Source organism: Pseudomonas sp. B707, assembly GCF_022496685.1.
In the GTDB taxonomy this organism is placed as follows: domain Bacteria; phylum Pseudomonadota; class Gammaproteobacteria; order Pseudomonadales; family Pseudomonadaceae; genus Aquipseudomonas; species Aquipseudomonas paraglycinae.
The window spans coordinates 1-57,671 of sequence record NZ_WTVE01000012.1 but is presented as its reverse complement, the minus strand read 5'-3'; the positions used below and the strand labels follow the sequence as shown (position 1 = coordinate 57,671).

The following is a 57,671-nucleotide window of genomic DNA, read 5'->3' as shown; positions in this document are numbered from 1 at the left end:
CCGGACCCGCAGGACCAGGGCAAGTTGCTGGCGCTGGACTATCGCCAGTTCTCCCATGAGCTCGAAGACAAGATCCGCAACAAGTTCGAAGCGCAGAACCCCAACGTCAAGATCCACATCGTCGGCTTCGCCAAGAAGGTCGGTGACCTGATCGACGGCCTGGTGATGGTGGTGATGTTCTTCGGCATCGCCTTCGTCATCACCCTGATCCTGCTGCTGTGGTTCACCAACTGCCTGCGCAGCACTGTGGCGGTGTTGAGCACCACGCTGGTGGCGGTGGTCTGGCAACTCGGGTTGATGCACTTCTTCGGGTTCGGCCTCGATCCGTATTCGATGCTGGTGCCGTTCCTGATCTTCGCCATCGGCATTTCCCACGGCGTGCAGAAAATCAACGGTATCGCCCTGCAATCCGGTGAGGCGGACAACGCGTTGACGGCCGCACGGCGGACATTCCGTCAATTGTTCCTGCCGGGGATGATCGCGATTCTGGCAGACGCCGTCGGCTTCATCACGCTGCTGATCATCGACATCGGCGTGATCCGCGAGCTGGCCATCGGCGCTTCCATCGGCGTGGCGGTGATCGTGTTCACCAACCTGATCCTGCTGCCGGTGGCGATTTCCTATGTCGGCATCAGCAAGCGCGCCATCGCCAAGAGCAAGAAGGACGCGCATCGCGAGCATCCGTTCTGGCGTCTGCTGTCGAATTTCGCCAACCCGAAAGTCGCGCCGATTTCCATCGCCCTGGCGCTGGTCGCCTTCGGCGGCGGTCTCTGGTACAGCCAGAACCTGAAAATCGGTGACCTCGACCAGGGCGCGCCGGAACTGCGTCCGGACTCGCGCTACAACAAGGACAACAACTTCATCATCAGCAACTATTCGACCAGTTCCGACGTGCTGGTGGTGATGGTCAAGACCAAGTCCGAAGGCTGCTCGCGCTATGAAGCCATGGCGCCGATCGACGAACTGATGTGGAAGATGCAGAACACCGAGGGCGTGCAGTCGGCGATCTCGCTGGTGACCGTGTCCAAGCAGATGATCAAGGGCATGAACGAGGGCAACCTGAAATGGGAAACCCTGTCGCGCAACCCGGATGTGCTGAACAACTCAATCGCCCGGGCCGACGGCCTGTACAACAACAGTTGCTCGCTGGCGCCGGTGCTGGTGTTCCTCAACGACCACAAGGCCGAAACCCTGGATCGCGCCGTGCATGCGGTGCAGGACTTCGCCAAGGAAAACAACAAGGAAGGCCTGGAGTTCATCCTCGCGGCTGGTAACGCCGGGATCGAGGCGGCCACCAACGAGGTGATCAAGAAGTCCGAGCTGACCATTCTGATCCTGGTGTACATCTGCGTGGCGGTGATGTGCATGATCACCTTCCGCTCGTGGGCGGCGACCCTGTGCATCGTGCTGCCGCTGGTGCTGACCTCGGTGCTGGGTAACGCGCTGATGGCGTTCATGGGTATCGGCGTGAAGGTAGCGACGCTGCCGGTAGTGGCGTTGGGCGTGGGCATCGGCGTGGACTACGGCATCTACATCTACAGCCGCCTGGAAAGTTTCCTGCGTGCCGGTTTGCCGCTGCAGGAAGCCTATTACCAGACCCTGAAATCCACCGGTAAAGCGGTGCTGTTCACCGGTCTGTGCCTGGCCATCGGCGTGTGCACCTGGATCTTCTCGGCGATCAAGTTCCAGGCCGACATGGGCCTGATGCTGACCTTCATGCTGCTGTGGAACATGTTCGGTGCGCTGTGGCTATTGCCGGCACTGGCGAAGTTCCTGATCAAGCCGGAGAAACTGGCGGGGCAGAAGGGAAATTCTCTGTTTGCTCACTGATCCGGTTGGCTGAAATGAAAAAGCCGCAACCTTGAAGGGTTGCGGCTTTTTTTATGGTGTGAGAGCAAAAGCCCCCTCACCCTAGCCCTCTCCCAAAGGGAGAGGGGACTGACCGGGTTGTGCTTCGTCAACCATCGACCTGAAAAACCGAGTCGATTACGGATTCAAGGCAGATCGTTCAAGTCGGTGTATCTCTCCAATATCCCCGGATTGGTGCCCTCTCCCCCTGGGAGAGGGCTAGGGTGAGGGCAGGCGGACTAAAGGCTTACGAAAGATCCGCCCCAAGCACAACACTCAAGGCGCTGCGCGCATCATCCAGCTGCACCAACGTCGCATGCCGAGCCCCCAACGCATCCCGATTCTCGATCGCCGTCAAAATCGCCTTGTGCCGAGGCAACGCCAGCTCATGCAGATTCGGCCGCTGATTCGAATGCTTCAACGCCTCGGCAATCGCCACCGCAAGCATGTTGCACAGATTGGCCAGCAAATCGTTGTGGGTCGCATCGGCGATCCGGCTGTGAAAGTCCAGATCCGGTTGCAGCAAGGCTTCCGGGGTCGGCGCCGCTTCCATGCGCTGGTAAGCCTCGGCAATCGACGCAATGTCGGCATCGGTGGCGTGCTGGGCGGCGAGGGCGGCGGCGGCGGGTTCGATGATGCTGCGCACGCTGGTCAGGACGTTGAAGAACTCGTTCTGCGGGCTGCTTTGCATCAGCCAGTGCAGCACGTCCGGGTCGAGCATGTGCCATTCGCGGCGTGGCTTGACCACGGTGCCGACGCGCGGTTTCGAATACACCAGGCCCTTGGCGACCAGCACTCGGGTGGCTTCGCGCAACACCGGCCGGCTGACCGCGTATTCCTCGCAGAGCAAGGCTTCGGCGGGCAGCTTGTCGCAGGGCAGAAAGCGTCCGGAAACAATCTGCATGCCCAGTTCCTGGACGATGCGCGAGTGCATGCTTTTACGGTCGGAAGGTTTGCGGTAATCCATGGGGAGTGGCGCGATCCTGAGCGATGGAGATGCCGCGCATCATAGCAGGCACGGCGTAATCTGGAGCGAGGCAATGATCGTTCCCACGCTCCGCGTGGGAATGCCTGAAGGGACGCTCTGCGTTCCAGTTCTCGAATGGGACACAGAGCGTCCCGGGCTGCATTCCCACGCAGAGCGTGGGAATGATCAGGGCAGGGGGACGGCGGTGTTAGTGGGAATGGCGGGGGACTTCAGCCCCTCGGCAACCTACCAGGAAGTCGAAATCGCAACCCTGATCCGCCTGCAGCACATGGTCGATATACAGCTGACGATACCCACCCACCAACAATTGCTGCGGCGGTTGCTGATCCGCCATGCGCGCCGCCAGTTCAGCGTCCGGAATGTCCAGATGCAAACGCCCGCTGGCGCAGTCCAGCTCGATCCAGTCACCTTCCTTCACTGCCGCCAAAGGCCCGCCGGCCGCCGCTTCCGGCGCGACATGCAACACAACGGTGCCGTAGGCCGTGCCGCTCATGCGCGCATCGGAGATACGTACCATGTCGGTCACGCCCTGCGCCAGCAGCTTGGCCGGCAGCCCCATGTTGCCGACTTCGGCCATGCCCGGATAACCCTTCGGCCCGCAGTTCTTCATCACCAGAATCGAGTTGGCATCGACGTCCAGTTCCGGGTCGTTGATGCGCGCCTTGTACATGTCGAAGTTCTCGAACACCACCGCGCGGCCACGGTGCTGCATCAGCTCCGGCGTTGCGGCTGACGGTTTGAGCACCGCGCCCAGTGGCGCGAGGTTGCCGCGCAACACGCAGATGCCGCCGTCGGCGCGGATCGGATTGTCGAGGGTGCGGATCACTTCGTCTTCACCGTAGATCGGCGCGTCCTTGGTGTTCTCGCCGATGGATTTGCCGTTGACGGTCAGCGCGTTCGGATTCGGAATCAGATTGGCTTCGCCGAGGCGGCGCAACACGGCCGGCAATCCCCCGGCGTAGTAGAACTCTTCCATCAGGAAACGCCCGGACGGTTGCAGGTCGACAATGGTCGGCATGCCGCGACCGATGCGGGTCCAGTCGTCCAGATCCAGCTCGACACCAATGCGCCCGGCGATGGCTTTGAGGTGGATCACAGCGTTGGTCGAACCGCCAATGGCCGCGTTGACCCGGATCGCGTTTTCGAAGGCTTCCTTGGTCAGGATCTTCGACAGTTTCAGATCCTCACGAACCATCTCCACCGCACGCATGCCGGACATGTGCGCCAATACATAACGCCGCGCATCCACTGCCGGAATCGCCGCGTTGTGCGGCAGGGAAGTACCGAGTGCTTCGGCCATGCAGGCCATGGTCGACGCGGTGCCCATGGTGTTGCAGGTGCCGGCCGAGCGGGACATGCCGCCCTCGGCCGCGAGGAAATCGTCAATCGTGATGGTGCCGGCCTTGACCTGTTCGCTGAGCTGCCAGACCACGGTGCCGGAGCCGATGTCCTTGCCCTTGTGCTTGCCGTTGAGCATCGGCCCGCCGGTGACGACGATCGCCGGCACGTCGCAACTGGCCGCGCCCATCAGCAGAGCCGGGGTGGTCTTGTCGCAACCGGTCAGCAGCACCACGCCGTCAATCGGATTGCCGCGAATTGCTTCCTCAACGTCCATGCTCGCCAGGTTGCGGGTGAGCATGGCGGTCGGGCGCAGATTCGATTCGCCATTCGAGAACACCGGGAATTCCACCGGGAAGCCGCCAGCCTCGATCACCCCGCGTTTGACGTGCTCTGCGATCTGGCGGAAGTGCGCGTTGCACGGGGTCAGTTCCGACCAGGTGTTGCAGATGCCGATGATCGGCTTGCCATGGAACTGATGGTCGGCGATGCCCTGATTCTTCATCCAGCTGCGGTACATGAAGCCGTTCTTGTCGGCCGTGCCAAACCATTGGGCGGAGCGCAGGGTGAGTTTCTTATCAGACATGATCGATTCTCTTATTGTAAGACTATTGTTTGCGAGCTTCGGCTAAACATATGCGCAAAATCGTCGCTTTGGAAGTGTTGTCGCATAAATAGTATTACTATATAGTCGTTTTCGACGGAGGGATGGCCCTGGCGATTTTCCGCGAGAGGCGTTCCCCGAGGTTCCATAAAAACAACAATCGGAGACCGATCTCATGAGCCAGGAACTGCGGCTTGTCCGGCGCATCACGCTGAAACTGATTCCCTTCCTGATCCTGCTGTACCTGATCGCCTATGTGGATCGCTCGGCCGTCGGCTTCGCCAAGCTGCACATGGGCGCCGACATCGGTATCGGCGATGCTGCCTACGGCCTCGGTGCCGGGCTGTTTTTCATCGGCTACTTTCTGTTTGAAATCCCCAGCAACCTGATGCTCGAACGCTTCGGCGCGCGGCGCTGGTTTGCGCGGATCATGATCACCTGGGGCGCCATCACCATCGGCATGGCCTTCGTCCAGGGCCCGCACAGTTTCTACGTGATGCGCTTTCTGCTCGGCGCGGCGGAGGCGGGGTTCTTTCCCGGCGTTCTGTACTACATCACCCAATGGTTTCCGGTGCGCCATCGCGGCAAGATCCTCGGGCTGTTCATCCTTTCCCAACCCATCGCGATGATGATCACCGGCCCCGTTTCGGGCGGTTTGCTGGGCATGGACGGCATCCTTGGCCTGCATGGCTGGCAGTGGCTGTTCATCGTCATCGGCACCCCGGCGATCCTGCTGACCTGGCCGGTACTGCGCTGGCTGCCGGACGGCCCGCAGCAAGTGAAATGGATGGACCAGGCCGAAAAGGACTGGCTGACCGGCGAGCTGAAAAAGGACCTGCAGGAATACGGCCAGACCCGTCACGGCAATCCTCTGCATGCGCTGAAAGACAAACGCGTGCTGCTGCTGGCGCTGTTCTACCTGCCGGTGACCCTGAGCATTTATGGCCTGGGCCTGTGGCTGCCGACCCTGATCAAACAGTTCGGCGGCAGCGATCTGGTGACAGGTTTCGTGTCTTCGGTGCCGTACATTTTCGGGATCATCGGCCTGCTGATCATTCCGCGCAGTTCCGACCGTCTGAATGATCGCTACGGCCATCTGGCGGTGCTCTATGTGCTGGGCGCGATCGGCCTGTTCCTCAGCGCCTGGCTGTCGTTGCCGGTGGCGCAACTGGCAGCGTTGTGTCTGGTGGCGTTCGCGTTGTTTTCCTGCACGGCGGTGTTCTGGACTTTGCCGGGGCGGTTCTTCGCTGGTGCCAGTGCTGCAGCCGGGATTGCGTTGATCAACTCGGTGGGCAACCTCGGCGGTTACATCGGGCCGTTCGTGATCGGCGCGCTGAAGGAATACACCGGCAACCTCGCTTCGGGCCTGTACTTCCTGTCCGGGGTGATGGTGTTCGGGCTGTTTCTGACAGGTGTCGTCTATCGCTTGCTGGAGCGCAAGCATGTACTGCCAGTCGAGCAATTTGCAGCGAGCGCACGGGGTGCGACGCGTACCTGATTTCGATCCAGGATTTGTTTTAACAGGAGAACATCATGCATCTGGTTCAATTCGAATTGAGTAACGGCGAGCGCCGTGTCGGGGTGGTCGAGGACGGTCTGGTGCGTGAAGTGCAGGATGCGCGCACGGTTCGCGATCTGGCCCTGGCCGCGATCGAGGCCGGCAGCACCCTCGCGCAGCAAGTGCAAACCCTGGGCCTGGGCATCAGCCACGATTACGCCGAGCTCTTGGCCAAACAGCGCATTTTGCCGCCGCTGGATCACCCGGACCCGGCGCACCTGCTGGTCAGCGGCACCGGCCTTACGCACCTCGGCAGCGCCTCGGCCCGGGACAAGATGCACCAGCAGGCCGGTGACGAAGCGGCGATGACCGACACCATGCGCATCTTCAAGTGGGGCGTGGAGGGCGGAAAACCGGCGGCGGGGCAGGCCGGTGTGCAGCCGGAATGGTTCTACAAGGGCGACGGCAGCATCGTTGTGCGTCCCGGTCAGCCGTTCCCGCTGCCGCCGTTTGTCGAAGACGCCGGCGAGGAGCCAGAAATGGCCGGGCTCTACATCATCGGCCACGACGGCAAGCCGTATCGCCTCGGTTTCGCGGTGGGCAACGAATTCTCCGATCACGTCATGGAGCGCAAGAATTACCTGTATCTGGCCCACTCGAAACTGCGCAGTTGCAGCTACGGCCCGGAACTTCGCACGGGTGAATTGCCTCAACACCTGGCGGGCACCAGCCGCATCCTGCGCGACGGCGAAGTACTTTGGCAGAACGAGTTCCTCAGCGGTGAGGCCAACATGTGCCACAGCCTGGCGAACCTCGAATACCACCACTTCAAGTACAGCCAGTTCCTGCGTCCCGGTGACGTGCACATTCACTTCTTCGGCACCGCGACCCTGTCGTTCGCCGATGGCATTCGCACTCAGCCGGGCGACGTGTTCGAGATCAGCCAGGCCGAATTCGGCGCACCGCTGGTCAACGGCATCGCCCCGGTCGCAGCGGCATTCGAACCGGACAGCATCGGCACCCTTTAAGGAGATCCCATGACTCAGATTCTCGGTCACAACTACATCGGCGGTCGTCGCACCGCGGCGGGCAACGTCAAGCTGCAGAGCGTCGACGCCACCACGGGCGAAGCACTGCCCCACGATTTCATTCAGGCCACGGAAGCGGAAGTGGACGCCGCCGCCAAGGCCGCTGCGGCGGCGTATCCGGCGTATCGCAGCCTCAGCGCCGAACGCCGCGCGCAGTTTCTCGATGCGATTGCCGATGAACTGGACGCGCTGGGCGATGATTTCGTCGCCGTGGTCTGTCGCGAAACCGCACTGCCGGCCGGGCGGATTCAAGGTGAAAGAGGGCGCACCAGCGGCCAGATGCGCTTGTTCGCCAAAGTCCTGCGACGCGGTGATTTCTACGGTGCGCGGATCGATTTGCCGTTGCCGGATCGTCAGCCGCTGCCACGTCCGGATCTGCGCCAATACCGCATCGGCCTCGGCCCAGTGGCGGTGTTCGGTGCAAGCAATTTTCCGCTGGCATTCTCCACCGCTGGCGGCGATACCGCGTCGGCGCTGGCGGCCGGTTGCCCGGTGGTGTTCAAGGCCCACAGCGGCCACATGGCCACCGCTGAGCTGGTCGCCGATGCGCTGATCCGTGCAGCAGAAAAAACCGCGATGCCGGCCGGTGTGTACAACATGATCTACGGTGGTGGCGTCGGTGAATGGCTGGTCAAACATCCGGCCATTCAGGCGGTAGGTTTCACCGGTTCGCTGCGGGGCGGACGGGCGCTGTGTGACATGGCTGCCGCGCGGCCTCAGCCGATCCCGGTGTTCGCCGAGATGTCGAGCATCAACCCGGTGATTGTGTTGCCTCAGGCGCTGGCCGTGCGTTCGGAAACGGTCGCTCGCGATCTGACAGCGTCGGTGGTGCAGGGCTGCGGTCAGTTCTGTACCAATCCGGGCCTGGTGATCGGCATCCGTTCGCCACAGTTCACCGCATTCGTTGAGCAAGTCGCGGCGCTGATCGGTGATCAACCGGCGCAAACCATGCTCAATGCCGGGACCCTCGGCAGCTACGGCAAGGGCGTGGAAAAACTTTTGGTGCACGCTGGCATCGAGCATCTGGCGGGCAATCCGCAACAGGGCAATCAGGCGCAGCCGCAGTTGTTCAAAGCGGATGTTCGCCTGCTGATCGATGGCGATGAAGTGCTGCAGGAAGAGGTGTTCGGCCCGACCACAGTGATTGTCGAAGTGGCCGATCAGGCGCAGTTGAGCGCGGCGTTGAATGGCCTGCACGGGCAACTGACGGCGACCATCATCGGCGAGCAGACGGATTTCGAGCGCTTCCCGGAGCTGACGCCGTTGCTGGAACAGAAGGTCGGGCGGATCCTGCTCAATGGTTATCCGACCGGTGTCGAAGTCTGTGATTCGATGGTTCACGGCGGTCCGTATCCGGCGACGTCCGATGCTCGCGGTACCTCGGTGGGGACGCTGGCGATCGATCGATTCCTGCGTCCGGTGTGCTTCCAGAATTACCCCGACAGCCTGCTGCCGGAACCGCTGAAAAACGCCAACCCGCTGCGTATTCAGCGGCTGGTCGACGGCAAGCCATCGCGCGAAGCCCTCTAAGCCCCATGCCATGATCGTTCCCACGCTGCGTTTCGTTGATCGTTCCCACGCTCCGCGTGGGAATGCAGCCCGGGACGCTCTGCGTCCCATTCGAGAGCTGGAACGCGGAGCGTCCCTTGAGGCATTCCCACGCAGAGCGTGGGAACGATCAAGAGCGGGGCTTTGAGCTATCATTGGCCCTTTCCCCCTGAAAGACATGATTGCCATGACTGCCGTAACCGACACCCTTCTCAACGCCCTCGAACACTGCGGTATGGTCGAAATCGACGGCCTGCACGCTTTCGAATTCGCCCTCGACGAAGACGACAACCTGCACATCGAATGCATCGATGGCCGTACCGCCAAGCACTGGGAATTCACCCCGGCTCAGGTGGCGGCGGCGACGTTTGATGAAGACCTGCAGAGCTGGTTGATCGTCGGTTTTTCCAGCGACACCAAAACCGTTGGCGAACACCGTCTGGTGTGCCTCGGTGACGTACTGAGCAGTGCCGACGACGAGGATGAAACTGAATGAACATGCGTAAATTCTGGCCATTGCTGATGGCCGGCAGTGTCGGCGCGATGGGCCTTTCCAGTGCCTCGGCCGAGAGCTTCCAGTTTTTGGTGGGCTCCTACACCGCCGGCACCAGCGAAGGCATCTACCGGATGAACTTCAACAGCGCCACCGGCCAGATCGCCGCCAAACCGCTGCAAGTGATCAAGAGCGAAAACCCGTCGTGGCTGACCCTTTCGAAGGATCAGCACCGGGTGTTCGTGGTCAACGAAAACGGCCCGGGCCAGAAAGATCCGGTCGGCCGCGTCAGCAGTTATTCCATCGATCCGAAGACCCACGCCCTGACCCTGATCAATCAAGTGCAGAGCCTGGGCAACGAGCCGACCCATTCGAGCCTCAGCGGCGACGCCAGCCATCTGTTCGTCAGCAACTACTCGGTGGTTGAAGATCCGGGCGGCACCCTTGCGGTATTGCCGGTGGGCAGCGACGGCAAGCTCAAACCGGTGGTGCAGATGAGCGCGCACCCGGCGAGCCGGGTCAATCCCGAGCGCCAAGCCTCGAACCACGTGCACTCGACGGTGTCCTCGCCGGACGGTCGTTACGTGTTCTCCAATGACCTGGGTGCGGACAAGGTCTTCATCTACCAATTCGACCCGAAAGCCAACCCGGAACTGCCGCTGACCCCGGCGAAAACCGCGTCGGTGCAACTGCCAGCCGGCAGCGGCCCGCGTCATCTGCTGTTCAGCGCTGACGGCAAACATGCCTGGCTGACCATGGAAATGAGTGCTCAGGTCGCAGTGTTCGATTACAAGGACGGCGTCCTGACCCAGACGCAACTGGTCGATCTGGCTGCCGGCCAGCCGACGTCGGACAAAGCCGCCGCCGCGCTGCACGCGTCCGTCGACGGCAAATTCCTCTACGTCAGCAACCGTGGTACCGCCAATCAGCTGCTGGTGTTCGCCATCGACCCGGCCAGTGGCCAGCTCAAGGAACTGCAACGACGTTCGGTGGAAGGCGATCACCCGCGTGAGTTCAGCCTCGATCCAAGCGGCAAATTCCTGCTGATCGCCAACCAGAAGAGCAACCAGATTGTCGTGGTCGAGCGCGACGACAAGACCGGTTTGCTGGGCAAAACCGTGCAAAAACTGTCGATGGACGCCCCGAGCGATCTGAAGTTTCTCGTGCGTCAATAAGCCGCAGGCCCCGGTTTGCGGGGCCTGAAGCTATGTATTAATCCTGCTGATAACAGGTAATGTTGCAAAGCATTTCAAGCGATAGACCCTCGAGCGTTAAGTTTGCTTCACGGCCCAACCGGGCAAGCAAGCCAACTGAACACGAGGGTTACCGCCATGAACTTCAATCTCTTCTCGATCATCGCCGCTTCCGCCATCTCCGCCACCGTGGCTCTGCCAGCCAGTGCCAACGTTGAAATCAGCGACAAAAAATCCCACACCCAGAGCTACACCCAGAAATACCTGCAACAAAGCGCCAACTTCTACGCCGCGCTGGATCACAAAGCTCAACACTGAAATTTCCGTCACACCCTGGAACTGCCCAAGACTGCGATCCTTTGATCTTGTTTCTCAAAAAGCAAAATCAAAAGATCGCAGCCTTGGGCAGTTTTTTGCCTGCGCAACGACCGACGATAGCTATTTTCAAACAGCGAGATAGACCGGCTAAATAATCAACGAAGCTGATGGTTACTATGGAAAACCCTGAGTGGTTACCCCGGCTTTTTTGATCGATTCTGTGGACCTCGAAACATTGTCCACGGAGCACACATCATGGCCAGTTCAATCATCACTTCCGCTAAACGCGGCGCCTACGTGGCCATCGGTCTGTACCTGGTCATGGTGCTGTTTGTCAGTCTGGCGTCGCAGTCGCAACACAGCTTCGAAGCACCAATCGACGTCGCCCATCCCGGCATCCAGTTCGAACTCCGCTCGCAAAACGCGACGGTGGATTCAGCTGAACTCGCGGGAGTCGGCGGAGCATGAAAGGCTACAGACTCTGGGTCATTGCCGGGCTGGCGTTCATGACCAACGGCGCTTCGCTTTTGGGATTCGGTCAGGGCTCGGTCGGTGGACTGGCCCGGGCCATAGAGGCCAACCACAACATCGCGCATAACATCGAACGGGCCAATGCGCTGGGGCTGCTGGCCGGCAATCCGCCGGTGAAAACCCCCAGCGGATTTCTCGGTCCGTTCGAAGTGGATTGCTCGGCCATCGGCATGTGTGAAGTGCTGGCGTAACGTGCCTACTTTTTCATGATGCCGGTGAACAGCTCCGACTCCAGAAACCGCTGCAACCAGGCCTGCAACCGCACGTAAGGCGTCTGCGCAAACCAGTCACGATCCACGTGAGCGAACTGGCGAACGAACGGCAACAGCGCGATATCGGCCAGGCTCGGATGCTCGGTCAACAAGTAATCGCGACCCTCGAGCAACTCATCGAGCTGCTGCAAGAACAACGCACCTTCCGCGCGATAAACCTCCATCGGCTGTTCCGGATAACGCTCGGCGTACTTGTAGCGATTCAGGTGCACCTTGAACACTTGATCGTTGGCTTCGATCAACTTGGCGATCCTTGAATCGCCCCCCAGCAACCAGTCATCCGGATCGTTCTGCGCCAGCGCCCAGCGCATGATCTCCAGGCTTTCATCGATCACCTGACCACCCGCATCCAGCACCGGCACCGTGCCCTTGGGCGAGATCGCCAGCATCTGGGCCGGTTTGGCTTTCAGGCTGACTTCAACGATCTCCACCGGCACACCCGAATAACGCAGGGCCATCCGCGCCCGCATCGCGTACGGGCAGCGGCGGAAGGAATACAGCGTGTTCATTTCACCTCCAGTGTGCTCAAACCGTTGCCCTGGCGCTGTACCTGAATCTGCACCGGGATCCGCTCGTGCATTTCCTGCACGTGGGAAATCACCGCGACCTTGCGGCCCTGAGCCTGCAAGCCGTCGAGGGCGTCCATGGCCAGTTGCAGGGAGTCCGGATCGAGGCTGCCGAAACCTTCGTCGATGAACAGCGATTCGATCTTCAACGTGCTCGACGCCATCGAGGCCAGACCCAGGGCGAGGGCCAGCGACACCAGGAAGGTTTCGCCACCGGACAGCGAATGCACCGAGCGCAGTTCGTCGCCCATTTCGGTGTCCATCACCAGCAGGCCGAGCATGCTGCCGCCACGCTTGAGGCGATAGCGCTTGACCAGTTGCCGCAGCTGCACGTTGGCGTGATGCACCAGCAGGTCGAGGTTGTAGGCCTGGGCGATCTTGCGGAAGGTGTCGCCGGTGGCCGAGCCGATCAGCGCATTGAGCCGCGCCCAGCGCTGATACTCGGCATAGGCGTCGGCGATCTGCTGCGCGAGCGCCTGATTGGCGTTCTGGCGGCGCTGGTCTTCGGCCTGCTCGGCGCGCAGTTCGGCGCATTGCTGTTCGCTGGCCGTGCACTGGTTTTGCAGGTCGGCGAGGGCGCTGGCGAGTTGTTCGGCATCCAGATTGCCGTTGTGTTGGGACTGATGATCGAGCAGGCGCTGATCGCGTTCCTGCAACAACACCTTGGCCTGTTCAACGGCTTTTTCGTTGCGCTGCAAGCGCTGGCGCAGTTCATCGACTTGCGCGTCATCGACCCGCAGCAAGTCTTCGAGGCCACCGTCATCCAGCTCCGGATGGCGGGCGCGCCAGTCGGCAATTTTGCCGGCCAGATCGCGGTCTTCGGTTTCCAGCGCTTGCAGACGTTCCTGCTGCGCTTTCAGTTCGGCGGCGATTTGCACGAGCTGCGTACGCGCGTCCTGCAGCGCCTGAGTCGTCGTGGATTCGGCGTTGCGCGCCTGTTCCACCGCCTGTTCCAGTTGCTGCTGCCAATGCTCGGCGCAGGTGTGATCACCCAGCAATTGCGCAAGCTTCTCTTGGCTGGCCTGTTGTTGCCCTGTCAGCGTGTTGAGCTGCTGCTCAGCGTTTTGCAGCTGCTGCACACGGCCCTGTTGGCGGTCCTGTTCTTTCTCAAGCGTCTGCTGGCGTTGTTGCTGTTCGGCCAGCTCTTCCTTCTGTTGATCGACTTGCGCCAGACGTTCGGCAATCTGCCGGTCAAGCTGCATGAAGGTCGCGGCCGGTTCGGCGCGCAAGGCGTCGAGGGTGTCGCTCGGCAGCAGTGTGGCGAAGGCCGCCAGTTCTTCGTCCAGGCGTTGGCGGTCAGCGCTCAGCTCGCGCTGCTGATTGCTCAGGTGCTGCGACGCTTGGTGGTGTGCGGTTTCGGCCTGACGCAATTGCTGGGTCAGACGCGCCGCATCCTGTTGCAACGTGAGCAGGGCGGTCTGGCGCTGTTCGTCCTGGGTGATGCTCTGGTTCAGTTGATCGTTCTGGCGAGTCAGCCACGCGGCGCGCTTGTCACTGTCCTGATTCAGCAACGATGTCGCCAGCGGATGCGCCTCGATGCTCGGCGTCAGCGTTTGCTGTTGTGCCGCCAGTTGTTCCTGCTGTTGCAGCAATTCCTTTTGCCGGGCAATCACACCACCGACATCGGCACGTAGCTCGGTCAGTTTTTCTTTCAACTGATCGACCGCTTGCTGCGCGTTGGCCTGCTCGCTTTCGTCGTGACGGCCGAGGCTCTGCAGCAGGGCTTCCGGCTGGTGGTACGGGTGCTCGTTGCTGCCGCAGACCGGGCATGGCTGGTCGTCCCGCAATTGCGCGCGCAGCTCTTCGACACTGGCACTGCGGGCCAGACGCTGACGTTCGAGCAATTCACGGGTAACACTGAGGGTCTGTTCGGCGACGGTCAGCTCGGACTTGGTTTTCACCCCGTCCTGGGTCAGGCGCTCGCGCTCCTGTTGCGCATCGAGCTGACGCTGTTGCAGTTCGGCACTGCGCTTGTCCAGCTCCTGCTGACTGGCCCACAGGCGCGTCAGGTCTTCGATGGCGCGCAGTTGCTTGCGGTTGTCCTGCAACAGAGTGCCGAGGATGCCGATCTGCTCCGCGACGGCGTCCGGTTCGGCGCCAGCCTCCTTGAACAATACTTCCAGCTGCTGCTTTTGCGTGGCGAGCGCTTCGGTGGCGCGAGTGGCGTTTTCTTCGAGGGAAGCGAGTTCGCTTTGGCCCTTGTTCAACCGATTGCCAATCAGCATCAGTTGCTGCAAGCGATCGCGATAGGCATTCCACGCTTCGCTCAACGGTGCCAAGTGAGCGCTTTGCTCGAGATCGGCGGCGATACGTTGCAAGCGTTCGGCGACCTGTTTCTGCTGATCGAGCAGGGTCTGGATTGTGCCCTGGCCCTGGGCGCAGGCTTGCTCAGCGGCTTGCTTCGCTTCGGTGCCGGTTGCGACATCCTTGGCGAGGCGGGCGAGGGTGCTTTGCTCCTCGAACGCCTGACGCAACAGCGGCGCGCCTTCGCTCTGCTGCGTTTGCGCCTGGGTCAGAGCGATCTGCGCTGTGGCGAGATCCTGTTCCAGTCGAGTCTGGCGCTCAGCCAGTTCGCCTTGCTGCTGGGTGTGCGCGTGGATCTGTGCGGCCAGCGGCGTCAGCTGGGTATCAAGTTCGGTTTTGCGGGCGAACTGGTGCCGTTGCGGGGCAAGTTGTTCGAGGCGGGTGAGCTTCAGGCGCTCACCGGCCAGCGACTCCCGTTCGTGCTCGGCGCTGCGCAGTTGTTCGGCGGCGGCTTGTTGCGAGTCTTGCAGTCGCAGCAGCTCCTTGAGCCAGTCGTGCTGCTGCTCGATCTGCTTGAGCTGCGCCTGCTGCAACTTCAGTTGTTGCTGGGCGGCATTGAAGCGCTCGTCGAGTTCTGCGCGAGCCTCGGGGGCCAGCGGGGTCACGCCGGTAGCCTGATCCTGCAACTGCTTGTGGGCTTCGCGGGCCTCCTTGGTCTTGTCGAATGCGCGGCGGCCGAGGCGGGTGTAGAGCGCGGTATCGGTGAGTTTTTCCAGCAGTTCGCTGCGGTCGTTGTCGTCGGCTTTGAGGAACGCACTGAATTCGCTCTGGGCCAGCAGCACGGCGCGGGTGAATTGTTCGAAGTTCAGGCCCAGCGCGGCTTCAAGCTGAGTCTTGTACTCGCCTTTCTGGCTGGCGAGCAGTTGATCCTGATCGATGTCGCGCAGGCTCTGACGGCTGGCCTGCAACTTGCCGCCGGCCTTTTCCCGAGCGCGGTTGGCTTCCCAGCGCGCGCGATAGCGACGGCCATCGACGCCGACAAAATCCACCTCGGCAAAACCTTCACCCGTGCCGCGACGCAGCAGGGTGCGCGGGTCGCCAGTGGCGATTTCGCCGTCGGCGTCCGGCACCTTGGCGTCACGCCCGGTGTTGTTCAGACGCGGCACGGCGCCGAATAGCGCCAGACACAGCGCATCGAGCAAGGTACTTTTGCCGGCGCCGGTCGGGCCGGTGATCGCAAACAGTCCGGCGCTGGCCAGCGGTTCGGCGGTGAAGTCGATCTCGAACGGGCCGGCCAGCGAAGCGAGGTTCTTCAAACGAATGGCGAGAATCTTCATGGCTGCTCGCCCTCCATCTGGACGTCTTGCAGCAGCTCGGCGAAGTCCTTGAGGGTTTGCTCATCGACCTCGCTGCCGTAGTTGTCGAGCCAGGCGCGGCTGAACAATTCCTGCGGCGTGAGCTGGTCCAGTTCGATCAGCGCGCTGCCGTCCTCGGCGCCGTCAGCGCCCCGGTTGCCGGCGTATTCGGCGGCAATTCGCACCAGTCGCACAGCCTTGCCTTGCAGGGCGCTTTCGACCTGATGGCGCAGATCCGGCTGCGGTTCGTCGAGGCGTACCCGCACTTCCAGCCACGGCTGGCGCTGGGTTTCGGCCAGCAGGTCGATATTCGGCAGGTCCGCCAGTTGCAGCAGAATTTCGGCCAGCGGCGCAGGGCCGAGGCGTTGCAGATTGACCGCGCGAGGGATCAGTTTTGGCTCGACGCTGACCAGGGTTTCGCCGTCGAGCACGATGTCGAGAATCTGATGTTGATAGGCGATTTCCGAGAACGACAACGGGATCGGCGAGCCGCTGTAGCGAATCCGTTCTTCGCCGTTGACCTTCTGCGGCTTGTGCAAATGACCTAGCGCGACGTAGCTGATGCTCGGCCCGAACAGGCTGGCGGGCAGGGCTTCGGCGTTGCCGATGATCAGGCTGCGCTCGGAGTCCTCCGACACCGAACCACCGGCCATGTGCGCGTGGCTGATGGCGACTAGTGCCTGGCCTGGTTGGCGCTTTGCGTTCGCCGCTTCGATCAGCCATTCGTGCACTTGACCGATGCCGCGCAGATAGTTGTCGCCCAGATGCGCGCCGGTCACTTCGGCAGGCCGCAGGAACGGCAGCGCCAGGCACCACGCGGCGATCTCGCCGGACGCATTCGGCAGCGGCAACAACAGACGCTCCGCATCCAGTTGTCCGTCATCCAGCCACAACACCCGGCCCAGCGCATGGGTGCGCAAACGCCGCATCAACGGCGCGGGCAGTTCGATCCGCGAACCGGAATCGTGGTTGCCGGCGATCATCACGATGGTCAGCAACGGCTGCTGTTCGTGGGCGCTGACGATGAAATCGTAGAGGCGTTCCTGGGCTTTGACCGGTGGATTGACCGTGTCGAAGATGTCGCCGGCAATCAGCAGCACGTCCGGCTGCGCCAGCTTCAATTGGCGCAGCAGCCACTCGAGAAAACAGGCGTGCTCGAAATCGCGTTCCTGGCCGTGCAGGTTCTGCCCAAGGTGCCAGTCGGAGGTGTGAAACAGACGCAAGGCTGACTCCGCAATATAAAGAGGTGATGGCCACCGGGATGAGAGGGGCGGCGAAAGAGGGGAGAGTTTACAGATTATTGCGCCAGGAGGCGCTGACCCTGCCCGGGGACGTCAGTTGAAGGGTATTTGACGGCATGATGACCGTTCGTCGGCAACGCCGGGTCGTCGCATCCAATAATTGACGCCAAAATAGTGGCCATCTAATATCGCGCCATTAATTTGATATCAGTGTGCCGCTACGAGGGAACGAACAGGCGTTCATGGCTTTTGCCGTGATCGTCCGGGCAACGCTTGATCGCCTTGCGCAACTTTCTCCCTATCCGATTTTGCTCTGACGGGCGCCATCCGCAACCCCGTCGGAATCGTCGCGCCTGCCTTCAAATTGCCCATCCTGCCTGTGCATTGAGACCTTTACATGGACGTTCGTCAGTTCGCCTTTCTCGCTCGCCTGCCATCTGCCGCCGTAAAAAGCCGTGATCAGTTCTGCGGTATGCCCAAGCGAGGACTGGCGTTTTTGCTGGCCAACGTCATGTTCTGGCAGCCGATGTGGGCCCAGGCGGACGGCATCGTGGTGGCCAACCCTGGCACCACCCTTGATCGCGCCGGCAACGGCGTGCAGATCATCAACATTGCCACGCCGAACGGCAGCGGTCTGTCGCACAACCAGTTTCATGACTACAACGTCGGGGCGCAGGGCGTAATCCTCAACAACGGCTCCAACCAGGCTTCGTCCACTCAATTGGGCGGCTACATCATTGACAACCCGCACCTGAAAAACAGTGGTTCGGCACAGGCGATCCTCAACGAAGTCATCGGTGGCAGCCCGAGCCAATTGCGCGGCTACACCGAAGTGGCGGGGCAGTCGGCGCGGGTGATCGTCGCCAACCCGTACGGCATCAGTTGCAACGGTTGCGGTTTCATCAACACGCCCCGCGTCACCCTCACCACCGGCAAACCGGTGCTGGATGGCAGCGGTCGCCTCGACCGTTTCCAGGTCGATCAGGGCAGCGTCGCCATCGAGGGCGCGGGGCTTAACGCAACCAATGTCGACCGCTTCGAAATCATCACCCGCTCGGCGAAGATCAACGCCGAGATCCAGGCGAAAAACCTGACCATCGTTGCCGGGCGCAACGACGTCAACGCCAACAACCTCAACGCCACGGCCCGCGCTGACGACGGCAGCGCCAAACCGCAACTGGCCATTGACTCTTCGGCGCTGGGCGGGATGTACGCCGGTGCGATCAAACTGGTCGGCACCGAAGCCGGGGTCGGGGTGAAACTCGACGGCAAACTGATCGCCAGCGGCGGCGACATCCAGCTCGACGCCAACGGCCAGCTCAGCCTGGCCGAAACCTCGGCCACCGGCGCGGTCAACGTCAAGGCCGCCAGCCTGGAGACCCGCTCGGCGGTCTACGCCGGCACCTCGCTGAACGTACAGACTCAGGGCGATCTGACCAACCGACAGACCCTCGCGGCGCGGGACAGCATCAGCCTCAGTGCGGGTGGTCAATTGACCAACGCCGGGGCCATTGAAGCCGGGGTCAATGCTGATGGCAGTCGCAATGCCAATGGTGATCTGAGCCTGAGCGCGCAAAACATCGACAACCGTGGCAAGAGCCTGGTGGCCAGCCGCAATCTGGCGGTGAATGCCGCGCAGGTGCTGAGTAACCAGGGCGGCACGCTGAGCGCTGCGCAGATCGCAAGCATCGTTGCAGGGACACTGGACAACCAGAATGACGGGCGTGTGCTGAGCAAAGGCGCGCTGAACGTGACCGCCAGTCAAGTGCTCAACAGCCAAGGTTTGATCGACGCAAAGGGTAACCTGACGGCCACGATCGGTCAGTTGAACAACAGCAACGGCCAGGTTTCGAGTTCCGGTATCACTCGACTCAGCGGAACCTCCGTCAACAACCTCGGCGGCCAAATCCTGGGTGATCTGGGGCTTAACATTGATCTCAGTGCCGCGCTGGACAATCGCGACGGCATGCTCGGTTCCGGCGTTGCTCTCGATCTCAAGGCCGGTAGTCTCGATAACCGCGACGCCGGGGTCGTGGTCAGCGATGGCGGTCTTGTGGTGCGGGTCAGCGGTCTGCTCGACAACCGCAACAAGGGCGAAATCACTGCCAAGGGCGCCATTGACGCGCAGGCCGGTCATCTCGACAACCGTGACGGCAAAGTCATCGGCAAAGGAACGCTGGCACTGCGCAGTGATTCGGCAGACAACCGTGGCGGCGCGCTGCAAGGCGACGGGCAACTGACGCTGAACGTCGATCGACTGGATAACCGCGACAACGGTCTGATCATCGGCAAGGCTGGCATCACATACGCAGGCACGCGCCTGGACAACAGCAGTGGCCTGGTCAGTGCTGTCGGCCCGGTGGGTATCAAGGCTGGCGAGGTGCAGAACGCCAAAGGGCGGATCTCCAGCCAGGGCGACTTGACCGCGACCATAGGCCTGCTGCAACAGCAGGGCGGCGCACTGGTCGCACAGGGCAACCTGAGCCTGACCGGCACCACACTCGACAACCGTAACGGCGGGCTGATCGGCACAAAAAAAGCGCTGACTCTCGCGGTCGATGACATCGATAACCGGGCGGGCGAGCTATCTGGCAGCCTGTTGCTCAACATCAAGGGCCAGCGGCTGGACAACAGCGACGGTGGCAAGGTTCTCGCAGCCAGCGATCTGGAACTGGCGGTTGCCCGGTTGATCAACCAGAGCAAAGGCATGATCGTCGCCAGTGGTGCGACGAAACTGACCGGCAGCACGCTGGATAACACCGGTGGCTCGTTCGATAGCTTGAAGGGCCTGGTCATCACACTGGACGATGCACTGCTCAACGGCCAGGGGCTCATCAGCAGCGAAGGCACGTTGACCATCAATGCCGGCCGTGTCGATAACAATGCCGGCAACCTGACCAGCGCCGGCGCCCTGGCGTTGACCAGTCTTGGCGCGCTGCTCAATCAGGGTGGCTCCATCAGCACCGACAGCACTCTGAAACTCAAGAGCGCCAGTCTCGACAACAGTCACAGCGGTCTGATCTCCGGCAAGGACAACAGCCGGATCGACAGCGGCGATGTCGACAACAGTCAGGGCGGGCGCCTGATCAGCGGTGGAACGCTGGACTTCACGGCGGGGCAGGTGAACAACGCTGCAGGCCGCATCGCCAGTCAGCAAGCCATGACCATGTCGGTCACCGGCCTCGATCAGCAGGGCGGTGAACTGTTCAGCAAGACCAGCCTGAGTCTTGATTTGAACAACGGCCAGTTGAACAACCAGAACGGTTTGATCAATGCGCCCGGCGAATTGCTGCTCAAGCAACTCAATGGCGTGAACAACCAGGGCGGCGAAATCTCCAGCCAGCAAGCCTTCGCACTGACCGCCCATGACCTGGACAACAGCAACGGTAAACTGCTGAGTCAGCAAGGCTTGACCGTACGCATTGCGCAGGCGCTGAACAACGCCAAAGGCGTTATTTCCGGGGCATCGCTGGACAGTCACAGCGCCAGCCTCGACAACAATGAAGGCTTGATCAGCAGCCGTGGCCCACTGACGCTGACGACCGACAACACCCTGGATAACCAGCTCGGTACGGTGATTGCCGACGGCAAACTCGAACTGACGGCGCAGACGCTGGACAACCGTGGCGGCAGCATCGCCGGCAAGTCGGATGCCACCGTACAGGCGAAAAAGCTCGATAACCAGGACGGCCAGTTGATCGCCACCGGCGTCCTCAAAATCGATGCCGACCTGCTCGACAACCGTCAGGGCGGACTGCTCGGCTCGACCAAGGCGATGACCTTGAACGTCGACGACGTGGATAACCGCGGCGGTGAAATCAGCACCAATAGCGATCTGCAGGTGACCGGCAAAAAACTCGACAACAGTGACGCCGGCAAAATCTTCACCGGCCAGTCGTTGACGCTGACCGTTGAGCAACTGATCAACCGCAACAAGGGCCTGATCAGTGCCAGCACTTCGCTCGACCTGCACGGCGATTCACTGGACAACAGTGGTGGCGAGTTGCTCAGTCAGCAGGCCATGGCTCTGACGCTGAGCGGTGCATTCGACAACAGCCAGGGCAAGGTCAGCAGCGAAAGCGCCCTGACGGTCAAAACCTCGCAACTGACCAACATCAAGGGCAGCCTTTCCAGCGCTGCGGACCTGACAATCGAGAGTCGCGGCAGCGTTGATAACCAGGGCGGGGCGGTGGTCACCGATGGGGCGCTGGTGCTCGGCAGCACCCGCCTCGACAACCGTCAGGCAGGCACACTCAGCGCCAAGGGCGCGGCCAGCGTCACCACAGGCGACTTCGACAACAGCACCGGCAAGCTCAGCAGCGCCGACACCCTGAACCTTGTCGCGGGAAAGGTCACCAACCGCGATGGCGGGCAGATTGGTAGCCAGGGCGCTTTGACGGCGTCGGTCACAGGGCTTGAGCAACAGGGCGGCAAGCTTTTCAGCAACACTCGCCTGAGCCTGGACATGAACAATGGCCAGCTCAATAACCAGAATGGCTTGATCAATGCCCCCGGTACGTTGCTGCTCAAGCAGCTCAATGGCGTGAACAACCAGGGCGGAGAAATTTCCAGCGGTGAAGCCTTTACCGTGGCGGCGCAAAATCTGGACAACAGCAATGGCAAATTGCTGAGCACCCAGAGCCTGACGCTGCGCATCGCCCAGGCACTGGACAACGTCAAAGGCATGATCGGTGCGGCATCGATCGATGCCCGTGCCGGCAGTCTGAACAGCAGTGGCGGCAGTCTGGTCAGCCGCGGTGATCTTGACCTGACTGTCGATGGCCTGCTGCGCAACGACAGCGACGGCCTGGTGAGTGCGGCGCAAGCGTTGCGTATTCGCAGCGCCGACCTGAACAACCAGGGCGGTGTTTTGCAGGGCATCGGCGGCGTCACGCTCAATGCCATGGCCCTGAACAACCGCGACAAAGGCTTGATCAACAGCCAGGGCAGTCTGTCCCTGACGGCGACAGCGCTGGACTCCAGCGATGGCGGCGAAGTCTCTGCCGGCGGCGACATCGACCTGACCTTGACCTCCCTGACCCAGAACGGCGGGCGCCTGCTGGGCGACAAAGCCGTTACCGTGGATCTGGCCAATGGCGACCTCGACAACACCAATGGTTTGTTGACGGCCAAGGGGCCGTTGACCCTCAAGCGCCTGCGCGACCTGAACAACCAGGGCGGTGAAATCTCCAGCAGCCTGGGTTTCGACGTCATTGCCCGGGCGTTGAACAACAATGCCGGCAAGATCATCAGCGGCGAGAAACTGAAGCTCAGCGGCACCACCCTGACCAACCAGAATGGCTTGCTCTCGGGCTGGCAGCAGTTGAACGTCAGTGGTGACAGTCTGGACAACCGCGCCAACGGCACGCTCTCAAGCCGCAACGGTGACGTGTCGGTCGATCTCAAGGGCGCTCTGCTCAACAGCGGTAACGGCGCTCTGGTTTCGCAAGGCAGTCTGACCGTCAATGCCGGCAGCCTCGACAACAGCGACAAAGGCATCCTCAGCAGTGCGGCAGGGCAGACCCTCACGCTCAAAGGCGCACTCAACAACAATCAGGGCGGCCTGATCGACAGTGGCGCCGCACTGGACATCACCAGCACTGCACTGACCAACGTCGGTGGTTCTATCAACGCGCTCCAGGCGCTCACTGCCAACGCTACGAGCCTGGATAACAGCGGGGGCAAATTCGCGGCCAACGGCGCGATCAACCTGAACCTGTCGGGACAGCTGAACAACAACGCCGGCAAACTGGCGGGCACCGGTCCGGTCGTGATCAAAGGCGTCAGCGATCTGAGCAACCGCAACGGCCAGCTCGCCAGTCAAGGTTCGCTGCAACTGCTGACCGGCTCGCTGGACAACGGTAGCAAAGGCACCATTGCGGCCAAGGATGGCTTGTTGATCACCGCCAGCGCCGCCGTGCGCAACGATGCCGACGGCTTGATCTACAGCCAGACCGGCAGCCTGCAACTCAAGGCGGCGAGCCTGGCCAACGGCAAAGGTTCGATCCAGAGCCAGACCGGCCTGACGCTCGACGTTACTGGCGATCTCGATAACCAGAGCGGAAAAATCATCGCTCAGGAAGGCGACGTGACGGTCGGTGCGGCCAGCATCGATAACCGCGGCGGGATTCTGTCCAGCATCAAGGGTGCCCTCGAGGCACGTACCGTCGGTGTCCTGCGCAATGGCTTCGACCTGAACAACAATCGCCAGGGCGGCGTCATTCAGGCTCAGGGCCTGAAACTGTCGGCACTGGCCGGCCTGAACAACAATGGCGGGCGCATCTCGGCGCAAGGCGCCGACGCGAACATCACCACCGCTGCATTCGATAACCGTAATGGCGTGATCTACGCCAAAGGGCTGGTTGGCGTAAGCGGCACGAGTCTGGACAACGGTGCCGGGCAGATCGCCGCCGAGCGCATCGATTTTGGCTTGAGTGGTGCGCTGATTAACGGCGCGGGTGTCATTGAAAGCAACACCCGACTGACCGTCAAAGCGGCCAGCGTCAATAACCAGAGTGGCCGACTGCGTTCGCTGGGCACCTCTGGCAAGACCGAATTCCAGATCGGCGGCCTGCTGGATAACCGCAATGGCGTGCTGGAAACCGCGAACACCGACATGACCCTGGCCGTCGGCAGCTTCCTCAACGGTGGCGGGCAGCTCAACCACGTCGGTCGCGGCAAGTTCGATCTCTCCACGACCAACGTGATCGGTGCCGGCGGCAGCATTACCACCGGCGGCCTTCTGGATTTGACGGCCGACACCTGGAACAACTCCAGCGTGATTCAGGCCGGGCGATTGAACGTGAACGTCCGCCAGTTCAGCCAGAGCGCCAGCGGCAAGCTGCTGGCCTCCGATCTTCTGCAGATACGTGGGGGCAACTGGACCAACGACGGACTGCTCGCCAGTGATGGCCTGATTCATATGCAACTGACCGGCGCCTATGGCGGCAACGGGCGTATGTCGAGTCAGCGTGGTCTCAACCTGAGTGCAGCGCAAGTCAACATCGGTGGTGCCGGCAGCATCGCCGCTGGCGGATCGTCGACGATCAGTACCGGTGGATCGCTCGTCAACTCGGGCCGCATCACCTCCAGTGAAGATCTGACCGTGAACGCCGGCAGTGTCGCCAACTACGGCACGTTGGGTGCGGCGCAGAACCTGAACATCAACACCCCTTCATTGCTCAATGACCGCGGGTTGATCTTCAGCGGCAAGGACATGACGCTCAGTGTTGGCAATCTGACCAACCAGCATGGTGATTTCTACGGTCTGGGTAATGTTGTTGTCGGTGGTTACGGCGGTGCAGCGAGGGCGGCAGGCGTCTACAACATCTCCGGTTCCATGGAGAGCGGTGGCGCGTTCACGATGAATGCCGATGTCTTCGAAAACCGCTCCGAAGGCCCAGTGATGTCGGGTGACCGCAAACTGGTCTCTGGCTACATTGCCAATATTTGCAACGACTGCCGCGGCGGGACATTCGTTTTCACGCTTTCGGCTCATGAGCTTTATCAAAGTACTGACACTGATACCAGCGCCTCTGCCGTATTGAATGTAGGCAAGGACTTCGTTTTCCAGGGCGGGACTTTTCTTAACAGCAAAAGCACCGTGGCTGCCGGCGGCAATATCAGCATCACGGCCGACAGCCTCAAAAACATTGGTGCCAAGAGCGGCACCATCGAACGTACAAGCACTTACGTCCTGACCATGGGAGCGGGCGATACTCCACGGTTTTTCGAAAGCGTCGTAATGCCTTACAACCAGCGCAACAATCCTGATTTCCCGTATGTGTATTACATCGATCCGGCGGGTGCTATCCGTAAAGCCATTCCGACATCCGGTCGTGTCAGAGAAGGGAACCGGGACGGCGAGTGGTACAACGTGGTGGGTCTCAAGGACAGTGAGACAGGCGCAACGGTCAGTGCGTTACGTGGCTATAACATCGCACTGCCTGGTTTGAACTATGGCTTTGAATCCACAACGCCATCTCTTTATGACAAGAATAATCTGGTCGAACTGCCCGCTCAGTTGACTCAGTACAAACCTGAGTCCGTCACTGAAGTCGCTGTTGACAGCACAGGTGCAGCGAGCACAGGTACAAGCCGCAATGCTGTCATTCAGGCCGGTGGCAACGTTTCGATCACCGCCGTCAAGGACGTGGAGAACAGCGTCATCCACCAGGATTACGGCGCTACTGGCGGTACCAACAAAGTCGCAGACACTCGGGTTGGCAACACCGGCATAGCGGTCATCAGGATCAACAGCCAGTTGCCACCGGAGCTGGCCCAGCAGCAGGTCAATCCACTGACCTTGCCGGGCTTCTCCTTGCCGGTAGGCGACAAAGGTCTTTTCCGTCTGAGCACCCAGGGGGGCAGTGACCTTTCTCCTGTAGTCGCTACAGGTCCATCGCCCACCTGGACAATGACCGGCGAGTCGGTCAAGGCCGAGCAGCATCTGGTCGCAGGCACCAGCGGCGGTCCGCGCAATTTGCTGGTCGATGCTCCTGCACCGGTCTCTGACAGCACGCGCGCCGTCGATACCTTTCGACGCGACCCGACCATGGTCAAAGCGGTCGCCAGCACGCTGGATGTGAACGTTCCGGTGAATCCGGCCGGTCCCGGCAGGGGCGGACGTGGCAATGACGCCCGGGAGTCGATCGACAGTCGCCCGGTCACCCGCGTGACGGGCCTGCCAGACACCAAGGCCCCGGCGAACGGCCACAAATACCTGATCGAAACCAACCCGGCGCTGACCGATCTCAAGTCCTTCATGAGTTCGGACTACCTGCTCGGCAAACTCGGTTACGACCCGGACCAGAGCGCCAAGCGTCTCGGTGACGGACTCTTCGAGCAGCGTCTGGTGCAGCAAGCCGTGACCGCGCGCACCGGCCAGGCCTTCATCGATGGCCGAAGCAACAACGAGGACATGTTCCGCTACCTGATGGACAACGCCATCGCCAGCAAGGACGCCCTCAACCTGTCGATGGGCGTGGGCCTCACTGCCGAACAGGTGGCGGCGCTGACCCACGATATCGTCTGGCTCGAAGAGCACGAAGTGAACGGTGAAAAAGTGCTGGTGCCGGTGCTGTACCTGGCCCAGGCCAACGGCCGTCTCGGCCCGACCGGTGCGTTGATTTCCGGTAAGGACGTGACGCTGATTGCCGGCGGGAATCTGGATAACGTCGGGACGTTGAAGGCGACGAATGATTTGATGGCTATCGCCGGTAACGACGTTGTCAACAGCGGAGTGATTGAGGCGGGAAATCGCCTGGATGTTCTGGCGGGCAATGATGTCGTCAACAAATCCGGCGGCATCATCACCGGGCGGGATGTAAACGTGACAGCGATTCGTGGAGACGTACTTAACGAGCGAACCATTACGACCCAGACCAATAACACCCGCCTCGCCTCTCAAAGTCATGACTTCGCCGACAGCGCAGCAAGAATTGAAGCGGCCAATGATCTGACGGTAATGGCAGGCCAGGACATCAATGTTAAAGGCGCAGTCATGCAGAGTGGCCGGGACATGACGTTCAACGCAGCTCGCGACATCAACGTGACGTCAGCGCAGGTGGCGAACAGCGTCTATTACGACAGTCGGCACAACAGCAGCAATGTCACTCAGTTGGGTTCGGAACTGGACTCGGGTCGCGATGTATCCATGCGCTCCGGCCGCGACATAACAGTCGTTGCCAGCAAGATTGACGCTGAACGCAATGTCGCGATGGCCGCGACCGGTGACTTGACGATCAGTTCGGCCGCAGATGAGGAGCACTCCCTGTCGAAGAGCAAGAAACTTACAAAGCAGGAAGATCACGTCAGCCAGGTCATGAGCGATATCAAGGCTGGTGGCAGTGTTGCAATGAGTGCAGGTGATGACATGGCGGTGATCTCCAGTCGCATCAGCGCCGGTGACGAGGCGTACTTGGTTGCCGGAGACCGACTGGACATTCTTGCCGCGCAGGACACTGACTACTCGTTGTATGACAAGAAGAAGAAAGGCTCATTCGGGTCCAAACAAACCAAGCGCGATGAGGTGACTCAGGTCACTCATATCGGTAGTGAAATCACGTCTGGCTCCAACATGGTTTTGGCAAGCGGTGGGGATCAGCGTTACCAGGCTGCGAATCTGCAAAGTGGTGGCGATCTCACGATCAACAGTGGCGGCTCAGTCACGTTCGAAGGTGTGAAGGATCTGCATCAGGAAAGCCACGAGAAGAGCAGTTCCAGTCAGGCCTGGACGTCCATGTCGGGTAAAGGCAGCACCGATGAGACGTTGAAACAGACCCAGATGACGGCCGCAGGAAAGCTGGCAATCCATGCGGTTGACGGGCTGAAAATCGATGTCAGACAGGTCAACCAGCAAACCGTAAGCGAAGCCATTGATGCGATGGTCAAGGCGGATCCGAAACTTGCGTGGCTCAAGGATGCCGAGCAACGGGGTGACGTGGACTGGCAACTGATCAAGGAAACCCACGAATCGTTCAAATACAGCAATTCGAGCCTGGGTCAGGGCGCGATGCTGGCAATCATTATCGTCATGACCGTATTGACCGCCGGAGCGGCAAGTGGTCTGGCGGGCACAATGGCGGGTGCGACAGCTGGCTCGGGCTCGGCAATGGCTGCGGGATCGGCGACCATGGCAGCGGGCTGGGGGAACGTTATGGCAACCAGCGTAATGACCTCGATGGCCGGCTCGGCGACGGTGAGCGCCATCAACAATAAAGGCAATCTGGGCGCGGTCGTAAAAGATGTCACCAGTACCCAGAGTCTGAAGGGCTACGCTACATCCGCCCTGACAGCGGGCATCACTTCCGGGTATCTGGATGAGGCGTTTGGTGCATCGACCAATCCCACAGCAGGAATCACGAAAGGATTCGATCTCGGAAAGTTGAGCGGCATTGGTGACTACATCAAGTATTCTTTGGCCCAAAGCGCGACACAGGCCGGAGTAAGCACCCTCATCAATGGCGGTAGCCTTGGTCAAAACCTGATGACAGCGATTGCATCGCAAGCCAATAACGTCGCCATGGCAACCGGGTTCAACTTTGTCGGCGATTACGTGAAATATCCAACAGGCAGTTTCGAAAAAGTACTGGCCCATACACTGATGGGAGGGTTGCTGGCTCAAATCACTGGGGGAGATTTCAAAACGGGTGCGGCAGCAGCAGGCGCCAATGAAGCGTTGAGTGGAATTCTTGATGGAATGACCAAGGGCGACAAGCAACTTGAACTAATGGCTTCTCAATTGACCGGTATTCTGGCGGCGACTGCCGTCGGAGGTGATGTACAGCTTGGGGCGGACATTGCCAAATACGCAACGGCGTTCAATCGTCAAGGGCATGAGGAGGAAGAGCATGCCAAGGAAGAAGAGGCCAGTAAGGGCGACTTCAAAAAGGAAAACCTCGATAAAGCGACTTGCTACATGATCCGGTGCTGGGCCCAGTATGAAAGGGGGAGTGCCGAGTATCGTGCAAATTACCTCACGGAGGCTGATATGGCCGGGCTCAGCAATGAGTTGACCTGGGCTGATGCACAGCGTGACAGGGGTTTGTTTGACTATACTTATTTTGATTCAGTCTCGGATTTTGCAACGCGTGATGCCTTTCCTCTGGGAGCCGATGCTCTTCAGGCGGGTCTCGGGGTGGGAACCGTGGTATCGGGTTTCAGTCTGTGCGCCACTGTTGCAGGTTGCGCCTTTGGAGGGCCTATGGCGACGATTGGAGCAGGTAACGCTGTAGAAGGCAGTAGCGGTTTTTATAACCACATCTTTGGTGATGAGCCCTTCCGATATAATCCTGTAAAGGACGCATTTTCATACTTTGGAGGTGAGTATGGATCTGCTGCATACAGCGGTGCGGATCTGTTCTTCAGTGCAGGGTCGGGGTTCGTAAAAGTACCTTTGAGAATATCGTCGGACGGACTAAAGAACACCAAGTCGCTATTCGGTGTGACAGTGGAAAAATTTGATAATAATTTCGTCGTGCCTGTTTTTGGTAAGACTTTGCCTTTCGGGAGCGCTCTGGGTATGTATCTGTATGGTGTGACTGGAAAGGCGTCTGACTTTTATAAGGAACTAAATAGTGGCAAGTAGAAATATATTCGCCAGATCGGTCGTTTTGTTGTGTGTCGTCTGGTTTGTGTTCATGGTGTCTTTGCTGCTTTCTCTTGTAGTGGTTTCACTGTTGATGGCGGCGCTATATGTTTTTTTCGAGCCTGATTTCAGGTTGGTATTCAAGTGTGTCGGGATTCCATTGGCATTGGTTCTGTCGGCGCGATGGATTTACAAGAACCTGGCTCGTGTGAAAGACTTTGCTGATGGGTGAAAGGTGCGAGGTGGAAAGGAAGGACGGATTTATTTATTGCTTACTGTTGTAAATAAATCTGACCACTTCTTGAGAGCAGCAAAGCACAAGCAGAAAAAGGGGCGGATTTATTTGATTAATAAATCCGCCCCTTTTTTATTTTTTACTGAGCTACTTCGGATAAAGCGGCGGCAACCCACTGTCCCCAACCGGATCCTGCACCCGCTCCGCCGTTGGAATCGTACGGATCGCCCGCCACAAATCCTCACCCTGCCAATGCTGCCCCGTCTCGCTGTACAGCGCGCCGTTCAAACCATCGAGCGCATCCGACAGCGGCACAAAACGCGCCGCCATATCCGCCAGGGTTTCCGGTTGCTGGCGGGCCCAGGCGTCGAGGGCCTGGCGGGTGGCGTGGGGGTCGTTGGCCTGGCTGGCGCGTTTGATGTCGTCGAGCAGGGTGCGGGGGCTCGGGCCGGTTTGCGCGGCGCGCAGGATTGCCGGCTGCCAGCGGGCACGCCACCAGAGGCCGAAGCCGAGCAGGGTGGTGCAGGCGAAAACGAAGGTGCTGAGTTTCCACCACCACAAGGCTTCGCTGTCGGCCGCGCTGAGCGGTTGCGTGCTGCCCGCCGGGGTGTCGACTTGCAGGCTCGGGTTGTTCGCCACCTGCAGGGTGCGCGCCGGCAGGCTGGTGTGTTCCAGGTGATCTTCGAAGGTGTTCCACCAGACCACGTCCACCGTTGGCAACTCGATCGAACCGCTGCGGCTCGGCACCAGTGCTTCGCGTTCTTCACGGCTGCCGATCAGGCCGCGGTCGCTGCTCTGGTTGTTCAGCACCGGTTGATCCGGATAGCGGCGCAGGCCGTTGGCTTCGGTGGCGGGCAGGGCGGGCAGTTGCGAGCTGGCCAGGCCTTCGACCTTGAGGGTCAGGCTGCGGGTCAGGGAGTCGCCGACCTGGGTGTGTTCCGGCTCCGGGTTCCAGCTTTCGCTCAGGCTCAGGCTGCGGGCCGGCAGCCACGGTGCGTCGCTGGGGTACGTCATCGGTTTCGGTTTGACCGTCAGCGAGGTGGCGGTGGAGCTGACGCGCATCAGTTTGCCCGGCTTCGGCCCCTGCGTCGTGGCGTCCTGCGAGGGCTGGGTGTCGACGAGTGTGGCGCTGAAAGTCTGCGGGGCGATGCTCAGCAAGCCGCTGTGCTGCGGATAGATCGCATAGCGCATCTCGATCACGCCATGGCGCACACCGTTGATGTCTTTTTCGTAGGTGCGCATGTCGCCCAGTTGCTCGATGCGCGCGTCGGCGATCTGCAACGGCGTCAGGCTGCTGTCGTCGTACAGCGACACCGAATGGTAGATGCGCAACGTCAGGATGGCCTGGGCCTGCACGTAGACGCTGGTCTGGTCGAGGCTGGCTTCGATGAACACCGGTTCGCGGGCATTGTTCTCTTCGCGGTTGTCACTCTCGATCACCTGCACGGTGATCGGCTGGCTCTCGACGTCGCCCAGTTTCAGCGGCGGGATTTCAACGCTGCCGTTCTGCTTGGGCAGCAACGTGATGATCCAGCGAGTGGTGGCGCGGTTGTCTTCGTTGAGTGTGTTCAACTGGTTGACCTGACGCGTGCCGCGCACTTCGAACAGCGGTTCCAGCGGGCTCAGATCCGGTTTGCCGAACTGCGTGACATCGTTGGATTCGAGGGTGAGTTCGACCGTCTCGCCGGAGTTCAGGCGACTGCGATCCACGCTGGCTGTCAGCTCGGCCGCCTGGGCGGTGGCCGTGCAGATCAGCAGGGGCAGCAAGAGAGCGGTGAAACGGGTCATCGAATGTTTTCCTGATCCTGATGTTGTTGCTGTTCGTACCAGAATTTGCGTCGCAGCAGTTCGCCCGGGTCATCCGGGATCTTGCCCAGCCATTGTTCCAGCGCCTGCTGTTGCTCGCCTTCGAGGTTGTCCTCATTGGGGCGCAGCAGCGGCGCAGTGTTCTGTTCCTCGCCCGGTTCGCTGTCCGGCAACTCGTTGGCACCCGGCAGCGGCGGGGTGGTCGGTGGCGGTTCGCTGGCGGACTCGCCGGTCTGCGACTCGCTTTGGGTTTCGCTTTTGACCGCTGGTGGTGGAGCGGTCGGTGGCGGCGGTTCATCGCCCGGTATGTTTGGCTGCGCCGGTTTGTCTTGCGGTTCGGCCGGCGGCGGGGCGTTTTTCTGTTTCAGCAGGTTTTCCACCAGCGCCTTGTTGGTCAGCGCCGGGCGCAGATCCGGCTGGCGTTCCAGGGCCTGTTCGTAGGCGTCCAGAGCCGCTTCCAGCTCGCCGCTTCTGGCCAGGGCGTTGCCACGATTGTAGTGGGCGTGGGCGTCATTGCCCTCGGCGAAATGCTGAGCGGCGCCACTGTAGTCGCCGGCCTCGTACAACGCCACCCCTTGCCATTGCGGATCTTCGAAATGCTTCGCCGCTTCGGCCGGGCGCTTCTGTTTGAGCAGATGCAGGCCTTGCTGATCGGGGCGCAGCCACAGGTCTTCGAAGTCGAAGGCATAGCTCGGTTGCGGCAATGCCAGCAGCAACGGCAGGCAGAACAACCAGCCACGCCGCCCGGCGCACGCGGCGAGCAACAACAGCGGCAACAGCAGCCAGTACCCCTGATCGGCCCAGGTGTCGAGGCGCACGGTCTGGCCATCGTCGCGCAGGCTGCGCGGGCCATCGAGCAGGCCGAGGTCGCCCAGATCGGACTCATCCAGCCGCGCGCTGCGGTACTCGCCGCCGACCGCGTTGAGGAAGGCGCCGAGGCCCGGGCTGTCAAGTTGCGGCACCCGGATCGCGCCTTGTTCATCCTTGAGGAAACTCCCGTCCTCCTGAGCAATCGGCGCGCCCTCAGCGGTGCCGACACCGAGCATCAACAACTGCGCCGATTGGCCGCTTAGTGCATTGCGAATACCTTGGCGTTCCTCTTCCGACAGCGAAGAGCCAATCAGCAGAATCCGCCCCTGACCCAGCGCTCCCTGCTTGAGCAGCGCCAGCGCCTTGCCAACCGCCAGATCGGCGCGATGGCCGCTTTCCGGCATCAGCGAGGGCTTGAGCGCGTCGAGCAGGTTGCGACTGGTCGCCAGGTCATCCGACAGCGGCACCAGCGTATGGGCGCTGCCGGCGTAAACGACGATGGCGGTCTGGGCATCGCTGCGCACTTTCAGCAGGTCGAACAGCTTGCGCCGGGCCTGTTCCAGTCGCGTTGGCGGCGAATCGGTGGCAAGCATTTCCGGGGTCAGTTCCAGCACCACCACCAACGGGTCGGCGGGTTTCTGGCTGGTTTGTTCGACCCGCTCCCAGCTCGGCCCGAGCAACGCCAGAATCGTCAGCAGCCAGGCCACGCTCAGGGCGACCCACGGCAGTTTGCTGTCGCGACCGCTGCCGCCACTGAGCAGCGTGGCGTGAAAGGCCGGCGGCAGAATCATCTGCCAGCGACCGGCGCGTTTCTGTCGGTGCCAGAGCTGCCAGATCAGCCAGCCGAGCGCCGGCAGCAGCAACAGCCACCAGGGACGGAACCAGTGCGGCCAGAGAGCGATCATCGGCGCCTCCGCAAACGCAAACGCTTGAGACGGTCGCGCCAGTCAGGCAGGGGGCTTTGCAGATACAGCTCCTTGGTAAACAGTCGTTGCAGCGGGTTGTCCGGCCACAACACACGGGCCACCAGCAAAATACTCAGCAGCAGCGCGAATGCCAGCGGCCACTGATACAACGCCTGCGCCGGACGGGCCTGGGTAGGTTGCTGAGTCACCGGTTCGAGCTGGTCGAGGGTGTCCTTGATCGCTTGCAGTTGCTGGCCGTCGCGGGCGCGGAAGTATTGGCCGCCGGTGACCTCGGCGATGGCCTTGAGTGCCGGTTCGTCGAGATCGAGGGTCGGGTTGCCGCCGAGCAACGCCGTGGCGCCGCTTTCTTCGGGATCGGCGCCGATGCCGATCGGATATATTTTCACGCCTTCGCTGGCGGCCAGTTTGGCGGCGGTCAGCGGGTCGATTTCGCCGCCATTGTTCGCGCCGTCGGTGACCAGAATCAGCACCCGACTCTGGGCCGGGCGCATGCGCAGGCGCTTCAGGGCCAGGCCGATGGCGTCGCCAATCGCGGTGTTCTTGCCGGCGATGCCGATCCGCGCTTCGTCGAGCCAGACCCGAACGGTGCGCCGGTCAAACGTCAGGGGTGCTTGCAGGTAGGCCTGGCTGCCAAACAGGATCAGGCCAACGCGGTCGCCATCGCGACTTTCGAGAAAATCACCGAGCAAATGCTGAACCAGCGACAGGCGACTGACGTCTTCGTCGTTCCATTGCATGTCCGGAAAATCCATCGAGCCGGACACGTCCACTGCCACCAGCAGATCACGACCGCTGGCGGCAATCGGCAGCGGTTCGCCGAGCCATTGCGGGCGGGCGGCGGCGATCAGCAGCATCAGCCACAGCAACATGAACGGCGCTTGCTGGCGCCACGCTGGCAGATTGGCCCGGGCGCGGCGGCGAGCGAGGCCTTCCAGGTCACCGAGGAAACTCACTTTCAGCGCCGGTTCGCCGCTGTCGGCCACCGGCAGCACGAGGCGCATCAGCCACGGCAGCGGCAACAGCAGAAAGATCCACGGCCAGGCGAACTCAAACATGTTTGCGGATCCAGGTGTCGACTGCCTGGGTCAGGCCGGCGATGGCTTTGTCGTCGAGCTTGCACTCGGGTTTGTAGGCGCCTTCGACGAGCACCATCCAGCGGGTCAGGCCGGCGGCGGGGCAACGGTTGTCGAGAAACGCCAGCCATTTGCGGCCGTTGAGGGTATGGCTCTGGCTGTAGGGATAGTGGTTGCGGCACAGGCGTTTGAGCAGGCCGTTGAGCTGCTGCAGCCAGGCCCCGGCCGGGGCGCCGTCGTAGGGTTTGGGCATCTGCGCCAGTTCGGCGAGTGCGGCGATACGCACCGGATCGAGCGGCAGTTCGGCGCGCACGACCGGTTTTTTCTTGATCGGAATGAAACGTCGCAGCCGCCAGATCACGAAACCGATTACCGGCAACAGTAAAAGCAGCAGCCACCAGCCCGGCGCCGGCGGCCAGAAGGCAATCGGTGGCGGGGAGATCAGTGGTTGCAGTTGTTCGAGGCCGTTCATCGACCTTTCCCCGGACGTTGCGGGTTCAGGAACTCGCGCATCTGCTCAACCATTTCGCTCTGGGTGCTCAGTGGCATCAACAGCACTCGCAGCTTCTGCGCGAGCAATTCCCAGCGAGCGATCCGCGCTTCGGCCTGGGCGCGGTAGGTCTGGCGCAGATCGAAATTGAGGGTGTCGAGTTCCAGCTGCGCGCCACGTTCGGCGAATCTCAGCAGGCCGGCGGCGGGCAGGGCGTGATCCAGCGGATCGGACAGCGGCAGCATCAACAGATCGCAATGGCGCGACAACAGGCTCAATTGCTGCTCGGCGCTGTCGGACAGTGCGCGCTCGTCGCAGATCACGATCACCAGACTGCCCGGTCGCAGCACTTCGCGGGCCCGGCGCAACGCCACGCCAAACGCATCGCGATCCGGCTCCCGCTCGCTGTGCAGCGACTGATTGACCTTCACCAAGCGGTTGAGCAGTTGCAACAGGCTCTGCTTGCTGCGGCGCGGTTTGATTTCGTAATGCTCGTTGTCGCCGAACACCAGTCCGCCAACCCGGTCGTTATGACCCAGCGCGGCCCAGCCGATCAGCGCCGCAGCCTGCGCCGCGAGCACCGACTTGAACATCAGCCCGGAGCCAAAGAACAGCCGCGTGCTTTGCTCGACCATGATGAAAATCGGCCGTTCGCGTTCTTCATGGAACAGTTTGGTGTGCGGTTCCTGAGTCCGCGCGGTGACGCGCCAGTCGATGGTGCGCACGTCGTCGCCGGCCTGATAGACCCGCACCTGATCGAAATCCACACCACGACCACGGAATTTCGAGTGGTGCAGGCCGATCAGCGGGCTGCGCTGGCTCGGCGTCGAAAACAGCTGCACTTCGCGCACGCGGTGACGCATCTCGATCAGCTCGGCGAGGCTGATGCGGATGCCCGGTTCGGACGGCAGGGAGGCGTTCATCGGGGTCAAGCGACGGCTACGACGTCGAGAATCCGTTGCACCACGCGATCCTGATCGATGCCAGCGGCTTCGGCTTCAAACGACAGAATGATGCGGTGACGCAACACGTCGAACAGCACCGCCTGGATGTCTTCCGGGCTGACGAAGTCGCGACCGGCCAGCCAGGCGTGGGCGCGGGCGCAGCGGTCGAGGGCGATCGAGCCGCGCGGGCTGGCGCCGTAGGCAATCCACTCGGCCATTTCCGGGTCGAACTTGGCCGGGTTGCGCGTGGCCATGACCAGTTGCACCAGGTATTCCTCGACCGCGTCCGCCATGTACAAGCCAAGGATTTCCTTGCGCGCGGCGAAGATCGCCTGCTGGCTGACCCGGCGTTCGGGCTTGGTTTCGCCGTTCAGGGCTTCGCCGCGGGCCTGTTGCAGGATCCGACGCTCGACGGCGGCATCCGGGAAGCCCATTTTCACGTGCATCAGGAAGCGGTCGAGCTGGGCTTCGGGCAACGGATAGGTGCCTTCCTGCTCGATCGGGTTCTGCGTGGCCATCACCAGGAACAGCGGCGACAGCTCGTATGTACTGCGCCCGACACTGACCTGACGTTCGGCCATGGCTTCCAGCAGCGCCGATTGCACCTTGGCCGGGGCACGGTTGATTTCGTCCGCCAGCACCAGGTTGTGGAAGATCGGGCCTTGCTGGAACACGAAGCTGCCGGTTTCCGGGCGATAGATCTCGGTGCCGGTGATGTCGGCGGGCAGCAGGTCCGGGGTGAACTGAATGCGATGGAACTGGGCTTCGATGCCCTCGGCGAGCTCTTTGATCGCTTTGGTCTTGGCCAGACCCGGAGCGCCCTCGACCAGCATGTGGCCGTCGGCGAGCAGGGCGATGAGCAAGCGCTCGATGAGTTTTTCCTGGCCGAGAATCTGCGTTGAAAGAAAGGTTCGCAGCGCCAGCAGCGCTTCACGATGTTCCATCGATGACTGTTCCTGGAAAGGGTGGCCACAGGCGTTCGGATAACGCCGGGGCTGGGGGCGTTACTTTAATCCATCGCAGGGGGTGGCGACTAACGGCATTTTGCGCAAAGTGCGGGAAATGACCGGGGCAATTGTTGGAATTTTGTAGGGCGGGGGAGGTGCGGTGTTCTTTCGGGCCCTTTCGCTCGCGAAAGGGCCGGCCCAGATGCCATCAAATCTGGCTGATATAGGTGCCAGTACCATCAAGAATGTTCTTCAGGGTTTCCTCGACTTCAGCCAGATCCACCATGTCCGGATTGAAAGTGATTTCCAGCACATCATCCCCGTTCAACGCATCGGCATCCGCTGCCGCGATTTCGATCTTCAGCAGGGTCTTGGTCAGGGTGACTTTCACGCCATCAAGGGTCGACGGCTCGCCGTCCAGCGTAATCTCCAGCTCGTCCTCGTCCGGGTAGCGGCTCATCAGGAACATGTCGCCCTTGTCGCTGTGGCAGCAGAGCATGGCCATGTTGTCTTCTTCGTCGTCGCACGGGTTGACGATCAAAAGGGCGGTGGTCATTTGCATGGGGAATTCCTGCCTCGGCGGGCTTGTTGGTCGCAATTGGGGGCGATTTTGCCAGCCCCCGGGAATTTCTGCATGTGAGAGTGTCAGAGGATGTGTTGTGAACGCGACACAGATCAATGGTCATTCCTGGCACGCCTGTACCGTAAAAACGGGCATTCAGACCGGCGTTCCGCCCCATGAATGCTAGTGTTTATCGATGCGCAGGCCTTGGTTTACGTGCCAATGACCGAATATGTCGCAGCACCGCAAGCAGACACATTGTCGCACCCATTAAGCTGCGCAACGGATGAGCACCCGTAAAGGCATTGCCAGGGCCCCGCGAGCGGCGCCGGGCAGTCGTTTTTGCAGATGCCCATTCATGGAAGGTGAATGTGACCTGAGTGTCTCGTCCAGCTTCACCCACCTGTCACCCTGTTTCCTCTGCCCGAGAATCAGGAACAGGGCGACGGAACGCCCCGAAAGGGGTTTTGCACGCGACGCTTTCCATCAATAACAAGCCCAAGCGGAGTACCACAGATGGCGTTCTTCACCGCAGCCAGCAAAGCCGACTTCCAGCACCAACTGCAAGCGGCACTGGCGCAGCACATCAGTGAACAGGCACTGCCACAAGTGGCGCTGTTCGCTGAACAATTCTTCGGCATCATTTCCCTGGACGAGCTGACCCAACGTCGCCTCTCCGACCTCGCTGGCTGTACTCTTTCTGCGTGGCGCCTGCTTGAGCGCTTCGATCACGCGCAACCGCAAGTGCGCGTCTACAACCCCGATTACGAACGTCACGGCTGGCAGTCGACCCACACCGCGGTCGAAGTGCTGCACCATGACTTGCCGTTCCTGGTGGACTCGGTGCGTACCGAGCTGAACCGTCGCGGCTACAGCATCCACACCCTGCAGACCACCGTGCTCAGCGTGCGTCGTGGCAGCAAGGGCGAATTGCTGGAAATCCTGCCAAAAGGCACCACCGGCGAAGGCGTGCTGCACGAGTCGCTGATGTACCTGGAAATCGACCGCTGCGCCAACGCGGCCGAATTGAATGTGCTGTCCAAGGAACTGGAGCAGGTCCTGGGTGAAGTCCGCGTCGCGGTCTCCGATTTCGAGCCGATGAAGGCCAAGGTGCAGGAAATCCTCACCAAGCTCGATAACAGCGCATTCCCCGTCGATGCCGACGAGAAGACCGAAATCAAGAGCTTCCTGGAATGGCTGGTGGGCAACCACTTCACCTTCCTCGGCTACGAAGAGTTCACCGTTGTCGATCAGGCCGATGGTGGCCATATCGAATACGACCAGAACTCCTTCCTCGGCCTGACCAAGATGCTGCGTACCGGTCTGACCAACGAAGACCGCCACATCGAAGACTATGCCGTGAACTACCTGCGCGAACCGACCCTGCTGTCGTTCGCCAAGGCCGCGCATCCGAGCCGCGTGCACCGTCCGGCCTACCCGGACTACGTGTCGATTCGCGAAATCGATGCCGACGGCAAAGTGATCAAGGAACACCGCTTCATGGGCCTGTACACCTCGTCGGTGTATGGCGAGAGCGTACGTGTGATTCCTTTCATCCGCCGCAAGGTCGAGGAAATCGAGCGCCGTTCCGGCTTCCAGTCCAAGGCTCACCTGGGCAAGGAACTGGCACAGGTGCTGGAAGTGCTGCCGCGTGACGACCTGTTCCAGACTCCGGTCGACGAACTGTTCAGCACCGTGATGTCGATCGTGCAGATCCAGGAACGCAACAAGATCCGCGTGTTCCTGCGCAAAGACCCGTACGGTCGTTTCTGCTACTGCCTGGCCTACGTGCCGCGCGACATCTACTCCACCGAAGTTCGCCAGAAAATCCAGCAAGTGCTGATGGAACGCCTGAAGGCTTCCGACTGCGAATTCTGGACGTTCTTCTCCGAGTCCGTGCTGGCCCGCGTGCAACTGATCCTGCGCGTCGACCCGAAAAACCGCATCGACATCGACCCGCTGCAACTGGAAAACGAAGTGATCCAGGCCTGCCGCAGCTGGCAGGACGACTACGCCGCCCTGACCGTCGAAACTTTCGGCGAAGCCAACGGCACCAACGTGCTGGCCGACTTCCCGAAAGGCTTCCCGGCCGGCTACCGCGAGCGTTTCGCTGCGCATTCGGCCGTGGTCGACATGCAGCACCTGCTCAACCTGAGCGAGAAAAAGCCGCTGGCCATGAGCTTCTACCAGCCGCTGGCCTCCGGCCCACGCGAGCTGCACTGCAAGCTGTATCACGCCGATACCCCGCTGGCCCTGTCCGACGTACTGCCGATCCTGGAAAACCTCGGCCTGCGCGTGCTGGGTGAATTCCCGTACCGTCTGCGTCATACCAACGGTCGCGAGTTCTGGATCCACGACTTCGCGTTCACCGCCGCCGAAGGTCTGGACCTGGACATCCAGCAACTCAACGACACCCTGCAGGACGCGTTCGTCCACATCGTCCGTGGCGATGCCGAGAACGATGCGTTCAACCGTCTGGTGCTGACCGCCGGCCTGCCATGGCGCGACGTGGCGCTGCTGCGTGCCTACGCCCGTTATCTGAAGCAGATTCGTCTGGGCTTCGACCTCGGCTACATCGCCAGCACCCTGAACAACCACACCGACATCGCTCGCGAACTGACCCGGTTGTTCAAGACCCGTTTCTACCTGGCCCGCAAGCTCGGCAGCGATGATCTGGACGACAAGCAACAGCGTCTGGAGCAGGCAATTCTGACCGCGCTGGATGACGTTCAAGTCCTCAACGAAGACCGCATCCTGCGTCGTTACCTGGACCTGATCAAAGCGACCCTGCGGACCAACTTCTATCAGACCGACGCCAACGGCCAGAACAAGTCGTACTTCAGCTTCAAGTTCAACCCGCACTTGATTCCTGAGCTGCCGAAACCGGTGCCGAAGTTCGAAATCTTCGTTTACTCGCCACGCGTCGAGGGCGTGCACCTGCGCTTCGGCAACGTTGCTCGCGGTGGTCTGCGCTGGTCCGACCGTGAAGAAGACTTCCGTACCGAAGTCCTCGGTCTGGTAAAAGCCCAGCAAGTGAAGAACTCGGTCATCGTGCCGGTGGGTGCGAAGGGCGGCTTCCTGCCGCGTCGCCTGCCACTGGGCGGCAGCCGTGACGAGATCGCGGCCGAAGGCATCGCCTGCTACCGCATCTTCATCTCGGGTCTGCTGGACATCACCGACAACCTGAAGGACGGCAAACTGGTACCGCCGGCCAACGTCGTGCGTCATGACGACGATGACCCGTACCTGGTGGTCGCGGCGGACAAGGGCACTGCAACCTTCTCCGACATCGCCAACGGCATCGCCATCGACTACGGCTTCTGGCTGGGTGACGCATTTGCGTCCGGTGGTTCGGCCGGTTACGACCACAAGAAAATGGGCATCACCGCCAAGGGCGCGTGGGTTGGCGTTCAGCGCCACTTCCGCGAGCGCGGCATCAATGTCCAGGAAGACAGCATCACCGTGGTCGGCGTGGGCGACATGGCCGGTGACGTGTTCGGTAACGGCCTGTTGATGTCCGACAAGCTGCAACTGGTTGCCGCGTTCAACCACATGCACATCTTCATCGACCCGAACCCGGATCCGGCCACCAGCTTCGCCGAGCGTCAGCGCATGTTCGATCTGCCGCGTTCGGCTTGGTCCGACTACGACACCAGCATCATGTCCGAAGGCGGCGGCATCTTCTCGCGCAGCGCGAAGAGCATCGCCATCTCGCCACAGATGAAAGAGCGCTTCGACATCCAGGCCGACAAGCTGACCCCGACCGAACTGCTGAACGCCTTGCTCAAGGCGCCGGTGGATCTGCTGTGGAACGGCGGTATCGGTACTTATGTCAAAGCCAGCACCGAAAGCCACGCCGATGTCGGCGACAAGGCCAACGATGCACTGCGCGTGAACGGCAACGAACTGCGCTGCAAAGTGGTGGGCGAGGGCGGTAACCTCGGCATGACCCAACTGGGTCGTGTGGAGTTCGGTCTCAATGGCGGCGGTTCCAACACCGACTTCATCGACAACGCCGGTGGCGTGGACTGCTCCGACCACGAAGTGAACATCAAGATCCTGCTGAACGAAGTGGTTCAGGCCGGCGACATGACCGACAAGCAACGCAACCAGTTGCTGGCGAGCATGACCGACGAAGTCGGTGGTCTGGTGCTGGGCAACAACTACAAGCAGACTCAGGCCCTGTCCCTGGCGGCCCGCCGCGCTTATGCGCGCATCGCTGAGTACAAACGTCTGATGAGCGACCTGGAAGGCCGTGGCAAGCTGGATCGCGCCATCGAGTTCCTGCCGACCGAAGAGCAACTGGCCGAACGCGTTGCCGAAGGCCATGGCCTGACCCGTCCTGAGCTGTCGGTGCTGATCTCGTACAGCAAGATCGACCTCAAGGAGCAGCTGCTGGGCTCCCTGGTGCCGGATGATGACTACCTGACCCGCGACATGGAAACGGCGTTCCCGCCGACTCTGGTCAGCAAGTTCTCCGAAGCCATGCGTCGTCACCGTCTGAAGCGCGAGATCGTCAGCACCCAGATCGCCAACGATCTGGTCAACCACATGGGCATCACCTTCGTTCAGCGACTCAAAGAGTCCACCGGCATGACCCCGGCGAACGTGGCTGGCGCTTACGTGATCGTGCGCGACATCTTCCACCTCCCGCACTGGTTCCGTCAGATCGAAGCGCTGGACTATCAGGTTTCCGCTGACGTGCAGCTGGAGCTGATGGACGAGCTGATGCGTCTGGGCCGTCGCGCTACGCGCTGGTTCCTGCGTGCCCGTCGCAACGAGCAGAACGCTGCCCGTGACGTCGCGCATTTCGGTCCGCACCTGAAGGAGCTGGGCCTGAAGCTGGACGAGCTGCTGAGCGGCGAAATCCGCGAAAACTGGCAAGAGCGTTATCAGGCGTACGTCGCCGCCGGTGTACCGGAACTGCTGGCGCGTATGGTGGCGGGTACGACCCACCTCTACACGCTGCTGCCGATCATCGAAGCGGCCGACGTGACCGGTCAGGATCCAGCCGAAGTGGCCAAGGCGTACTTCGCCGTGGGCAGCGCGCTGGACATCACCTGGTACATTTCGCAGATCAGCGCCTTGCCGGTTGAAAACAACTGGCAGGCCCTGGCCCGTGAAGCGTTCCGCGACGACGTCGACTGGCAGCAACGCGCGATCACCATCGCCGTTCTGCAAGCGGGCGGCGGTGATTCGGACGTGGAAAACCGTCTGGCACTGTGGATGAAGCAGAACGACGCCATGATCGAACGCTGGCGCGCCATGCTGGTGGAAATCCGTGCCGCGAGCGGCACCGACTACGCCATGTACGCGGTGGCCAACCGTGAGCTGAACGACGTGGCGCTGAGCGGTCAGGCAGTTGTGCCTGCTGCGGCGACTGCGGAGCTTGAGCTTGCTTGAGTAGCCGTTGAATGAAAAAGCCCCGCTCTCGAAAGAGGCGGGGCTTTTTCATGCCTGTGTTCGGCGGTATTGATGTGTTGATGCACAGAACCAACCCCCTCACCCCAGCCCTCTCCCCCAGGGGGGCGAGGGGGAAAGGGAGCCGATTTGTGTGCTTTTCAACACTTGAGTTCGCCTCGGTATTTCACGTCGGCGTAACTCTAACAAACACCTCGGTCAGTCCCCTCTCCCTTTGGGAGAGGGCTAGGGTGAGGGCAGCGGCCTGACAGTCACTGCAACTTATGTAGTTGTTTACTATCAAGCATCGACACATTACCTGCCGACCTGGTCAATAAATTACTGAGCGACTGGTCAAACTTCTGCAGCGCCCGAACTTGCACATTCTGCTGTTCATTAATATCCGCCACGATATCTTCCGAACGTTTGTAATCCGCCCATAACGGACTCAAGGCTCTGGCATCCGTTCCTTGGGCCGTGCCGATATAGTTGAACTTCCCGTCATAAAAGTCCGCGCTCACATCCGCCTTGACGTCCGAACTGCGCGACGTAATCAACTGGCTGTGAGTGTCGACGATCGCCACCACATCCGGGTTGGCCGCGCGCAGGCTCTGCATGTCCGGGTACACCGTCACCGAGCCGAACTGGCGTTGCAGCGAAGCTTTCACCCAATCCACCGCCATGTCCGGTTTCGAGGTAGCGACGTAGGCGTCGTGGATCGGCTGCACCAGCAGGCTCTGGCCGAAACCGGTGCCGGCGTTGGCCTGGTAGTTGCGCAGGTAGTCGCGGTTGGTCTGGGTGCTCGGGCTGTAAATCACGCCCAGCGACACGCCCGGGCCGGCCTTCACGGTGGTCATGTGGCTGCGGCCCACCGGGTGGGGCAGCAACGTGTCGAGTGACGATACCGCTTTGGGCGCGGTGGGTACCGAGCAGGCCGTCAGTGTCAGCAGTGAAAGGAACAGAGTGCTGGCGAACGCAGGTTTCATGGTGTTTCTCCCGTGAAACAACTTCAGTCGGAAAGTTTAAGTTGCCACTGTTTGTGGCAGTTGAATCAGACTAAACCTGTGGCGGTTTTATGAAACGACCAATCAGTGAAGTTATCAGGAGGCCAATAGTTTTATTTGCTGTAAGCCGGGCAGGCTAATTGCGGCCAGCATTAAAAACGCCCAAATCGACGATTTGAGCGTTTTTATTTATGGCTGACGTAACAGCAATCAGTTTTCCAGGGGGATCAATACTTTCTCATCGGGCGACAGCACCATGAATACCAGCAATTTGGCCGGTTTGCTCTTGCTGGCGTTTTTCGAGATCAAATGCTCGGAACCGGCCGGCTCGTACCAGTACTGGCCTTTCTTGTAGGTGATCGGTTGTTCACCTTTGACCTGGGAAACGATCTCGCCTTCGAGCACGTAGGCCATGGCCGTGCCGTCGTGTTTGTGGGCAATCGAAGACTGGCCGGGTTTGTAATCGACCTCAATCATCATGGCTTTTTTGCCGGGCACGTTTTTCAGCATCTGATCCTGCAGCACCGAGATTTTCTCGGATGGGGAATCGGTGCCGTGGGCCAGTGCCGAAGCGCTGATGGTGAGGGCCAGAGCGGCGAGCGGGGCGGCAAGCAAGTGCAGGACTTTCACGGTGATCACCTGATAAGTGGGGGAGTCGGTGATCACAGTAGTCCGCGTGCCGGGGTATTCAAACGGCCAATATTCGGGAAGTTCGGGTGACCAATCTGGGGGATTTCAGCGCACTCAAATACGCCATCGCTGGCAAGCCAGCTCCCACAGTTTTTTGTGTCGTTCATATGATTTGTGAACAATACAAAACCTTGTGGGAGCTGGCTTGCCAGCGATGGCGTCCGTAAGTCAAACGATCGGAAAGGAGTTGAAATCCACGCTATTGGCCAGACGGCTGTCGATCAGGTCGATGAAGCCCTGGGCTTCCGGGCGATTGAAATGCGCCTGCATCGCCGCTTCCGACTGCCAGCGGGCGCTGACCGTCCAGCGGTGGCTGTCCTCGGGGCAGCGGTCGACCATGTAGGAATCGCAGCCCGGCGTTTCGCGCAGGGTTTCGACGATCTTCTGCAACTGCTTGCCCAGCTCCTCCGATCGGCCGGCGGCAGCCTGCACCTGTACGGTGTTGATCACTTCGTTGGACATTGCTCACACTCCTGAATCAGGCCGGACGAATCCTGCTCATTGAGGGATAACGCTTGTGCAGAATAGGCCTGCACCCCCGGATCACCAATAACCAATCGGCGGTTAATCGTTTAGTCCAATCTAGCCAACAACCTGTTGCAGAATGTCGCGCAGGCGGTCGAGCGCGATATCGATGTCCAGCGTCTCGATGGCGCCGAAACCGAAGTACATCCCGCTTTTGGCCGGCTGCTGATAATAGAAGCCATCGATGGCGTACAGCCCGACTTCGACCTTTTTCGCCAGTTCGATCACCAGCGGCAAGTCGATCGGCACCTTGCAGAACACCGCCATATGAAACCCCGCGCTGGGCGGCACGGCTTGCAGCCACGGCGACAGGTCGGTGGCCATGCGCGCCAGGATCCGCTCGCGGCGCTGGGCATAAATGGTGTGGCAGCGGCGGATGTGCTTGAGCAGACAGCCTTCGGCGATGAACTTGGCCAGCGCCCATTGCGGCAGGGTGGAAGCGTGCAGATCGGTCAGTTGCTTGGCGCGGATCACCGCCTCGAGAATCGCCGGCGGCAGGATTGCGTAGCCGAGGCGCAGCTCGGGCAACAGGGTTTTCGAGAAGGTGCCGACGTAGGCGACGATGCCGCGCTGATCGAGCTTGTGCAGCGAATCGGTCGGGCGGCCCTCGTAGCGGAACTCGCTGTCATAGTCGTCCTCGATGATGATCGCGCCCAGCTCATGGGCCCGTTCGAGCAGGGCTTCGCGCCGCGCCTGACTCATCGGCATGCCCAGCGGAAACTGGTGCGACGGCGTCACGTAAATCAGCCGCGTGCCTTCGGGAATCCGCTCGACCTGAATGCCCTCGGCGTCCACCGGCACGCCGACCACCGTCGCGCCATGAGTGCCGAACAGCAGCCGCGCCGGTGGGTAACCAGGATCTTCCATCGCCACCAGACTGCCGGGGCGAATCAGTACCCGCGTGATCAAGTCCAGCGCCTGTTGCGCGCCGTTGCAGACCACGATGTCCTCGTCCTGACAGTTCACGCCCCGGGAAAACGCGATGTGCCGGGCAATCGCATTGCGCAGCGCCGGCAGGCCTTCCGGCACGCTGTAAAAACCTTTGGAATTGGCCATCTGCCGCAGTGCATGAGAGACGCAGCGGCGCCAGTCATCCTGGGGAAACTGGCCCTTGCTGGTGGCGCCGCCGATAAAGTCATAGCGCAGCGAACCCTCGAGCGTTGGATGCCGCAGGAACACCGGCAGATTGCGCCAGCTCTCGATCACCTCGGAACTGGCCAGCTCGGAATGGCTTTGCTTGCGCTGTACCGGCGTCGAGCGGGCGTTGACGTAAGTGCCTTTGCCGATGACGCCGGTGAGGAAATTCTCGTAGGTGAGCTGCGCGTAAGTGTCGGAAATGGTCTTGCGCGAAATCCCCAGTTGCTCGGCGAGCAAGCGGCTGGGCGGCAACTGGGTGCCGGCGGCCAGACGCCCGGATTCAATGGCGCCGCGCAGTTGCTGGTACAACTGACCGGCCAGGTCCTTGCGGCCATTGATCACGACATGCAGTTCCATACCGACGGGGCGCTCCGGGCGATTGAGTGTGCCGGCCAGATTACTCCCGAATGCAGTATCGACAGAAGTTGTGTAGTGCAAATCCCCCAAATTGGCATAGGGCCCTGTGGGAGCTGGCTTGCCAGCGATAGCGGTGTATCTGCTGACATCTATGTTGAATGTGATTGCCCCATCGCTGGCAAGCCAGCTCCCACAGAAATGTTGTTTTACTTGAATCAGTGGTCTGCCGTTTTTTCGTGCAATTGGGGCTGTAACGTTGCCCAACCAGCGCCTACCGTGAAATCACTCTTCTGCTGCCCGAGGCCCGCCCATGTCCCCGCGTCTGGATTACTACAGCGCTTCACCCAAAGCCATGAAAGCGATGATTGCCCTGGAAGCGCTGACCAGCAGCCTGAGCATCGAACCGCCGCTGCTGCACCTGATCAAGATCCGCGCCTCGCAGCTCAACGGCTGCGCGTTCTGCACCGACATGCATTCGGTGGAAGCGCGACGGGCAGGGGAGACGGATCGACGGCTGTACGCCATCGCGGTCTGGCGCGACAGCGGCTTCTTCAACCTGCGCGAGCGGGCGGCGCTGGCCTGGACCGAAGCCGTCACGCTGCTGGCGGACAGCCGGGTGCCTGACGATGTTTACCAGCAGGCGCGGGAACAGTTCAACGAGACAGAGCTGGTGGACCTGACCATGGCCGTCAGCACCATCAACAGCTGGAACCGGTTGGCGGTGAGCTTCCGCCAGATTCCCAGCGATTGATCACGAGCCGTTGATCGCTCCCACACTTTCGATCGTTCCCACGCTCCGCGTGGGAATGCCTCTGGGGACGCTCCGCGTCCAGTGACGCAGAGCGTCACGGGCTGCATTCCCACGCAGGAGCGTGGGAACGATCAAAGCTAGTTCGGTGGCCGTTGCGGTTTCACCGACGTACCAAACGTGTTGCCCATCCGCGTACTGGTGGCCGCCGGCGTCGCCAGCCCCACCTGATTCGGCGGGCGTTTATTGACCGGCACATTCATCGCTTCCTGATTCTTCTGCGCAGCCGCCGCACCATTGGGGTTGTTGCCCATCTGCTGGCTCAGGCAATCGTAATTCGGCGCCTTGTAGCCACCCACCGTCACCTCGACGCAGCCCAGCGGCTCCTCCGCGTGCGCACCGCCCAACACCGTCAGCAACAACCCGCCGAAGACGACTTTCCAGACTGATTTCATGCGTGCCTCCTGGCCGGCCCGAAGGGGCCGCTCTGGCTCCAGAGTCTAGTGCAACGGTCGCGCCGATCCCGTGATGGTTTTTTTGCAGTGGCCGTCACACCAGATTCATAAACAGCCCTCAGGATGACGGTTTTCAGGGATACATCAGCCGTGCAGCGAGGCCGTGCCAGGGAGGATGTTGTGCGCTCAGCGCTCATGCGCCAGCTCTGTCTGGGGCTGCTGCTTGGCTTGTTTCTGAGCCGCGCCAGCGCCGACCCGGTGCCGGCGACGATGCGCATGACGCTGCACATCCCGGCCCAGGAACTGGCCCACGCCCTCGAACAGTTCAGCCGCGCCACCGGCATGGCGGTGCTGGTCGACAGCCAGTTGAGTCGCGGTCGACGCTCATTGGCGGTGGACGGTGAATTCACCGCCGCCGAAGCATTGCGCCGGATGCTCGGCGGCAGCGGCTTGATGGCCAAGTACAGCCGCGACGACGCGTTCACCTTGCAGGTTGCGCAAGTCGAGGAAGTGCCAATGCCGGCGGAGAAACCGACCCCCGCCAGCGCAGCCGTCAACCGCAGTTACGCCACAGCGGTGCAGGCCGCGATTGAACGCAACCTGTGCCGTTCGCCGCTGACCCGGCCCGGCAGTTTTCGCGCGGTGTTGCAGCTGTGGATCGGCCGCGACGGCGTGGTGCAGCACAACCGGTTGGTCACCACCACCGGCGATGTTCGGCGCGATGCAGCGCTGGTAGACAGTTTTCACACGCTCAAGATCGACCGGCCGACACCCGGCGCATTGCGCCAGCCAGTCACGTTGCTGTTGTTACCCGAATCGTCAGGAAAGCGCATGGAATGCACACAATGGGAAGGAGTTTCCGGGGGATGAAAGACGCCGGACAAAGTTCGATGGTCCAGCTGTTCCTGACGTCCTACGAGGACTTTCGGGTGCGCCTGCGACGCCGTCTCGGCTCGGAGGACCTGGCCAACGACGTGCTGCACGAAACCTACCTGCGGGTCGACCGCATGGAGGCGCCGCCGAACCTGCTGCGGCCCAACGCCTACCTCTATCGCATGGCCCTGAACATCGCCGCCGACCGCCGCCAGGCCGATGCGCGGCTGCTCACCGGCAGCGAAGTCGAAGAACTGCTGCAAGTCAGCGACGAAGCGCTCGACCCGATGCGCGTGGTCGGCGGCCAGAAGGAAATCCAGTCCCTGCTCAGCGCCCTCTACGAGCTGCCGGCGCGGCGCCGTCGGATCTTCATCGCCGCACGGCTGGAAGAAGCGCCGCACCTGGAAATCTCCCAGCGTTTCGGCATCTCCACGCGCATGGTCGAGAAGGAAATCAAGGCTGCCCTCGGACACTGCGCGGCCAAACTGGAAAGAAAAGTGTTTCAGCGGTTCGGTCGCGGGGCCGGAAAACCGTCTAGTGAATGAAGCTCCCGATCAACCCGTCGAGTACCTGCGCGTTTGAACATCTTCCGTCTGACACCTGCCGAGCCCACGCCTGCCGAGCGTCTGCAAAGCGAAGCCCGCGACTGGCTGATCCTGCTGACCTCCGGCCGCGCCACGGTCGCCGACGCCCGAGCGCTGCGCCAGTGGTGCGCCCAAAGCCCCGAACACGCCCGCGCCTTCGAAGAGTGCAAGGCGTTGTGGCACCTGCTGCAACCGGCGGCCGAAGCGACACAGGCGCCACGCCGGTTTGGACGTCGGGCCTTTCTTGGCGGCGCGATTGCCGCGTCGGCGGCGTTCCTGCTGGTGCGCGGCACGATTCCGGGCGGGTTCTCCGGGCTCGGCGCGGATTACATCACCGAAGTCGGCCAGCAACGCCGGGTCGAACCGGCCGACGGCCTGAGCCTGGAACTGAACACCCAGACCCGCATCAACCAGCGTTCGGTGGATGAGGGCGTGCAGGGCTTTGAACTGGTCAGCGGCGAAGTCGAAGTGCAGACCGCGCGGTTGCCCATGGCGATGCAGGCCGGTGGCGGCTGGCTGCGGGCGAGCAGGGCGCGGTTCAACCTGCGTAACCTCGATCAACAGGTGTGCGTGACGTGCCTCGATGGCGCGGTAGAAGTGGAAGTTGAAGGCCGCAGCCTGCGCCTGGAACCGGGCCAGCAATTGACCTATGACGCGCAACAGGTTGGCACTGTGCAAAGTGTCGACACGGCGGCAGTAACCAACTGGCGCCAACAGGTCCTGGTGTTCAACGGCACGACCCTCAGCCAGATGATCGATGAGATCAACCGCTACCGCCCAGGCATGTTGCTGCTGCTCAACCGCGAACTCGGCCAGCGCCGCGTACAAGCACGTTTCTCCCTCGACCAACTGGCCGGCGTAGGCGCGCTGATCCGCGATGCCTACGGCGTCAAATGCACCCAGTTGCCGGGCGGCGTAGTCGTCCTCAGCTAACTCACACAACAGCCACAAACACCCTAAAACCCTGTGGGAGCTGGCTTGCCAGCGATAGCGGTATGTCAGGCAATGAGATGTTGGATGTGAAGGCCCCATCGCTGGCAAGTCGAATCGTCGCACCGCAGCTCCCACAGGGACCTCAGTGACTTCAATTACTGCAACGGCCCCATCACCTGCCGATACTTCTCCACCCCCTGCGCCGTCTCCCGAGTCAACCGCACCTCCAGCCCCAACGGATCCTCCCGCCGATTCCCACTCAACTGCCGCCACCCCTTGTCCGCCTCCCAAACCCTCACCTGCAAATCACTCACCTCACCCAACACCGCCACCCCAGCCGTAGGCGCCGGCAACGGATACCGACTGCGCGCCGGCGCCACCGCGCGATACAGCGTGTCCCCCTTGAGCCACCAGCGTACCCGCTGCAAAGCCCCCGGTTGATCCGCCGCGCTCCGAATGATATCCAGTCGAAACCCCTTGCTGTCACTGCTGCGCACCGTAACGGCAGGCGGCGCGGTCGCCGGTTCATCCTCAGTGCCGACCTTCTTCGGCTCCGTCAGCTCGATCCCGGCGCGCATCTCCACATCCCGCTGCATCTGATTCAACGCCCGCAACAGGCTGTCGCTCTGCTCGCCACTGGCCTGCAAATGGCTGTCGGCGCGCGTGACACTGTCCAGCCCCTTCCAGGCAATCAGACTGACCACCGCCATCAACAGAATCGCGACCATCACCTCGATCAGCGTAAAACCTTGTTGTCTGTTCATTGCACGCTAATCCGGCCCGAAGCATCCCGCAGCACACTCAACCGATTGAGCCCGTCAGACAGCGTCAACTGCAGCGGCGGATTGATCCACTCCGCGTTCAGCACCACCTTCTGCTTCGGCTCCACCCGCACCTCAAGCTTCGGACTCTGCCAGGGACGCGGCCGCAACTGCGGGTCCCGATCGAAATGATCAAAGCCCTTGCCACTGTCACTGCGCCGACTGAACCGAAACCCCTTGCCATCGCTCAACCACGCAATCGGCCGGCCATCGGCGCGGGCCTCGGCCTGAGCAATCTGCAGCAACTGCGCCACGCGCTCGGCGTCCTTGCGCAGCAACTGCAACGGATCGGACTTGATACTCAGACTGATCGCCGCACTGGCGATACCGATGATCACCAGCACCACCATCAACTCGATCAGCGTAAAACCCTGCTGCCTGCACCGGTTCATCGAATGCGCACTCCCTTGCGTCCAGCCCCGTCCCAAAAAACCATCCTGCACGGCCAACATGTAAGGCGTGTGAAATAAAACCGTGAGAATTGCCGCGTAGTCTGGTCACCGGGACTAAAAGGAGATTCAGCCCATGAGATACACCGCACGCTTTTCACCCCCCCAAATCATCCAGGCCGCCGCACTGCTGGCCGCCCTGGTCGGCATCGCCACCTGGTCATCCCTGCTCCTGACCACCGCCGAATCCCACACCCCGGCGGCCACCCCGCAACTGCTCGCTGCGCGCAGCGATAACCCGGCGTTGCAGTGGTTTTCCAACCGCACGGCGCCGGTGGAGATCAAGGTCAGTGGGGTGATGGCGGGGAGTCGCGGGGCGGTGGCGATACTCAGCCTGAATGACGGGCCGCCGAGGAGTTTTTTGCAGGGGGAACGGGTGAGTCCTGGGGTGAAGTTGGTGGCGGTGGAGGGGGATGGGGTGGTGATTGAGCAGGGTGGGGAGAGGGTGCGGTTGGGGGTGGAGAGGTTGGGGGAGGGGGTGGAGATGCCTAGGTTGGTTAGGCCGTGAGTTGGTGGGGGAAGTAGATATTTTGGCGTTTCAGTAGGGGGGACTGAATCGCCGGGAATGTACTTGGTTGCTTTTGAACAACCGAAGGAAACGTGTCGTAAATGTCCGCTTTCGGCCATTAACGGCTGTCCGATCACTTCTAGTGGTCAAGTGCTTCATTATATTTACCGATGAGAAATATCCTTGACATAATTCTTCTTAATAACTGGAATAAATCTTATTATTACGTCGTAAAATTTACACGTGTTGCGCAAATGCTCATGCATCAGTTTTAACTCATATTGAGCCATCAGGGGTATTTCAGTTTTAGCGGGGGCGGTTGAGCGCTGATCATAAAGCAGCCACAGGCAAACAACATAGTCTTTCCCATGTATATCTGCTATATCTGGTTTTATGTAGTCTAAGTATTCTGCTTTTTTTGTGCTGCTAGACAAGTCTATATGGGACCTAATCTCGCTCAGAAAAATTTGATCATTAATAAAAGCATGGCAATAGAATTGAGCCTGCGAAAATAGATAATTTGTTGAGGAGGAGTTTTTATATGGCTTGCAATGAATAATCCGAATAATACTATCGTTGGTTAGATCTAGGATGTCACAAAATTCTTTGTCTTTACGACCTGAGCCGATTTTAAGTTTTGCTTGATCAAAAAGTACGCATGAGGGACGAATTTCACATATTTTTTTATTAAATATGCTCTCTCTATTCTGCATTTTTACGTCATCACTGATATCTATCCCCCTATAAATCTCCTCGCTTACTTCTTCATGTAGCGTATTTTTTGTGAAATTAGTTATTTCAGTATAGAAATCGTTGTCTACCTCCAGCCATTTTCCGTCGCTTAATACAAAATATTTATTCCCTAGGCTATGCTCAAAAGATAGGCAGTTATACAGGGGCCATTTTTTATATCCTAGTACCTGGTCTTCCTCATATGAGTATGCATAAATAAATTTTGATTTAAGTTTTGCTGATGTTATTTTGTTAAATGCCATATGTTCGAAAACTTGACAAATGTCTAAGTATGCATAAGTCCTGTCAGCGTTTTTTTTATGGTTCGAATAAGCGAAGCCATAATCTGGATCAATTAAGACCTCGGGAATTCCAAGGCTAATATTGCTCGTATTTTTTAAGCGCAGCTGAGTGACTAAAAGCTCGTCTAAAGCGTTGCTTTCTGTTTCCGTTGCCTCGTCGAAATGCTTGTAGTTTGGGAATAATTTAGTGTATTCCTTGCTTGCATAAGCCAGTATAAATTCTTCACAATAGTCGACTAATATCTGCCAATTTAGCTTCTCTTTCCCAATGATTTTTATAGTTAAATTATTCCGACCTTGAAGGGTTATGTTTTTGTGGTCTTTCATGTGAGCTGAAATGTATCGCAGATCTTCTGCTTCACTTAGGCCAAAAGCGAAAGAGTCGACCGGCTTGTTAACCTGTCTGTCAATATGTGTTGGTGTTATAGAGTGGCTCTCACTTTTTGTTTGACGTATTTCTTCATTGCCACACATATTCATCGCTGTTTTTATACCAAAGTCCGGTTCAAAAGCATCGCGATCAAGATAGCTCACGGCACTCCGCCCAAAGGTTGCAGCAAAAACTCTACTATTTACTGTTAAAAATAAAATCCCATTTGGGCTTTTGCTTTTTGCACTGAAAAGTGGTCCTTCGCCTGAAGGAAGTTTTTCGTTGATGAAGTTTAGCCATGGTGGGTTTGATTTGGTGGTGGAGGTTTCAAAATATATAAACTGACAATCTGTGCCGTTGATTGAGAATCTAAACTCTCTTGCTGATAAGTTTTTTAAAACGTCTTTTTTTTGATCAAGTATCGAGTCGAGTGTTTTATGTTCTCTTGCGAGAAAAAAAGATATTTGTGCGATTTCAACTCCCTGTTCGGTCATGGCGCTCCCTCGGGTTAGTCACGCATTACTCACAGCTAAGCATTATTATTTCTTATGTCAACAATATCCCTTAGCTTTTTGCCCTCTGAACGGGGACTGAAGCCGAGTTTCTTGGAGGACATGTCATGATTATCATCGCTACCCGCAGCGGTCAGCTCTGGAACAAAGGAAAACAGGTCGGTCAGAAAGCTCCACTCAAACTGAGAGATATTTGGGCCATTTGGGGTAAGGCTCCAAATTGCAGCACGAACCCGTGATCCTGCGCTCTTCGATCTGACCATTGACAGCAAGCTTCGGGCCTGCGACCTAATCAAGCTTCGCGTGCGCGACGTCGCCCATGGCGAGCATGTATCACCAAGATTCATCGTGATGCAGCAGAAGACGTGGTGGGCTTAGAGAATTCCAAGCATGCGTTGGATTAGCGCTTGCATCGTGCCATCAGTCTGGATTATGAATGACAGGGTGAGTTGCTCCCCTTAGCATAGTCTGTAGGTTGCTAAATGCTTGTTTCAGTTAACAACTGTAAAGCGGGTGGGGCGAAAATAAAAACTGGTTAGTTACCATGCGAATACACGGATAACGCACAGATTAGGGAATAGCATGCTTAGAGGATTGGCTTATTGGGTGCTAAAGAACGGATGGAATCTATTTAGCGTTGTCGGAGTGGTAGGAACCTTCTATTTTGCTATCGCGTATGTCCCAGACTATGTAAAAGATATTTCTGACAGCAAAATAAGTGTTGCTCGTGAAAGCTTGGCATCCGATATACAGGAGATTATTTTTTACAACAAAAAGCTCGAAATCCCCGATGTTGCTGCTCTTATAAAGGCGCGTGAGATTAAGCTCGGATTTAAATATCCGTACACAGCCCAGGATCTATTGCTGGAAGTGCAGGATCGATTCGTTAGCAATAAGTTTATACCACTAGATAAGCGACAAGAGCTGGTTAGCACAATCAACGAAATTTTATCTAGATCACCTTCCGAGCCAATCCGCCCCCCTGCCAGTTTTGAATGGCATACAGTTATCTCCTATATTGTTTCAGTGCTAGTTGCATTAGCCGCTGCGCTTGGAGGGAAAAGTCTTACTAATAAGCTTCGGGCGGATCGAGAAACAGTAATCGACTTGGCCAGCGGAGATTCTTTCATAAATGAAGCAGCGTTCGCACCCATAATCGAAGCCAATAAATACGAGTCCTTGATTGCGGAAATCTTAAAGGACTTTGGTGTGGAATTCTCTCAAAACGCGTTTCCACATCCTGGACACGACTTTACTATTCCAGGTGAGAGACCCCCACTCTTAGTAGAAGTCAAAGCTTATAGACAACTAATGGGTCTGGGTAGCGTGCGAGAGATTTGCGCAGCGCTTACACGTCCCGGCTGGGATGGTATTTTGATTGTTGCGTCTGGCCTTACCAAAAATGCGGTGCATTTTATTGATCAATTCAACCTAAGGAGAGAAGAAAAAATACATGTTGTAACTGGTTGGGATAAAGAAAAAATCAAAGAACAACTGGCACAGATTCTAAAACCTTAGCCGAGCGTTGAGGTGGTCACGTTTACCTATCGAAGAAAAAATCAATACTGGAGGTTGATGTGGGTAAGGACTGGAAAGATATTGAACGGCTAGTTCGTGCCTTAGAGCAGTCGGTCTCACCCAGTGCAAAAGTTGAACATAATGTTTTTTTGCCGCATTTGGATTCGTCAACCGGTGCAAAGTCACAATGTGACATCGTGATTACAGATGGCAGTGCTGCTAGACCCAGTCTGACAATTGTAGAGGTACAAAGTAGAAAGACACAGGTAAAGATCAACGAGTTTTTAGGTTGGTTGAGCAAACGAGATTTGGTCGGTGCGCAAAAGTTAATATGTGTTTCCAGGCGAGAATTTTCATCAACCATAAAAGAGCAAGCAGCTAAACAAGGTGCTCGTGTTGCCTTAGTCCAGCTACGTGAGCTAGCACCTGAAGCGTTACCCTTGGATTTCATTAACTTTCACCTTCAGTATAGGCACTTTGAACTACGTTCGGTGCTTAAGTTTCGTGCAGGCATTAGTCGAAGTCATTTAGACGAGCTAGGGCTTCGTGAGGATTTTTTTAGGAATGCAAGCCGCGAATCCAATGTCGCCGAAAAAAATTGGTCTTTTGATAGAATAAATTTAATTTCTTTAGAGGAAGTATTGAAGGCTGCACTAGATGATAGTGGAGATTTTTCTGGGGTGAATAGACTTCTTATAAATATGGATGCTGAGAATCCAATATACACCTTTTTTGGCGGACAGTTTATTCATGCTTCCATAGATGTAGAGTTTGACTGTGTGAATAAATTGTACTCGGTGCTTATGTCAACATTGGCTTATGAACAAATTGAGTATGGTGCATTAGGGTGGGTGCTGGAGGGCCAACTAAAAACGGACTATGGGGATATCAACGTCAAAATACCTATTACCAGAGAGGAAGGGGGGGTGTTCAAGATGAGGGATCAGGATGTAATCATGGTTGGTGCGCCATCAGGAAGCATGGAAATTTATGAAACAGGTTCAAAGTCACCTTGGCGCAGTTGATTCGAAAAAATCAGCTGGTGCAGTTTAATGAATTGCATCAGTTTTTAACTGCTAACAAGCGGCGGTATTGGCCGCTAGCAGCCGCTTGCGTACGTCCTTTTTTTGGCCGAAAGTAGCTGTCGTTATTGGGCGTAATGACAGCTAAACGCAGAATACACGTGCCGTAATCATCGTGGATAGCCATCAAAAAAGCATCAAACAAGGGGACACCCATTAGCCGGTCTCAAGTCAAGGTTAAAAGCCACCGCGCCCTGCAGTTTTCAACTGTAGGGTTTGCTCTCCCACTCAACCTGATCGGTTGAACCCGTCGAACCCGTTTCCTCTTCATTGGCTACGAACGAGTCGTGCCAGACACCCATTTGGATCAAGCGGTAGCGATACAACCTGCACCGCCCTGGCAGTTAACTGCCCCAGAGAAACGTTGGTGCTGCCAATGCGTCCAAAACGTGTCACAGAACTGTGGCTCGTGCAAAACACACGTCCAGTCCCAGCTGGCTCACCTGGCAGACGACCCGGTTACAACACACTCAGGCGGTGATGGTCGGTCGCCACTCAGATTTAGTGGTTCGAGCCCAGTCCCTTTTTGGTTGGCCAACCATCACCTCATTCGTCCCTCAGGCGAAACAGCGTCTGGCATCAAAAGGCTGTTTCTCCTTCAGGATGTGATAACTCGCTCGCGCCAGCTTGTGTGCCAGTGCCTTGGTAGCGACCACGGCATTGGTCTTGGCTTTCTTCTTCTCGAAAAAGCGTTTGGCATCCTCGCTGAAGCGCCGGGCGAAATTAGCCGCTTCGATATAAGCCCAGATCAAATAAGCGTTGCCGTTCTTGGCGTTGCCTTCACCTTTCTTTTTGCCGTTGGAGTAATGCGCACTTTTTACGCAGCGAGCGTAAGAGGCGAAGTGGCCTACGTCGGCAAAGCGCTCAATATTTCCGGTTTCCAGCATGATGACCGTGGCCAGCACTTCGCCAATTCCGGGCATCGTTTTCAACAAAGAAAACTCCGGGCGCAAATAGGCTTCGTGCAGTAATCGCTCTTCAAGAAAATCAATCTGGATCTGCAATGCCTGAACAATGGCGACATTCGCTTTCATTGCCAGAGCCACATCCGTCGGCAGGCCCAGCCTGTCGACGGATGTGGCTGACAGCCCTTTGACTTCATTGCAGCTCAACCGCTGGCCAAACTGGCGCGCCATGATGTTCTCGACGGACAGAATGTGCTGAGTCCGGCTGCGTACCAGTTGAATACGTTTGCGTGCCAAATCTCGCAGCGCACGTTCTTGCGGCGGATGGATATATCCGGTCGGTAAAATCCCGAGTCGCAGCAAATGAGCCAGGAAAGTCGCATCATCCTTGTCGTCAGAATGCTTCAAACCGTCGTAGCGTTTCATCGCCACGGGATGGGCCAGCTTCACCTCAAAGCCCGCTGCCTTGAGGCCATCGACCAACCAATACCAGTTGTAGGTGGACTCAACCACGACGCCAACCAATTCAGCACGGTGAGGCTCGAGCAGCGAAAGGATTGGCGTTAGCTGGTTGGGGCAACGTCGACTGACCAGTACTCGATCCGTTTCGTCGGTAACCACCACAACACTGTTGTTCGAATGCAGGTCTATGCCACAGAATTTCATCACGGCCTCCTACGCAAAAGACTAAGTTCGCACCTTGAATTTTGCGCCACCTCCGTGAGGTGGGGAGGCCGGCCAGATGATTCTCAGATTTATT

The 57,671-nt window shown here is 59.5% G+C and carries 39 protein-coding genes and 1 pseudogene (1 of these 40 running past the window's edge); 19 read left to right on the top strand and 21 right to left on the bottom strand.

What is annotated here, in order from left to right; genetic code table 11:
- Positions 1-1,830, top strand: the 3' portion of a protein-coding gene (locus GQX66_RS04610; RefSeq protein ID WP_240867033.1) for an RND family transporter. Its footprint begins 555 nt before the window's first position; 1,830 of the gene's 2,385 nt are visible here — the last part of the coding sequence; its start codon lies beyond the left edge, outside the window; its stop codon occupies positions 1,828-1,830.
- Between the two features lie 265 nt (positions 1,831-2,095).
- Here the strand turns inward: GQX66_RS04610 and GQX66_RS04605 are convergent, their stop codons facing one another.
- Both GQX66_RS04605 and GQX66_RS04600 read right to left on the bottom strand, forming a co-directional pair.
- The gene (locus tag GQX66_RS04605) at positions 2,096-2,815 is read right to left on the bottom strand and encodes a FadR/GntR family transcriptional regulator (protein WP_011334609.1); all 720 of its coding nucleotides are present in this window, start codon (positions 2,813-2,815) and stop codon (positions 2,096-2,098) included.
- Between the two features lie 208 nt (positions 2,816-3,023).
- Entirely contained in the window at positions 3,024-4,760 is a 1,737-nt protein-coding gene (locus GQX66_RS04600; RefSeq protein ID WP_240867030.1) for an IlvD/Edd family dehydratase, read from the bottom strand.
- A 193-nt stretch (positions 4,761-4,953) separates the two neighbouring features.
- On the opposite strand from GQX66_RS04600, the gene GQX66_RS04595 reads away from it, so the two are divergent.
- The 8 genes from GQX66_RS04595 (at position 4,954) to GQX66_RS04560 (ending at position 11,638) form a co-directional block, all read left to right on the top strand.
- Positions 4,954-6,276, top strand: coding sequence for an MFS transporter (locus GQX66_RS04595; protein WP_240867028.1), 1,323 nt, complete (start codon positions 4,954-4,956; stop codon positions 6,274-6,276).
- Positions 6,277-6,311: 35 nt separating this feature from the next.
- Positions 6,312-7,304, top strand: a complete 993-nt coding sequence (gene araD1 / locus GQX66_RS04590) for an AraD1 family protein (protein WP_240867024.1) — start codon at positions 6,312-6,314, stop codon at positions 7,302-7,304.
- 9 nt (positions 7,305-7,313) lie between these two features.
- Positions 7,314-8,894 carry an aldehyde dehydrogenase (NADP(+)) gene (locus GQX66_RS04585; RefSeq protein WP_240867021.1) on the top strand — a complete coding sequence of 527 codons (1,581 nt, stop codon included), beginning with the start codon at positions 7,314-7,316 and terminating at the stop codon, positions 8,892-8,894.
- A gap of 205 nt (positions 8,895-9,099) precedes the next feature.
- Positions 9,100-9,408 carry a DUF5629 family protein gene (locus GQX66_RS04580; protein ID WP_085746274.1) on the top strand — a complete coding sequence of 103 codons (309 nt, stop codon included), beginning with the start codon at positions 9,100-9,102 and terminating at the stop codon, positions 9,406-9,408.
- On the top strand, positions 9,405-10,580 hold the full coding sequence (locus tag GQX66_RS04575; protein WP_236190320.1) for a lactonase family protein: 1,176 nt from the start codon (positions 9,405-9,407) through the stop codon (positions 10,578-10,580). Before GQX66_RS04580 ends, GQX66_RS04575 begins: the two co-directional genes overlap by 4 nt.
- Before the next feature lie 156 nt (positions 10,581-10,736).
- Positions 10,737-10,916, top strand: a complete 180-nt coding sequence (locus GQX66_RS04570; RefSeq protein WP_011334602.1) for a hypothetical protein — start codon at positions 10,737-10,739, stop codon at positions 10,914-10,916.
- A gap of 255 nt (positions 10,917-11,171) precedes the next feature.
- Positions 11,172-11,384 carry a hypothetical protein gene (locus GQX66_RS04565; protein ID WP_085746241.1) on the top strand — a complete coding sequence of 71 codons (213 nt, stop codon included), beginning with the start codon at positions 11,172-11,174 and terminating at the stop codon, positions 11,382-11,384.
- Positions 11,381-11,638 (top strand): hypothetical protein, encoded by a 258-nt coding sequence (locus GQX66_RS04560; RefSeq protein WP_085746242.1) that lies wholly within the window; start codon positions 11,381-11,383, stop codon positions 11,636-11,638. The genes GQX66_RS04565 and GQX66_RS04560 overlap by 4 nt, the downstream gene beginning before the upstream one ends.
- A gap of 5 nt (positions 11,639-11,643) precedes the next feature.
- Here the strand turns inward: GQX66_RS04560 and GQX66_RS04555 are convergent, their stop codons facing one another.
- The 3 genes from GQX66_RS04555 to GQX66_RS04545 are packed head-to-tail and all read right to left on the bottom strand — an operon-like array spanning position 11,644 to position 17,107.
- Positions 11,644-12,228: a glutathione S-transferase gene (locus tag GQX66_RS04555; RefSeq protein ID WP_240867020.1), complete on the bottom strand. Its 585-nt coding sequence runs from the start codon at positions 12,226-12,228 to the stop codon at positions 11,644-11,646.
- The gene (locus GQX66_RS04550; protein ID WP_240867017.1) at positions 12,225-15,866 is read right to left on the bottom strand and encodes an AAA family ATPase; all 3,642 of its coding nucleotides are present in this window, start codon (positions 15,864-15,866) and stop codon (positions 12,225-12,227) included. Before GQX66_RS04550 ends, GQX66_RS04555 begins: the two co-directional genes overlap by 4 nt.
- The gene (locus GQX66_RS04545; RefSeq protein WP_102688327.1) at positions 15,863-17,107 is read right to left on the bottom strand and encodes an exonuclease SbcCD subunit D C-terminal domain-containing protein; all 1,245 of its coding nucleotides are present in this window, start codon (positions 17,105-17,107) and stop codon (positions 15,863-15,865) included. Before GQX66_RS04545 ends, GQX66_RS04550 begins: the two co-directional genes overlap by 4 nt.
- 415 nt (positions 17,108-17,522) lie before the next feature.
- Here GQX66_RS04545 and GQX66_RS04540 point away from each other — a divergent pair, with 415 nt between their 5' ends.
- Complete coding sequence (locus GQX66_RS04540; RefSeq protein WP_240867013.1) at positions 17,523-29,213, top strand: filamentous hemagglutinin N-terminal domain-containing protein; 11,691 nt, start codon at positions 17,523-17,525, stop codon at positions 29,211-29,213.
- 382 nt (positions 29,214-29,595) lie between these two features.
- Here GQX66_RS04540 and GQX66_RS04535 read toward each other — a convergent pair whose 3' ends face one another.
- The 7 genes from GQX66_RS04535 to GQX66_RS04505 form a co-directional block, all read right to left on the bottom strand.
- Positions 29,596-31,236 carry a BatD family protein gene (locus GQX66_RS04535; protein ID WP_129974084.1) on the bottom strand — a complete coding sequence of 547 codons (1,641 nt, stop codon included), beginning with the start codon at positions 31,234-31,236 and terminating at the stop codon, positions 29,596-29,598.
- Entirely contained in the window at positions 31,233-32,969 is a 1,737-nt protein-coding gene (locus tag GQX66_RS04530) for a tetratricopeptide repeat protein (RefSeq protein ID WP_129974085.1), read from the bottom strand. Before GQX66_RS04530 ends, GQX66_RS04535 begins: the two co-directional genes overlap by 4 nt.
- Positions 32,966-34,045, bottom strand: coding sequence for a VWA domain-containing protein (locus GQX66_RS04525; protein WP_240867009.1), 1,080 nt, complete (start codon positions 34,043-34,045; stop codon positions 32,966-32,968). The genes GQX66_RS04530 and GQX66_RS04525 overlap by 4 nt, the downstream gene beginning before the upstream one ends.
- On the bottom strand, positions 34,038-34,535 hold the full coding sequence (locus tag GQX66_RS04520) for a DUF4381 domain-containing protein (RefSeq protein WP_085746250.1): 498 nt from the start codon (positions 34,533-34,535) through the stop codon (positions 34,038-34,040). The genes GQX66_RS04525 and GQX66_RS04520 overlap by 8 nt, the downstream gene beginning before the upstream one ends.
- Positions 34,532-35,476, bottom strand: coding sequence for a DUF58 domain-containing protein (locus GQX66_RS04515; protein WP_007959332.1), 945 nt, complete (start codon positions 35,474-35,476; stop codon positions 34,532-34,534). Before GQX66_RS04515 ends, GQX66_RS04520 begins: the two co-directional genes overlap by 4 nt.
- 5 nt (positions 35,477-35,481) lie before the next feature.
- On the bottom strand, positions 35,482-36,441 hold the full coding sequence (locus GQX66_RS04510; protein ID WP_011334589.1) for a MoxR family ATPase: 960 nt from the start codon (positions 36,439-36,441) through the stop codon (positions 35,482-35,484).
- 211 nt (positions 36,442-36,652) lie between these two features.
- Entirely contained in the window at positions 36,653-37,006 is a 354-nt protein-coding gene (locus tag GQX66_RS04505) for a hypothetical protein (protein ID WP_003225678.1), read from the bottom strand.
- A gap of 516 nt (positions 37,007-37,522) precedes the next feature.
- Between GQX66_RS04505 and GQX66_RS04500 the strand changes: the two genes are divergently transcribed.
- Positions 37,523-42,409: an NAD-glutamate dehydrogenase gene (locus GQX66_RS04500; RefSeq protein WP_240867006.1), complete on the top strand. Its 4,887-nt coding sequence runs from the start codon at positions 37,523-37,525 to the stop codon at positions 42,407-42,409.
- Positions 42,410-42,678: 269 nt separating this feature from the next.
- Here the strand turns inward: GQX66_RS04500 and GQX66_RS04495 are convergent, their stop codons facing one another.
- The 4 genes from GQX66_RS04495 to GQX66_RS04480 all read right to left on the bottom strand — a co-directional run bounded on the left by GQX66_RS04495 (position 42,679) and on the right by GQX66_RS04480 (position 46,119).
- Positions 42,679-43,392 (bottom strand): ATPase, encoded by a 714-nt coding sequence (locus GQX66_RS04495; protein ID WP_240867004.1) that lies wholly within the window; start codon positions 43,390-43,392, stop codon positions 42,679-42,681.
- Positions 43,393-43,620: 228 nt separating this feature from the next.
- Complete coding sequence (locus tag GQX66_RS04490) at positions 43,621-44,040, bottom strand: cupin domain-containing protein (protein WP_085746253.1); 420 nt, start codon at positions 44,038-44,040, stop codon at positions 43,621-43,623.
- 228 nt (positions 44,041-44,268) lie between these two features.
- Complete coding sequence (locus GQX66_RS04485; protein WP_007959339.1) at positions 44,269-44,562, bottom strand: putative quinol monooxygenase; 294 nt, start codon at positions 44,560-44,562, stop codon at positions 44,269-44,271.
- Positions 44,563-44,682: 120 nt separating this feature from the next.
- Positions 44,683-46,119 (bottom strand): PLP-dependent aminotransferase family protein, encoded by a 1,437-nt coding sequence (locus GQX66_RS04480; RefSeq protein ID WP_102688334.1) that lies wholly within the window; start codon positions 46,117-46,119, stop codon positions 44,683-44,685.
- Positions 46,120-46,429: 310 nt separating this feature from the next.
- Between GQX66_RS04480 and GQX66_RS04475 the strand changes: the two genes are divergently transcribed.
- The gene (locus GQX66_RS04475) at positions 46,430-46,870 is read left to right on the top strand and encodes a carboxymuconolactone decarboxylase family protein (protein ID WP_007959341.1); all 441 of its coding nucleotides are present in this window, start codon (positions 46,430-46,432) and stop codon (positions 46,868-46,870) included.
- Between the two features lie 137 nt (positions 46,871-47,007).
- Here the strand turns inward: GQX66_RS04475 and GQX66_RS04470 are convergent, their stop codons facing one another.
- Positions 47,008-47,322 carry a hypothetical protein gene (locus GQX66_RS04470; protein ID WP_085746257.1) on the bottom strand — a complete coding sequence of 105 codons (315 nt, stop codon included), beginning with the start codon at positions 47,320-47,322 and terminating at the stop codon, positions 47,008-47,010.
- Between the two features lie 195 nt (positions 47,323-47,517).
- Here GQX66_RS04470 and GQX66_RS04465 point away from each other — a divergent pair, with 195 nt between their 5' ends.
- From GQX66_RS04465 to GQX66_RS04455, 3 genes are read left to right on the top strand one after another with little or no spacing between them, the layout of a single operon-like run.
- A complete protein-coding gene (locus GQX66_RS04465; protein ID WP_240867074.1) occupies positions 47,518-48,192 on the top strand; it encodes an STN domain-containing protein in 675 nt (224 codons plus the stop codon).
- The gene (locus GQX66_RS04460; RefSeq protein WP_011334580.1) at positions 48,189-48,740 is read left to right on the top strand and encodes an RNA polymerase sigma factor; all 552 of its coding nucleotides are present in this window, start codon (positions 48,189-48,191) and stop codon (positions 48,738-48,740) included. Before GQX66_RS04465 ends, GQX66_RS04460 begins: the two co-directional genes overlap by 4 nt.
- Positions 48,741-48,773: 33 nt before the next feature.
- Positions 48,774-49,712 carry a FecR family protein gene (locus tag GQX66_RS04455; RefSeq protein ID WP_240867001.1) on the top strand — a complete coding sequence of 313 codons (939 nt, stop codon included), beginning with the start codon at positions 48,774-48,776 and terminating at the stop codon, positions 49,710-49,712.
- 155 nt (positions 49,713-49,867) lie between these two features.
- Here the strand turns inward: GQX66_RS04455 and GQX66_RS04450 are convergent, their stop codons facing one another.
- Both GQX66_RS04450 and gspH read right to left on the bottom strand, forming a co-directional pair.
- Positions 49,868-50,476 carry a prepilin-type N-terminal cleavage/methylation domain-containing protein gene (locus GQX66_RS04450; RefSeq protein ID WP_240866972.1) on the bottom strand — a complete coding sequence of 203 codons (609 nt, stop codon included), beginning with the start codon at positions 50,474-50,476 and terminating at the stop codon, positions 49,868-49,870.
- Positions 50,473-50,925: a type II secretion system minor pseudopilin GspH gene (gene gspH / locus GQX66_RS04445; protein ID WP_240866968.1), complete on the bottom strand. Its 453-nt coding sequence runs from the start codon at positions 50,923-50,925 to the stop codon at positions 50,473-50,475. The genes GQX66_RS04450 and gspH overlap by 4 nt, the downstream gene beginning before the upstream one ends.
- A 133-nt stretch (positions 50,926-51,058) precedes the next feature.
- Here gspH and GQX66_RS04440 point away from each other — a divergent pair, with 133 nt between their 5' ends.
- Entirely contained in the window at positions 51,059-51,490 is a 432-nt protein-coding gene (locus tag GQX66_RS04440) for a type II secretion system protein N (RefSeq protein WP_192561311.1), read from the top strand.
- Between the two features lie 164 nt (positions 51,491-51,654).
- Here GQX66_RS04440 and GQX66_RS04435 read toward each other — a convergent pair whose 3' ends face one another.
- The gene (locus GQX66_RS04435) at positions 51,655-53,388 is read right to left on the bottom strand and encodes a DUF6119 family protein (protein WP_240866948.1); all 1,734 of its coding nucleotides are present in this window, start codon (positions 53,386-53,388) and stop codon (positions 51,655-51,657) included.
- 125 nt (positions 53,389-53,513) lie between these two features.
- Between GQX66_RS04435 and GQX66_RS04430 the strand changes: the two are divergent.
- From GQX66_RS04430 to GQX66_RS04420, 3 genes and pseudogenes are all read left to right on the top strand, one after another.
- Positions 53,514-53,772 (top strand): annotated as a pseudogene (locus GQX66_RS04430) (integrase); the annotation flags it as partial.
- 216 nt (positions 53,773-53,988) lie between these two features.
- Positions 53,989-54,924, top strand: a complete 936-nt coding sequence (locus GQX66_RS04425; RefSeq protein WP_240866924.1) for a restriction endonuclease — start codon at positions 53,989-53,991, stop codon at positions 54,922-54,924.
- Between the two features lie 59 nt (positions 54,925-54,983).
- A complete protein-coding gene (locus tag GQX66_RS04420; protein WP_240866922.1) occupies positions 54,984-55,949 on the top strand; it encodes a hypothetical protein in 966 nt (321 codons plus the stop codon).
- A gap of 614 nt (positions 55,950-56,563) precedes the next feature.
- Here GQX66_RS04420 and GQX66_RS04415 read toward each other — a convergent pair.
- A complete protein-coding gene (locus GQX66_RS04415; RefSeq protein WP_240865414.1) occupies positions 56,564-57,577 on the bottom strand; it encodes an IS110 family transposase in 1,014 nt (337 codons plus the stop codon).
- Between the last annotated feature and the right edge of the window lie 94 nt (positions 57,578-57,671).

Coding starts and splice junctions, on each gene's coding strand:
- GQX66_RS04605 (WP_011334609.1), bottom strand. CDS start 2,815: ATGGATTACCGCAAACCTTCCGACCGTAAAAGCATGCACTCGCGCATC.
- GQX66_RS04600 (WP_240867030.1), bottom strand. CDS start 4,760: ATGTCTGATAAGAAACTCACCCTGCGCTCCGCCCAATGGTTTGGCACG.
- GQX66_RS04595 (WP_240867028.1), top strand. CDS start 4,954: ATGAGCCAGGAACTGCGGCTTGTCCGGCGCATCACGCTGAAACTGATT.
- araD1 (WP_240867024.1), top strand. CDS start 6,312: ATGCATCTGGTTCAATTCGAATTGAGTAACGGCGAGCGCCGTGTCGGG.
- GQX66_RS04585 (WP_240867021.1), top strand. CDS start 7,314: ATGACTCAGATTCTCGGTCACAACTACATCGGCGGTCGTCGCACCGCG.
- GQX66_RS04580 (WP_085746274.1), top strand. CDS start 9,100: ATGACTGCCGTAACCGACACCCTTCTCAACGCCCTCGAACACTGCGGT.
- GQX66_RS04575 (WP_236190320.1), top strand. CDS start 9,405: ATGAACATGCGTAAATTCTGGCCATTGCTGATGGCCGGCAGTGTCGGC.
- GQX66_RS04570 (WP_011334602.1), top strand. CDS start 10,737: ATGAACTTCAATCTCTTCTCGATCATCGCCGCTTCCGCCATCTCCGCC.
- GQX66_RS04565 (WP_085746241.1), top strand. CDS start 11,172: ATGGCCAGTTCAATCATCACTTCCGCTAAACGCGGCGCCTACGTGGCC.
- GQX66_RS04560 (WP_085746242.1), top strand. CDS start 11,381: ATGAAAGGCTACAGACTCTGGGTCATTGCCGGGCTGGCGTTCATGACC.
- GQX66_RS04555 (WP_240867020.1), bottom strand. CDS start 12,228: ATGAACACGCTGTATTCCTTCCGCCGCTGCCCGTACGCGATGCGGGCG.
- GQX66_RS04550 (WP_240867017.1), bottom strand. CDS start 15,866: ATGAAGATTCTCGCCATTCGTTTGAAGAACCTCGCTTCGCTGGCCGGC.
- GQX66_RS04540 (WP_240867013.1), top strand. CDS start 17,523: ATGGACGTTCGTCAGTTCGCCTTTCTCGCTCGCCTGCCATCTGCCGCC.
- GQX66_RS04535 (WP_129974084.1), bottom strand. CDS start 31,236: ATGACCCGTTTCACCGCTCTCTTGCTGCCCCTGCTGATCTGCACGGCC.
- GQX66_RS04530 (WP_129974085.1), bottom strand. CDS start 32,969: ATGATCGCTCTCTGGCCGCACTGGTTCCGTCCCTGGTGGCTGTTGCTG.
- GQX66_RS04525 (WP_240867009.1), bottom strand. CDS start 34,045: ATGTTTGAGTTCGCCTGGCCGTGGATCTTTCTGCTGTTGCCGCTGCCG.
- GQX66_RS04520 (WP_085746250.1), bottom strand. CDS start 34,535: ATGAACGGCCTCGAACAACTGCAACCACTGATCTCCCCGCCACCGATT.
- GQX66_RS04515 (WP_007959332.1), bottom strand. CDS start 35,476: ATGAACGCCTCCCTGCCGTCCGAACCGGGCATCCGCATCAGCCTCGCC.
- GQX66_RS04510 (WP_011334589.1), bottom strand. CDS start 36,441: ATGGAACATCGTGAAGCGCTGCTGGCGCTGCGAACCTTTCTTTCAACG.
- GQX66_RS04505 (WP_003225678.1), bottom strand. CDS start 37,006: ATGCAAATGACCACCGCCCTTTTGATCGTCAACCCGTGCGACGACGAA.
- GQX66_RS04500 (WP_240867006.1), top strand. CDS start 37,523: ATGGCGTTCTTCACCGCAGCCAGCAAAGCCGACTTCCAGCACCAACTG.
- GQX66_RS04495 (WP_240867004.1), bottom strand. CDS start 43,392: ATGAAACCTGCGTTCGCCAGCACTCTGTTCCTTTCACTGCTGACACTG.
- GQX66_RS04485 (WP_007959339.1), bottom strand. CDS start 44,562: ATGTCCAACGAAGTGATCAACACCGTACAGGTGCAGGCTGCCGCCGGC.
- GQX66_RS04480 (WP_102688334.1), bottom strand. CDS start 46,119: ATGGAACTGCATGTCGTGATCAATGGCCGCAAGGACCTGGCCGGTCAG.
- GQX66_RS04475 (WP_007959341.1), top strand. CDS start 46,430: ATGTCCCCGCGTCTGGATTACTACAGCGCTTCACCCAAAGCCATGAAA.
- GQX66_RS04470 (WP_085746257.1), bottom strand. CDS start 47,322: ATGAAATCAGTCTGGAAAGTCGTCTTCGGCGGGTTGTTGCTGACGGTG.
- GQX66_RS04465 (WP_240867074.1), top strand. CDS start 47,518: ATGCGCCAGCTCTGTCTGGGGCTGCTGCTTGGCTTGTTTCTGAGCCGC.
- GQX66_RS04460 (WP_011334580.1), top strand. CDS start 48,189: ATGAAAGACGCCGGACAAAGTTCGATGGTCCAGCTGTTCCTGACGTCC.
- GQX66_RS04450 (WP_240866972.1), bottom strand. CDS start 50,476: ATGAACAGACAACAAGGTTTTACGCTGATCGAGGTGATGGTCGCGATT.
- gspH (WP_240866968.1), bottom strand. CDS start 50,925: ATGAACCGGTGCAGGCAGCAGGGTTTTACGCTGATCGAGTTGATGGTG.
- GQX66_RS04440 (WP_192561311.1), top strand. CDS start 51,059: ATGAGATACACCGCACGCTTTTCACCCCCCCAAATCATCCAGGCCGCC.
- GQX66_RS04435 (WP_240866948.1), bottom strand. CDS start 53,388: ATGACCGAACAGGGAGTTGAAATCGCACAAATATCTTTTTTTCTCGCA.
- GQX66_RS04425 (WP_240866924.1), top strand. CDS start 53,989: ATGCTTAGAGGATTGGCTTATTGGGTGCTAAAGAACGGATGGAATCTA.
- GQX66_RS04415 (WP_240865414.1), bottom strand. CDS start 57,577: ATGAAATTCTGTGGCATAGACCTGCATTCGAACAACAGTGTTGTGGTG.